The organism is Ascidiimonas meishanensis, from assembly GCF_037782385.1.
GTDB lineage: Bacteria > Bacteroidota > Bacteroidia > Flavobacteriales > Flavobacteriaceae > Ascidiimonas > Ascidiimonas meishanensis.
Map to the genome: position 1 here is coordinate 57,672 of NZ_JBBEXD010000006.1, position 57,671 is coordinate 115,342.

44 protein-coding genes and 1 tRNA gene (2 of these 45 cut by a window edge) are annotated in these 57,671 nt (G+C 36.3%); 8 read left to right on the plus strand and 37 right to left on the minus strand.

The annotated features are described in order from the left end of the window. Nucleotides 1–223: the 5' portion of an SDR family NAD(P)-dependent oxidoreductase gene (locus tag WBG07_RS12445; protein WP_340201761.1), read on the minus strand. The gene continues 524 nt to the left of window position 1, outside the view; 223 of the gene's 747 nt are visible here — the first part of the coding sequence; the start codon lies at nt 221–223; the stop codon falls past the left edge of the window. A 96-nt stretch (nt 224–319) separates the two neighbouring features. Between WBG07_RS12445 and WBG07_RS12450 the strand changes: the two genes are divergently transcribed. Next, the gene (locus tag WBG07_RS12450; RefSeq protein WP_340202054.1) at nt 320–655 is read left to right on the plus strand and encodes a winged helix-turn-helix transcriptional regulator; all 336 of its coding nucleotides are present in this window, start codon (nt 320–322) and stop codon (nt 653–655) included. A gap of 505 nt (nt 656–1,160) precedes the next feature. Here the strand turns inward: WBG07_RS12450 and WBG07_RS12455 are convergent. Beyond that, complete coding sequence (locus WBG07_RS12455) at nt 1,161–2,588, minus strand: ATP-binding protein (protein ID WP_340201763.1); 1,428 nt, start codon at nt 2,586–2,588, stop codon at nt 1,161–1,163. Nucleotides 2,589–3,079: 491 nt separating this feature from the next. Here WBG07_RS12455 and WBG07_RS12460 point away from each other — a divergent pair, with 491 nt between their 5' ends. After that, nucleotides 3,080–3,271: a hypothetical protein gene (locus WBG07_RS12460; protein WP_340201765.1), complete on the plus strand. Its 192-nt coding sequence runs from the start codon at nt 3,080–3,082 to the stop codon at nt 3,269–3,271. Here the strand turns inward: WBG07_RS12460 and WBG07_RS12465 are convergent. The 14 genes from WBG07_RS12465 to WBG07_RS12530 form a co-directional block, all read right to left on the minus strand. After that, nucleotides 3,268–3,525, minus strand: coding sequence for a hypothetical protein (locus WBG07_RS12465; RefSeq protein WP_340201767.1), 258 nt, complete (start codon nt 3,523–3,525; stop codon nt 3,268–3,270). The genes WBG07_RS12460 and WBG07_RS12465 overlap by 4 nt on opposite strands. A 222-nt stretch (nt 3,526–3,747) precedes the next feature. After that, the gene (locus tag WBG07_RS12470) at nt 3,748–5,004 is read right to left on the minus strand and encodes a hypothetical protein (RefSeq protein ID WP_340201769.1); all 1,257 of its coding nucleotides are present in this window, start codon (nt 5,002–5,004) and stop codon (nt 3,748–3,750) included. Nucleotides 5,005–5,431: 427 nt separating this feature from the next. Further along, the gene (locus WBG07_RS12475) at nt 5,432–6,331 is read right to left on the minus strand and encodes a hypothetical protein (protein WP_340201771.1); all 900 of its coding nucleotides are present in this window, start codon (nt 6,329–6,331) and stop codon (nt 5,432–5,434) included. Nucleotides 6,332–6,512: 181 nt separating this feature from the next. Continuing rightward, nucleotides 6,513–6,902 carry an NTF2 fold immunity protein gene (locus tag WBG07_RS12480; protein WP_340201773.1) on the minus strand — a complete coding sequence of 130 codons (390 nt, stop codon included), beginning with the start codon at nt 6,900–6,902 and terminating at the stop codon, nt 6,513–6,515. A gap of 88 nt (nt 6,903–6,990) precedes the next feature. Next, complete coding sequence (locus tag WBG07_RS12485; protein ID WP_340201774.1) at nt 6,991–7,650, minus strand: hypothetical protein; 660 nt, start codon at nt 7,648–7,650, stop codon at nt 6,991–6,993. A 285-nt stretch (nt 7,651–7,935) separates the two neighbouring features. Beyond that, the gene (locus tag WBG07_RS12490; protein WP_340201775.1) at nt 7,936–8,991 is read right to left on the minus strand and encodes a bestrophin family protein; all 1,056 of its coding nucleotides are present in this window, start codon (nt 8,989–8,991) and stop codon (nt 7,936–7,938) included. 354 nt (nt 8,992–9,345) lie between these two features. Continuing rightward, a complete protein-coding gene (locus WBG07_RS12495; RefSeq protein WP_340201776.1) occupies nt 9,346–10,239 on the minus strand; it encodes a hypothetical protein in 894 nt (297 codons plus the stop codon). A 278-nt stretch (nt 10,240–10,517) separates the two neighbouring features. Continuing rightward, the gene (locus WBG07_RS12500; protein ID WP_340201777.1) at nt 10,518–11,336 is read right to left on the minus strand and encodes a PhzF family phenazine biosynthesis protein; all 819 of its coding nucleotides are present in this window, start codon (nt 11,334–11,336) and stop codon (nt 10,518–10,520) included. An 83-nt stretch (nt 11,337–11,419) separates the two neighbouring features. Further along, entirely contained in the window at nt 11,420–15,613 is a 4,194-nt protein-coding gene (locus tag WBG07_RS12505; RefSeq protein WP_340201779.1) for a phosphodiester glycosidase family protein, read from the minus strand. An 11-nt stretch (nt 15,614–15,624) separates the two neighbouring features. Beyond that, entirely contained in the window at nt 15,625–16,869 is a 1,245-nt protein-coding gene (locus tag WBG07_RS12510) for a glycosyltransferase (protein WP_340201780.1), read from the minus strand. A gap of 456 nt (nt 16,870–17,325) precedes the next feature. Beyond that, the gene (locus WBG07_RS12515) at nt 17,326–18,063 is read right to left on the minus strand and encodes a YqjF family protein (RefSeq protein WP_340201782.1); all 738 of its coding nucleotides are present in this window, start codon (nt 18,061–18,063) and stop codon (nt 17,326–17,328) included. A gap of 123 nt (nt 18,064–18,186) precedes the next feature. After that, nucleotides 18,187–18,657 (minus strand): hypothetical protein, encoded by a 471-nt coding sequence (locus WBG07_RS12520; protein ID WP_340201784.1) that lies wholly within the window; start codon nt 18,655–18,657, stop codon nt 18,187–18,189. A 118-nt stretch (nt 18,658–18,775) separates the two neighbouring features. Beyond that, nucleotides 18,776–19,018: a VF530 family protein gene (locus tag WBG07_RS12525; protein WP_340201786.1), complete on the minus strand. Its 243-nt coding sequence runs from the start codon at nt 19,016–19,018 to the stop codon at nt 18,776–18,778. 181 nt (nt 19,019–19,199) lie between these two features. Beyond that, nucleotides 19,200–20,057 (minus strand): glycoside hydrolase family 16 protein, encoded by an 858-nt coding sequence (locus tag WBG07_RS12530; RefSeq protein WP_340201788.1) that lies wholly within the window; start codon nt 20,055–20,057, stop codon nt 19,200–19,202. Between the two features lie 355 nt (nt 20,058–20,412). On the opposite strand from WBG07_RS12530, the gene WBG07_RS12535 reads away from it, so the two are divergent. Both WBG07_RS12535 and WBG07_RS12540 read left to right on the plus strand, forming a co-directional pair. Continuing rightward, complete coding sequence (locus WBG07_RS12535; protein ID WP_340201790.1) at nt 20,413–21,069, plus strand: TrmH family RNA methyltransferase; 657 nt, start codon at nt 20,413–20,415, stop codon at nt 21,067–21,069. 55 nt (nt 21,070–21,124) lie between these two features. Beyond that, nucleotides 21,125–21,502, plus strand: coding sequence for a VOC family protein (locus WBG07_RS12540; RefSeq protein WP_340201791.1), 378 nt, complete (start codon nt 21,125–21,127; stop codon nt 21,500–21,502). A 1-nt stretch (nt 21,503) separates the two neighbouring features. On the opposite strand, the gene WBG07_RS12545 is transcribed toward WBG07_RS12540, so the two are convergent. From WBG07_RS12545 to WBG07_RS12580, 8 genes are all read right to left on the minus strand, one after another. After that, nucleotides 21,504–22,085, minus strand: a complete 582-nt coding sequence (locus WBG07_RS12545) for a DJ-1/PfpI family protein (protein ID WP_340201792.1) — start codon at nt 22,083–22,085, stop codon at nt 21,504–21,506. Beyond that, nucleotides 22,082–22,873, minus strand: a complete 792-nt coding sequence (speB, locus tag WBG07_RS12550) for an agmatinase (protein WP_340201793.1) — start codon at nt 22,871–22,873, stop codon at nt 22,082–22,084. The genes WBG07_RS12545 and speB overlap by 4 nt, the downstream gene beginning before the upstream one ends. A 307-nt stretch (nt 22,874–23,180) precedes the next feature. Then, complete coding sequence (locus WBG07_RS12555) at nt 23,181–23,636, minus strand: DUF1801 domain-containing protein (RefSeq protein ID WP_340201794.1); 456 nt, start codon at nt 23,634–23,636, stop codon at nt 23,181–23,183. A gap of 20 nt (nt 23,637–23,656) precedes the next feature. Further along, a complete protein-coding gene (locus WBG07_RS12560; protein WP_340201796.1) occupies nt 23,657–24,160 on the minus strand; it encodes a hypothetical protein in 504 nt (167 codons plus the stop codon). 453 nt (nt 24,161–24,613) lie between these two features. Next, on the minus strand, nt 24,614–25,069 hold the full coding sequence (locus WBG07_RS12565) for a toxin-antitoxin system YwqK family antitoxin (RefSeq protein ID WP_340201797.1): 456 nt from the start codon (nt 25,067–25,069) through the stop codon (nt 24,614–24,616). 6 nt (nt 25,070–25,075) lie between these two features. Continuing rightward, nucleotides 25,076–26,422, minus strand: a complete 1,347-nt coding sequence (locus WBG07_RS12570; protein WP_340201798.1) for a hypothetical protein — start codon at nt 26,420–26,422, stop codon at nt 25,076–25,078. 90 nt (nt 26,423–26,512) lie between these two features. Continuing rightward, nucleotides 26,513–27,235, minus strand: coding sequence for a LytR/AlgR family response regulator transcription factor (locus WBG07_RS12575; protein WP_340201800.1), 723 nt, complete (start codon nt 27,233–27,235; stop codon nt 26,513–26,515). Beyond that, the gene (locus WBG07_RS12580; RefSeq protein WP_340201802.1) at nt 27,232–28,299 is read right to left on the minus strand and encodes a sensor histidine kinase; all 1,068 of its coding nucleotides are present in this window, start codon (nt 28,297–28,299) and stop codon (nt 27,232–27,234) included. The genes WBG07_RS12575 and WBG07_RS12580 overlap by 4 nt, the downstream gene beginning before the upstream one ends. 290 nt (nt 28,300–28,589) lie before the next feature. On the opposite strand from WBG07_RS12580, the gene WBG07_RS12585 reads away from it, so the two are divergent. Beyond that, nucleotides 28,590–29,348, plus strand: coding sequence for a DUF481 domain-containing protein (locus WBG07_RS12585; RefSeq protein ID WP_340201803.1), 759 nt, complete (start codon nt 28,590–28,592; stop codon nt 29,346–29,348). A gap of 45 nt (nt 29,349–29,393) precedes the next feature. Here the strand turns inward: WBG07_RS12585 and WBG07_RS12590 are convergent, their stop codons facing one another. The 3 genes from WBG07_RS12590 to WBG07_RS12600 form a co-directional block, all read right to left on the minus strand. After that, nucleotides 29,394–29,759, minus strand: coding sequence for a nuclear transport factor 2 family protein (locus tag WBG07_RS12590; RefSeq protein ID WP_340201805.1), 366 nt, complete (start codon nt 29,757–29,759; stop codon nt 29,394–29,396). Between the two features lie 307 nt (nt 29,760–30,066). Beyond that, nucleotides 30,067–30,234, minus strand: coding sequence for a hypothetical protein (locus WBG07_RS12595; protein ID WP_340201807.1), 168 nt, complete (start codon nt 30,232–30,234; stop codon nt 30,067–30,069). Between the two features lie 141 nt (nt 30,235–30,375). Next, the gene (locus WBG07_RS12600; protein ID WP_340201808.1) at nt 30,376–31,764 is read right to left on the minus strand and encodes an MGH1-like glycoside hydrolase domain-containing protein; all 1,389 of its coding nucleotides are present in this window, start codon (nt 31,762–31,764) and stop codon (nt 30,376–30,378) included. A gap of 320 nt (nt 31,765–32,084) precedes the next feature. On the opposite strand from WBG07_RS12600, the gene WBG07_RS12605 reads away from it, so the two are divergent. The 3 genes from WBG07_RS12605 (at nt 32,085) to WBG07_RS12615 (ending at nt 34,325) form a co-directional block, all read left to right on the plus strand. Continuing rightward, nucleotides 32,085–32,600 (plus strand): cupin domain-containing protein, encoded by a 516-nt coding sequence (locus WBG07_RS12605; protein ID WP_340201809.1) that lies wholly within the window; start codon nt 32,085–32,087, stop codon nt 32,598–32,600. A gap of 169 nt (nt 32,601–32,769) precedes the next feature. Beyond that, nucleotides 32,770–33,132 (plus strand): hypothetical protein, encoded by a 363-nt coding sequence (locus WBG07_RS12610; RefSeq protein ID WP_340201811.1) that lies wholly within the window; start codon nt 32,770–32,772, stop codon nt 33,130–33,132. Between the two features lie 197 nt (nt 33,133–33,329). Next, nucleotides 33,330–34,325: a hypothetical protein gene (locus WBG07_RS12615; RefSeq protein ID WP_340201813.1), complete on the plus strand. Its 996-nt coding sequence runs from the start codon at nt 33,330–33,332 to the stop codon at nt 34,323–34,325. Between the two features lie 495 nt (nt 34,326–34,820). On the opposite strand, the gene WBG07_RS12620 is transcribed toward WBG07_RS12615, so the two are convergent. The 10 genes from WBG07_RS12620 to WBG07_RS12665 all read right to left on the minus strand — a co-directional run. Then, nucleotides 34,821–34,894 (minus strand) — tRNA-His (locus tag WBG07_RS12620). Nucleotides 34,895–34,963: 69 nt separating this feature from the next. Then, a complete protein-coding gene (bshB1, locus tag WBG07_RS12625) occupies nt 34,964–35,686 on the minus strand; it encodes a bacillithiol biosynthesis deacetylase BshB1 (RefSeq protein ID WP_340201815.1) in 723 nt (240 codons plus the stop codon). Nucleotides 35,687–35,770: 84 nt separating this feature from the next. Beyond that, nucleotides 35,771–36,952 carry a trans-sulfuration enzyme family protein gene (locus WBG07_RS12630; RefSeq protein WP_340201816.1) on the minus strand — a complete coding sequence of 394 codons (1,182 nt, stop codon included), beginning with the start codon at nt 36,950–36,952 and terminating at the stop codon, nt 35,771–35,773. A gap of 128 nt (nt 36,953–37,080) precedes the next feature. After that, the gene (locus WBG07_RS12635) at nt 37,081–38,490 is read right to left on the minus strand and encodes an MATE family efflux transporter (RefSeq protein WP_340201817.1); all 1,410 of its coding nucleotides are present in this window, start codon (nt 38,488–38,490) and stop codon (nt 37,081–37,083) included. 225 nt (nt 38,491–38,715) lie between these two features. Beyond that, nucleotides 38,716–40,287, minus strand: coding sequence for a M28 family metallopeptidase (locus WBG07_RS12640; RefSeq protein WP_340201818.1), 1,572 nt, complete (start codon nt 40,285–40,287; stop codon nt 38,716–38,718). A 153-nt stretch (nt 40,288–40,440) separates the two neighbouring features. Continuing rightward, nucleotides 40,441–46,065: a T9SS type A sorting domain-containing protein gene (locus WBG07_RS12645; RefSeq protein ID WP_340201819.1), complete on the minus strand. Its 5,625-nt coding sequence runs from the start codon at nt 46,063–46,065 to the stop codon at nt 40,441–40,443. Nucleotides 46,066–46,067: 2 nt separating this feature from the next. Then, nucleotides 46,068–48,161: a fibronectin type III domain-containing protein gene (locus tag WBG07_RS12650; protein WP_340201820.1), complete on the minus strand. Its 2,094-nt coding sequence runs from the start codon at nt 48,159–48,161 to the stop codon at nt 46,068–46,070. Continuing rightward, nucleotides 48,161–53,053 carry a hypothetical protein gene (locus WBG07_RS12655; protein ID WP_340201821.1) on the minus strand — a complete coding sequence of 1,631 codons (4,893 nt, stop codon included), beginning with the start codon at nt 53,051–53,053 and terminating at the stop codon, nt 48,161–48,163. The genes WBG07_RS12650 and WBG07_RS12655 overlap by 1 nt, the downstream gene beginning before the upstream one ends. Nucleotides 53,054–53,079: 26 nt before the next feature. Beyond that, on the minus strand, nt 53,080–53,397 hold the full coding sequence (locus tag WBG07_RS12660) for a hypothetical protein (protein ID WP_340201822.1): 318 nt from the start codon (nt 53,395–53,397) through the stop codon (nt 53,080–53,082). Then, on the minus strand, nt 53,391–57,671 hold the 3' portion of the coding sequence (locus tag WBG07_RS12665) for a fibronectin type III domain-containing protein (protein ID WP_340201823.1). Its footprint extends 801 nt past the window's final position; the window shows 4,281 of its 5,082 coding nt (coding positions 802–5,082); its start codon lies off the right edge, out of view; its stop codon occupies nt 53,391–53,393. Before WBG07_RS12665 ends, WBG07_RS12660 begins: the two co-directional genes overlap by 7 nt.

Genomic DNA, 57,671 nt, shown 5'->3' on the forward strand with positions numbered 1-57,671 from the left:
AGTTATCTAATGATTCAATTTCTGAAATCAATGATTTGACTTCATCTACATTAGAGATATTTACTGAGTGCTTAATTAGATTATTAGTGTCAGCTACTTTGCCTACATTTCTGCCAACAATATGCACTATTGCTCCATTTTCTAGTAAAGCATTTGTTGTTGCGTTACCAATGCCACTTGTCCCCCCAATTACCAAAGCTACTTTTTTTTCGAATTCTTTCATTTCTATTTACTATATTATTTATAGTAGCAAAACTAAGTATAGTTTTATATCTTTGCAATAACGGTCAAAAAGGATAGTTTAAATTTTATTTTAATGATGTATAAATTCAAAGGACGGGAATACCCTTGTTGTACAAGTTTGACAATGGGAATAATAGGCGGAAAATGGAAGACGGTAATCTTATTTTATTTGGTAAAAGGGAAATTAAGGTATCATGAATTAAGAAAGGAAATGCCAACAGTAACGGAGAGAACTTTAAGCCTACAGTTAAAAACATTGGAAGAGGATGGTATAATAAACAGGAAGGTTTATACTTCTAAACCACCTTTAAAGGTAGAATACTCATTGACCAATTTTGGAAAAACATTAATTCCACTAATCAAATCTATCGCGGATTGGGGTGACTATGTAGGTAAAAATTATTCGAAGTAGTTTTTCATCTTGTTGCTAACGGCAGCTTCTATGAAAACTACCTAAAGATTTAAACTAAAATTACGTATTTCTGTTTTTGATTGTAAGAAAAAGTTAATTTTTAGGTGTTGTATATATCTTGGACTAAAAAAGTATCTCATTCTTGTTTTGATAGTTTTAAGAAAGAAAAGCCCCCATTTATGCCTTTAAATAGCGTTCCAGCGCTATTATTTTGTCTTCCAATATTTAATAACCTTTATAGATTTTTCGCCCTGAACATTTTGACGAAAGGTAGGCAATAGCTATAAAACCAAAATCAACACTGGCAGCCTGTATTCCTTTTTTGGTAAGTATATGGTTAAAACCCCTCCTTAAAAACCTTTATTAAAAATAAGGTAATCCCCATGCAAAGGAAATCGACCAACAACCGGTGCAGTCAATCCCAGGGCATCGGGTATTTATGTAGGGTCTTACTGACCACAGCCTGTCCCGGGAATACGGGGAACGCTTAGTTATTGTAGCGTGTTTATTTATTTATTTTCTTGTCGAGTGTATTCTTGCCAACTGTGTATGCATAAGCTGATGAAGGTAAGAATTGAAAATGAACATCTGCATATTCTACTTCTCCCTCCTTACTTATTGACGTTACAATTGGTGTGATAATATTATTTTCTTGGCAAAATTTGATTAAGCTTTTTAATTCTTTTGGTTTTTCAAAATATCTATCAGTCCATTTGATTTCGAGAGCCCATATAGGCTTTAATGTATCGCTCAGTCCAACCATATCCACTTCGCCATTGCTCCATCTAGCGTAATAAGGGGTAAACCAATCCCTATGCATCCACTGGGCAAATATGGCTGTTTCAACCATATTACCTATCATTTCATCAGTAGAAGTTATAGGTGTAAATAATGCACTTCTTAATGAAGGATTTGTCAGGTAAATTTTGAAAAAATTATCTCGTTTGAATCTTTTTCCACTTTGGTCAATTCGTTTTACTTGCTTTATTAGGAATGCTGCTTCTAGATATTCAATATACTTTTTTAAAGTGTTTTTAGGTACTTGTGATTGTTTACTCAAGGTCTCAAGCGAAAATTCACTTCCACTATTGTATGCAATTGTTGTAAATAGAGAATATAATTCTCTTGTGTCACTTATTCCATAGAGACTAGGTAAATCTCTAAGAATAACTTTGTCTACAATATCTTGCCTAATATATCGCCCTGGGTTTGCTTGAATTTTCTCAGAAAGTATAACTTCTGGGTAGCCTCCAAAGTTGATGTAATCCAAAAAATGCCTATTAAGCTCATCTAAATGACTTGTTGAATAAAATTCTGTTTGTTTAGCATTCCAATTTAGCTGTATAGGCTTAATTAGCCTGTCTAAACCTTTTAAAGAAATATATTCATTAAAGGTAAGGGGAGGAAGTAAGAAATCTGTAAATCTACCTGCTCCACTTTCATTACTTGCAAACTTTAAGGCAGCCGCAGCAGAGCCAGATACTATAAACTTATCTTTTCTATAACTATCTACTAATGACTTTAAGTGTACTTCCCAATCTCTGCAGTATTGTATTTCATCAAATATTATGTGCCAATCAGATTTATCAGTTAGACCAGTAGCTTCTTTTGAATAATTGAATAGTTGTTCAAGAGATATATTGTTGTAAATAGGATTTTCTATAGTTATAAAAATTATTTTTTTTGGATTTGCTCCATTTTCTATTAATTCTTGAACCATATGATAGAGCATAACTGTTTTTCCAACTCTTCTTGGCCCCATCAAGACAACAGCTCTTCTAATTTCTCTTTCTTTGACTAAGGGTTTGAATAGTTCAAAGTATAATCTTCGTGGCATCTCATGGTAATCAGATTCAATTTTGCCTTCTATCCACCATGGATTTTCAAAGCGAATACGGTTTAACACCTGATCTTTGGAAATTTCTCGTATCATCTATTGCTTATTTGATGTTAAATATATAAAATAGAGTCAAACAAATGATCTTATTATTGCAAAAAATTCTTTTTAAAGAAAAAAGGCTTGGTTGAAGTTCTTATTTACCAATACGCTACAACGGCAGTTTGCCTTGAAATCACCTAAAGATTTAAACTAAAATTACGTATTTCTGTTTTTGCTTGAAATAAAAAGTGGTTCTTTTTGCTGTTTTGTGTATAAGGCTTGGTAGAATCACCTGCGATTAAAGTGGCTCTAATGAAGGTGTGATTTTTAGCAATAGCTACAGTTTGCCTTAAGAAACGCTTGATTGCTTTTGGTTATTTCTAAATTTGACTCTAAATTCCCTAGAAGCCACATAAGTTCCATTTGATCAATAACTTGCCTAAGGATACGGTGGTACTTTGGTAAACTCAGCAGAACTGTGAGAGGCGCACCGTGGGTATTAAAACTCATTGCCGTCTACTCGATTGTAATTAGTTATTTATGGTTTGTTAAAAAAACAAAATATTATTCAGTCAAACGCAGAGTTTATTAATGGAAAAAGATTTCAAGATTTAATTAAATTAATGGATAATCATATTACTTCACAAACTTTAGAATCTCAAATTCTTATAAAAGAAGTTTCCGCTTTTATAGGATTTAAAGATTTAGAAATGGATAGAATAGTAAACCTAAATTAAGGTCTTATACTTTCATATTCAGCTTTTAATTCAGGACTAACATTAATTAATTCAGCACTACCAGATGAAAAGTCAGAATTACAATTTATGTAAACAGTTCCGTTTTCTTTGTTGATTTTATCTATAATCGTTGGTAATCCTTGGAGAATAGTTATTGAGTTTACTAATTGATTCATTTCATTTGTAAATTCATATTTGTTAGAATCGTATTCTTTAATAGAATTATTTAATATAATGTTTTTAATTTTATTCATAATTTTGATTCTTAATTAATTACAACGGTTTTGTATATGGCTCGTAGCGTGCAAAATAGCTATCATTTTTCGATTTAGCACAAGCCGAAATTTTTAAATTTTACTATTTATTTTTTTTATTTGAAATCGTCAAATTTAAAAAATTGGCGACTTTCCAAAAATGCACAAGCCTTAATTTTAGCAATGTTTTGCGCTATTTTTTATATACAATGTTACCAGTTGTTATTTTCCTGAAACTGATTCGTATTCTGCTAAAGTTATCGAATTATCCGAATTAATAGATGCCATAATTATATCTGTAACATTATCGAAATCTTCAATTCTACTTCCAATCCAACCATTCTGTGCTAAATTAATAAATTGAGTATTGTTAAAATATCTACCTGTGTTTTTAAAGCTTAATTGCTTTCCACCTTTTGGTCCATTAGTACAATCATCTTCTAAAAGTATAGTCCATAATTCAAGCGGTAGGTACATTCCGCTTACCATTCGATTTGAATGTGAATTATCTATTCTCGCTGGACATAGTTTGAAATAGAAAAGGTCATTATTAAATCTATAATTTTCTAAATTCTTATTAGTAAGGTCTGAATTAATCGTTTCCATAAAAGCATTCATTCGTTCAATTTCAGCTTTATATGTGGAATCAGTAGGTCTGTAGATATACAAATCAGTTTCTTTGGTCATTCGTTTATACTGAATGAAAATATATGATTTATATGTATGATGATATACTAATAAATCGACACCCAAAGTTTTTTCTAAGGGTTGTCTATTTACGTTCATAAGTGTAATCTTTTGATTTTCCTTTTCGAACTCTATAACTCCTTGGGCGTGCTGACCAATTTTTGACCAATCTCCAAATACTTGGGAATCGTGATTTACCATTGGGTCTTCACGAATTGTTGTATTTTTGTATCCTTTTAAAAATGGTGCTGAATTATTATTTGAACTCCAAACAGGAATATCAGATTCATTGAAGTCAAACATTTTAAATACCAGGTTTATAGCGTCTTTTTCTTGTGCAATAATTTCTTCTGCCTTTTTTGTGTACTTAGGGGTAGGATTCTCTATTCGTTGATTTAAAACTTTGATTTGTTCGTAAATCTTTGGATGTTTTTTAGAAAAATATTCTAATACTCCATTACAAACTTTTTCTGAAAAAACAGTTACGTGACTTTCTGTTTGTCTTTTAAAATGTTTTTTAATTTTTGATGAAAGTTCAATCTCAATATCATCAATTGTAATTTCATTCTCAATAATTAAAGGATTTCTAAAAGTTATTCTGTCTTTTTGGGTAGCAACTCGACCAGTCTTTTTGTATGTCGTAATACAAGTTATATTGTGATTATCAAAAGATACAATTGCGATTCCTCTTTGTGGTACTTTATGATAACTTGATATGACATCAGAAAAATGAGAATCATCGTCTAAATAATCCTCAAAATCATTGTCTATGTTGCAAAAAATTATTTTCAAGTAATATTCGTTTTTGTAGCTGGATGTTTTTTATAATAACTGGTAACTAGTAAATAAACGCAATTGCGTTGAGTTTTCACATATTTAATTTTCTGTAATCAATTTAAAATCAATACTATATCCGTTTTTAGGCGTTTGTAAACGGCTTTTTATATGGCTAATTAGTAACCAAACATACCAAAAACCAATGGTTTTTCTTATCAAATAGCAACAAACACGTATTTTTTCGTAAGAAAATAGCACCAATAATTCTTATTCTTTGGCAAGATAAAAAAGTAGGGATTAAAAGCCTTACGGGAATCCGTAGGACTTGGAATTGGTTGTATCGTTTGGTTATGGGTATTGTGTAAATCGTCTAAAACCCCAATCCTTAGGGATCAGTCGCTACGCGCCTTCAAAATGACGGATTCTTTGCATGAAAGAATGCTTATGATTGTTCAATTCTTCCGTAGGCTTTTAACACTTTTAAGGTCCATAGGGTTTGGATGCCTGCCCACTCCAATTTTGTTCCTTCACTAATGCCGTACCAGGTATCCCATCGGCCATCTTCTTTTTGTTTGCTAATTAGCCTATCTAAATCTAATTGAATGGTTTCTTTAGAAAAGAGAGGGCTCAAAATGCTTTCAGGATCTGGGGCATACATCAAACGATGCGGTTTCCCATAAAGTCCCCAACCTTGATCTGATGGATCGTTGCAAAGAACGCCGTCTGCTATAATCCAATTTTTTAAATCGCTTATTGCTTTTTCTGCTTTTTTTCTGTTTTTGGTGTGTTGCAAAAACTGCAATTGTCTGGGTACACAGAGGTGACAAAAAACGTGTTTCTCTTTTATGCGCGCTATCTCTTCCCAAACAAAGGGTGCTGCATTCTGCATCCAAGGAATGTGAATCTTATATTTTTCCAAAATTCCAAGCAGTGGTGCAGTAGTGCTTAAGGCTGCCCATTCTTTAACGGTTTTAAAATGTTCTTCACACGGATAGTCACTTTTAGGCCTAAACATCCACGGAATTCCTCCTTTTTCTGTGGTGATACTTTCAAAATAAGGCATAAAGTCATTTAGAATGATTTCTTTGGTCAGATACTCAACTTCATCGAGTATTTCAAGAGCCATCACACTAAAAAGTGGTTGACTTTCAGGCGATGCGGTATCGGGTTCCATTCCATGGCCAAAACCTCCGTCACTATTTCGATATGCGTAAACAGCGTGAAAAACGCCATCTGCTGATCCTTGATTAAAGTGAAAGTCAAACAATCTTCTTTCTATCATTCTTGCATTTGCCAAAATAAAATCTCTGGCCTTGTTAAAATGCTGCTTCGAGAGTTTCATACGTATTCTTTTTTATCTGGATCGGTTGTTTTTTTAGTATCCCCCACCTTTAACCAAACCAGCTTAAGCGTTGTTCATCTGGTCTTTTGCCTCGCCCTAACCAATATAAATTATTTTACTGGTGGAGTTTGTTGAGTGCTAAGTTTTGTTTATGATAGTGATTAGTATTCAGATTGTTTTTTTAGAGTGATTTGTACTTTCCGTCATCGTCTACCAGATAGAGTTCTTCTAAAATCCATTTACCGTTTATGAGTATAAAATGATATTCGTAATTATGGGTAATGAAATCAAATTTCTCGTTTGTGAATTTTGTTTTTACAATTGCCTGAGAAGATTCAATTTTTTCGTTTACTATTTGTTCTTGTTCCGGACAATGATCGGAATGGCTGCCAAATGCAAGAGCTTGGTACTTTTTATCAGGTCTGCAATACGTTAGAATTAAATCGTTATACATTTTTTCAATAGCAGAATCAGATTTTTTGTCTTTAGATTTGTTTAGTTTGTAAGCAAAATCATTCCATTTCTTATAATCAATAATAAATTGGTTGGTTAGCTCACTCGGTTTTTTCATTTTTTTATCTTGGCAAAACATAGTTGCCGTTAAAAATAGGAATCCAATACATAGTAGGGGTTTTATCTGATTTTTCATCGTACTCATTCTAAGTCAAATTATACCCCACTATTTTATGATTCTCTTTTCCCCATTTGGCAAGGTTTTGATGTCCTGATTTTTTCCAAGCAATATAGTTCTCTACAATTTCTAAATCTTCCTTTAATTCTTTGACCCAGTAATCTTTTCGTTCGGGGTTGGTTAATTTAGCAATTTGTTCCTTAATCTTCTTGGCAAGTTTTGTGTCGTTTGCCGGGTTTCCTATGTATCCTTCAGGTAAATGGTGAATTGAATAATAAATGTTATATGCCCATCGGTTTAGAATTATCTCCCTTGCCAAATCATCTTCGGGATTTATTTTGATTGCTTTAAAAAGGTGCTCTTCACTTCTGTAATATTTGCCATACCATCTAAAGGGTTGATGGTCTGTTTTTTCATTTTTACACCACGCTTCCAAAGTTGGTTTTATCAATGCAATGCTAAGTGGTTGTGGAAAGGGGCAATAATCTATATCTTCGACATTTTCGAATAAACAAAACAGAAACTTTGTAAACTCAATTTTCTGATCAGTTGTCCAGTTCTGAGTTGATTTTATAAATACGCCAAGGATTTTAAATGCCTTTTTTCTCAGTCCCTTCTCTCTGGCTAAACAATAATCCGCATAGTCTTTCCAGTTGGGATTTTCCGATGCTGCTTTTGCAACAGTCAATAAGGCGATATTTTGGTCTTTATCAGTCACTTTTTTTGCATTCCCTACAACTGGAGTCTATGCAGCTATTCTATTGCTTATAAAAATAAGAACTTTTAAAGTAGTTTAAACCAGTAAAGCGCAATTTTGTTTTACGGTAATTGTAAAGTTGAAGATTTGGTGCTATTGGGTTTTTAAAACCAAACTTTTTAAAATATGTGATGCCTAATTTACCTAAAGCCTTAAAAGTGGTTATAAAAAAATATCTTAGATATTTATGGGTTTGATCATTCCATATAAACGGAATTAAAATTGAACCCCATGGTAAATAGGAAACTGAGCTGGAATTTCATTTTTGTCTTCTCCTAAGTTTTGTCGTAAGTCAATTTCTATGCCTCTAGAAATAGACGATATAGGGACATCATTTGATGTTCCTTCAAATGGGTTTTCTCCTGTTCTTCCAATTCTTTCCATGGTATGGAATACCCAGGCTACGGCAACATAAATAGGAACAGAAAACCATACAAAAAGGTCGCCTAAAACGGGTTGTGTTTGGATGATGCTATTTCCGATATCTATAAACTGTGGAACCAAGGCAATAGGTAATAAGAGCAGCAATAGCCACATGAAGTAGTGGTTTAACGAAGCGTATTGTCTTGGATACGGGAAGTTTTTGATGCGCTCTGATTTGCCTTGCAAGGTGAAGAGTTCTTTCACGATGCCTTCTAATTCCAGAAATGAAAATTCCCATACAATTCCTTGTTCTTTAAGTTTTTTAAGATGATGTGATTGCAGGTAAAGTACCGCTGTTTGATGATTGTCCATCTTCATCACATATTCCAAATCACTTTTAGATAGATAAGGGCTTAACTCCTCTGCTAAGCTGGTGTCACTTTCAGGAGGTTTAATTCCCCATTCTGTATTTGTTCTGTGTTTGCTGGTAGTTTCCCATTTTTTCTTACTTCGCATAGCAAATCTTAAGGCCGTCATCCAGCCTATATGACGGTAAGTGAGTGCCTTGATTTCCTTTGATATTTTCTCTTCAGATATCGTGTTCTGGGCATGCTCATTTGAGACCATGTCTTGAACGAAGACACCAAAGGTTCGTGAAGTATTCACGATTCCGCCCCATATTTTTCTGGCTTCCCAGATGCGTCCATAAACAGCATTATTTTGAAAACCTATGACAAAAGCCACCGCAGTTCCAATTAGCGCCATTGGAGTCCAAGGTATTCGCAGCCATTCCATACTAATAAAGTAGTAGGCTGAAACCCAACCAACGATAATAACAATAAACAAGATGGTTTCAAACCGCGTCCACATTACCATATCCTTGATTCTATAAACTTTACCGGTATACATAAATTGCTTTTTAAAATTTTATTAGATTAGTTAAAATGAAATCAACCCTAGATCTATTTAATACGGTGGCTTCTTTGCACGCTTAGCGCGTTTATACAGCTACTTCATTGTTTATAAAAATAAGAACTTCTATAATAGTTTACGTAAATTAAGAGCAGTTTTGTTGTAGTGTGATTACAACTATTGAATAGTTGGGGTTATAAGCTATTAAAAAAACTGTTTAAAAATATGGGATTGGTTACTTCATCTAAAAAACACAACCGCTAGTGAAAGCGGTTGTAAAAATTAATATCTAAATATAAATGGGTTTGTGTAACGGTTAGCATTGGGCTATGTTTTTTTTAATAACCTTTGTTATTTTTTTAAGTTCTTTTTAGTTGTTATACTGATATCTTTAATGGAGCCTTTGCATTCCGTATCCGATCCATTATCACACATTCCGTATAAAATTAATTCAACTCCATTTTTTATTGAAATACGATACTGTTCAGAGGTAATAGGTCCGGAAGTTGAAACTGTTCTAGTTGCTTTTGTATTATATCTTTTGATTCTATTCGTTTTTAAATTTTTCAATTCTGCCACTACTATAAAATCGGTACACTTACATTCATTAACTACATTATATTGAATAATTAAACTTTTTTTAGAGGTATTTTTTAGGGTTTTTAAAACGGTTTCAACTTTCGCTGTTTCACATTTATTGTCATTTGTAGTAGGTATACTGGTAGTTCCTAAATTTATTAATGAAACGCTTTTTTTATTCTCTTCCGGTTTCTTTGCATTGTTATTAGCTGTAGTTAATCTATAATAGAAACCACAGCCTTTTTCGCCTGTAGCTTCTTTACAATTAAAAGAGAAGTGTAATTTTTGTCCTTTTGCCACTTTAGAGATATCAAAAGCGAATACTTTAGCGGGATCGTCTTTTTTTATGACAAATTTGCCTAATTCTCCTTGAAAACGGGTGACTGTTCCTTTTTTAAGTTCTTGTTCTGCTTCCACTTCTACATCGCAAGATTTATTATTCTTCACTTCTAGGATGGCAAATTTTTCCCCTCCTTTCACCGTGTAAGTGAATTTAAATGGTTCTCCTCCACAATTATCTTGATTAAATTGTGTTTGGTTTTTTACATCATTATCTAGCGTAATATCTCTGTTAAAATCTATATACGCTAAATTGCTACCACAAGAACTTAGCAAAAGACCTAGTAGCAAACCTAATAAAACTGTTAATTTAATTGAATTTTTCATTTGGATTGGTTTTCTGGTTACTCAAAGCTAAGCATTAAAAATCAATCACTTACAAAATAAATGCTTATTTATTTTGAATAATTACTTTAAAATCTTGTAGGGAAAGTAGGGGCAAAATAAAAAAGCAACCTAAAGACTCATTATTGAGATGTAAGACTACTGCATATCTTGAAGGTTCAGATAACTGACTTTACTAATAAAAGGAGTAAAGACAAACCGATTGGTGGATGTTGGGTCTTACCTACAAAAAGAACGCCAACACTTGTTGTAGGTAGAATTTATATTCTTAATGCTCCTTTTAATACAATTTGAGCTTCACTTCTGATGGTTAATTTTTTATCACTTGTTAGTGCGACTTCCATAAATCCAGTTCTTTCAGAACATTGATAGGAATTCATTTTCTTTTTATTCAAGCGAGTACTCCAATATTTTGCCAGAAAGGTATGTGTTCCGCCAGTTACCGGGTCTTCGTTTGTTCCGCTCCAAGGCCAGAAATATCTTGATTCAAAGTCGTAGTTATTTCTTTGGGAGATTGCGGTGACTAGGACTCCGTTTATGGAGTTATGAGCGCGTTTTAGTCTCTCAAAATCCGGTGATAAACTTTCTAACAATTCACTACTTTCAATTTCCAGAAGTAGGATGTTTGTTTCTTTGTTAAACTCACTATTTACTATTTCTTTTATTCCAAGCGCTTTGAGCAGTTCTTCAGGAGCGTTTTGAGGAATTGTATCGTAAACAGGAAATTCCATTTCAATGGTGGCTCTGTCCTTTTTAATTATTAAATCTAAGTCTTGAATATTTTTAAAATGAATCTTTTCCATTTTGGGCATAATTTCAAAAAGTACTTTAGAAGCTGCCAACGTTGCGTGTCCACAAAGAGGAATTTCCATTACTGGAGAAAAATATCTTATAGCGTATTTATTCGGCTTTTGAATTTGCGTAATGAATGCCGTTTCTGAAAGCCCTAATTCTTTCGCGATTAATTGCATTTGAAGAGGCAACAATGCTTGATTCAAAACACAAACACCAGCCGGATTCCCTTTGAAAGGAGTATCTGTGAAAGAATCAACTATATAGGTTTCTATTTTGTTGGTCATTTTTTTGTTTTGAACTGAACTTGGGCAACAAATTAAATTTAAGCATTGTTTTTAGCTATCTGTAAACGCTGTGTCTACCAATTTTACGCTTCAATCCAGCCCATAATGGCATTGGCTACAAACCGCGGTTCTGGGGGTAATGCGTAAATGTCTTTCTCATAATTTTTATTATAGGGTGAAATATTCATAATATGACCATCTACCACCAAGGTGCTGCTTCCGCCAGGGTCAAAGCCCATAGCTTTATCCATCCCGTACTTTAAAAGAATATCTGCCATATCAAAATGGGTAGCGCCTACAGATTCTCTAATTCTGCCATTTACCATAAGTACCATAAGTTTCCCTTCTTTGGTAATGCCCACGGCTATTTTTGGACCGCGCATATCTGTAAAATCTAATCTTGCAGCTTGTGTTTTTATGGAGTTGGCAGTTTTCCAGCCTTCGTCTTCCATATCTAAAATTTCTTTTCCGTCATCAATCAGCATAGGGCCGGCTTCTATAGCATAAGAGACCTCTTCCCAGTGATATGGATTGGTTTCAGGTTCTAATAACTGAAGATCTATGGGGGCATCTTCTTTATACATTTGATGAGAGAATAGGGAGGAAGGGATAGACAAGGTGATACCTACTGGAATAACAGGTACTACCTCCTTAGCTTTGGTTTGAATAATTTGTTTTACGGTATTTCCTGCTACCCTAATAATTACATTGCCATTGCCTTCAATGGTTTCTTCCGGATAAGACAAATCATAATAGCAAGGTGCTGTACTGCTGTGTTTATTGTAGTATGCACTAGCAAACACCATTTCTTTTTGTTTGCCTTTTATCACAAAGCCTGCTTTGCTATTGACCTTTCTGATGTCAACCTGACCGTTTTTATAGATAATGAAGGCGGGTTTATTAAAAAGTGGCGGACAAAACACTTTGTTGTTCATAATCAACAACCCTAAGGGGGAACCTATGTAGGTTTCCGGTAAGCCCAATTTCCCCACCAATTCAGGATTTAAAATATAACCCCCATTCCAGGCTAACTCTATTTTATGCGGGTTATTACTTTTCTTTTGATACTCTTTTATAAGGGCAGGAACATTTTTGGGTTCTTTGTTTGCAATATGCGCGGCAAACTTCCAGTTATGTTTTTTAGTATCAACTTCTGCTAAGACTCCACCCCAAGGTAACCCATCGTCATAAACACCACCTGCAAATGATGATTTTACTTTTTCAAGGGTTTCTGTTGCTTCTAAACCTTGTTGAATTTGCACCAATAGCTTTGCAATAGGGGTTCCGTTTTCTATAGCATCTTTAGAAATTTTTTGCAACAGTTCTTTTTCTCCTAGAGTGTTTTTAAGAGCTGCATACAGATCACTTTTTAAAGCATCGTCAAAATCTTTTGCGGTTTGAATAGGGGTAGGGTATGCTAACGTAGTTCTTACCCCGGCAGGTACAAACTGTATAAAACCACTATCTTTTGGGATTCCCATTATTTTAGCGGTCATGGTATGCTGCACCTTTCCTATGTGGAAATGGTCAATCTCAATAATATCGGTCATCATTGCAGCATACTCACCATTGGTAATTATAAAGCCATTGGCTTCTTTAATATCTCGTAAAACCTTAAGAGCCTTTGCGCCCATTTGTGGGAAATGAACTCCTTCAGACCATTGTTTAGTTTCTATTATTTGAACCACGCCTGTCTTAAATAGCAAGCCTAGCTCTGGTTCTTTTTCACTCTCTAGATACTCCTTAATATTCGCGTTTGAAAACCATTTGGTAATTCTTGGCTCATGTATAAATATATATACCTTTTCTAATTCTTGTCCCTTAGTTTTAAGTACTTCTAAAGTAAGCTCTTCTTCAATTTTAAGTTTGAGTTGGGCTCTAATGGGTTGCAGTACAAAATATTCTAATTCATGTTTGATATAACGCCCGGGAAAGTACCCTTTAGGAACCTTATTTTTTAATTTTTCTGTTAAAATCTTTCTGTCATCAATCCCTAAAAACTTGCTATTGGTCAACTGAAATAATGCCAGTTCCCAATCGGCAAAAAACTGTGGAGCTAGGGTTAGATCGGGTAGATTTTTAGGTTTGAAAACATCGCTGTAAATCATATTTACCAAGCCTGTTACTTCATGGTAGGTAAATGCTTGATAGGCATACTTTTTTTTGTTTCTATGTCGGTACGCCAGAGCATGGTCATGTCTTATAGAAAGTTCTCCATCTACATATTTAAAAATATCATCAATGGCATTGTAGTATGTATGAATTAATTCTAGATTGGTGTTCACCAAATCCGGAATGTCATTTTCCATCATTCGGGCATAACTCATTACTTTTCCTTTTATGAGTTGCTCTTCTACTCTAAAAAAGCTTGGATCTATTAAAGATTTTAAATAAATCATAAAAGAGAGTCGGCCATAACCGGGCAAATAATGTCTGGTCTTTTTATTAAGAATGGCATGAAGGTCTTCATTCTCAAAATTTACCATGTCTTTGTATTTCTCCAATAAGCTAATCACTTGAGTGCTCACCTCATTAGAAATAGCTCCTAACTGCAAATGCAATCTTTCTAGAATATATTGGATGTTTTTTTGAAGTGCTTCCAGACTATAGCGTTTGTTAATAACACTTCTGTTATGGGTAACATCTACCATTCTGTTTTGCGGATAAAACACATGGTCGCATATTTTTTCTGCCAGTTGTTTTGGAATTTTAGAACCTTTAAATTCTAACACATTGAGACGTAAAGATTCATCTAAATGACGGCCAATAACTTCATCATAGACTTCTCTAGGTTCATATTGTCTACAAAATATGGGCGTACCACAAGCGGCAGCTTCTATAATGGGTAAACCTCTTCCTTCTGTTTGGCTAGGTAACAAAATCAAAGAAGCAACATCATATAGTTGCTCAATGTCTAATGGCTTTTTATATTTTTTCTTGAATTCATTCTTATCAAACTCACTAAATAAAAAACCAAGAAGAACTCTTGCTCTAAATTCTTTGGGAAGCTCTTTAAGAAAGTTTTTAAAGTCTTTTTTTAAATCGTGATAATAATCCTGCTGACCATGCGGGATAGGACCAGAAACAATTAATGAAAGTTTTAACTGTGGATTGGTTATAAATTTTTCTGCAAATGAATCATAAGAAAATAAACGTTTTACAAGCTTAAAATTAAGCTCAATAGATTTTCTACTGATAATTCTTGTAGGTTGTAAAAAAACAATATTATTATTTACAAAATCAAATTTACGAATGGTTTTATAGCCCAATAATATGGGTTTTAGTGAGCGCTCACTATCTGTATGATGCGCTGCGGTATGTACGGTAATCGTATCTTTTTTATTCGCAAAAATAGTAGATACCTGCATAAACGCTTTTATGATATCGCGCTTACTCATTTGGTGCATTTTGGTATCTACGGCTGTGCCTAATAACGCGACATTTGCGGGATTATGACCGTTGATATCAATAAGATGATTTTGCTGAATTTTATTAATATTGACATTCATCCAAGAGCGACTTTCCCAAGGATAGATCATTTCAATAACAGAGAAAAACTCACCTACATGAGCATTATGGAAGAAGAAATCTCTAGGTCCTTTTTTTAATCCTTTGCTTTTAATTTCTACTTTTCTATTGCCACCTTCCCAATAAAAATCATGATTGTTATTAATAACCGGAATTCCTAAATATTCTGAAATTAGTACGGTAGCCAATGCTAAAGAAACGTTGCCAGGATTAGAGCATACATTGATTAAATACAATAGCGAAATATCATTCTCTTCAATGTAGCTACCTAGCTTTTCTACGAGCACTAAAACTTCATTCCAAAACTTACCAATAAGCTGATTGTATTCTTTACTACCCCGTTCCATTCTAATTTTAAAGAAATCATCGTACAATGGCCATGCGTCAAAAGCTTCCATTTCTGGAATTACTTTTTTAAAGGCATCTTTTGGAATTAACTCATCTGCTTCTTGTTTAATTTCTCCTGCTATAAAATGAATGGGAAGATCTGGATAAATATTCTTAAAAGTTTTGGCATACTTTTCAGTTTCTACTGTAATGCCATCTATGGTGAAGTAAAATGTTAAAAATGCAATTCCTCCTTTTTGAAGGTACGCATCAAATGAAGGGGCGTCCCCTTTAAAGGCAGATTTTGAATCTTGTTCTTTAAACCTGTCTATAAATAACCCTAAATCAAACCAGGTATTTATTTTTTCATTTTTGAGTTCATTTAAAATATTAGTAATTTTTCCCTTCTTTGAGTCAGTCATTTTTTAGTTTCTTAAAATGTAAATAGGCTATTTAATTTTTCTTCAAGTACTTCGTATGAAAAATATTTTTTACCAAGGTTAAAGTTGTATTCTCCAATTTCTATACATCGTTTTGGATTGTAAATGATGTCTGCCATTTGTTGTACTTTCTCATTGGTTAGAAGGCCGTCTTCTGTCATAACAGTTTCAAACCCTTTATTACCTATATCTTGCATGTAAACTGGCTTGTAATTGTTTACAAATATGGGTTTTTTAGCAAGTACACATTCTACAAAAGCGTTTCCAAAACCTTCATAAGTGCTAAAATAAGTACAGGCTCTGCCATGTGCATAAACATCAGATAAGTCTTTGTGATCTAATACTTTGTGCGCTGCAAAGATCACTTGACTAGCTATGTTAAGTTGATGAATTTGATCAATTAACTCGTTGTAATACTCTTTATTTTCATCATCATTGTTATTTCCTGTAATCACCAATTTTAGTTTTTTATCATCTAGCTTATCAATTAACGAAATGGCAGTTTCTATACCTTTACGCCTTACAATACGGGTAACTTGTAATAAAGCTATTTCATCTTCTGTAATGCCTATATCTTTAAGGAAGAATTGGTTTTCTGGAGTTGGAACTCCATACACACGATTAAAATCCATTACATTGGGTACTAAGGTAGCATTAATATTAAACCTTTTCTTAAAGGTTTCTACTCCAAATGTATTGATAACGGCATGCCTTACATTAGGCAATAACAATGGAAAATTATCATCTACATATTGGTTGATTTCTGGGTGTTTAGAAACATAACGTTCCCCGCGTTCCCAGTGAAAATCATGATCATGGGTTACAATTGGGAGCCCTGTATTTTTAATAAGTTTTTTGATAGCTACTCCCATAGATAAATGGCAGGGGAGGGCTGAAGCATTTTCTGAAAGGATAACGTCAATTTTTTTATCTGCCACCCATTGAAGCATGGCTTCAAAAATCATATTAGAAGCATCTTCTACATGATCAAGTAATGACCCAGGGTCTTCATCGGGTTGGTAAAATGCTTTACGTTGTCCCCATTCTGCCTCTACTGAAAAAAAAGATAAGGCAGGAAAAAGATAATCATGCTCATAATCCATATTCCAGGATTCAAATTCTCCAGACATTATAAAGACTTCATGACCTAGCTTTTTTAAAATGTCAATCCATTTTTCTGTTTCCAGTGCTACCCCATCTACTCCTCCAATTCTACCAATAATAATACCTATTCGCATGTACTCTAAATTAAGGTTCGTATGCTCTAAAGATACATTTTTATAAAAAAGTTCAAAGTTTTTAGCAGGTTTTGAAAGCTAATTATCAATAAATTACCACTTCAAAAATTTTAAGGATATTTAAGAATGGGTTATTAAATATTTCACTATTTATTTTGCCAAAATGATAATTAGAAAAACTGCATATGGACAGTGCAAAGCTTCCTTCGGCATAATTACGTAATTATAGTTTTTAAATTTAAAGTAAATTTAGTGGGATATGCTTGCTTTTTGTTGGAAAGAAAGGTGCATTTTGATTGTAGTCAGTAATGAAAACCCAAAAGGTTTAAAATCGTAAAAATGAGTTTTTTTTAAAAAATATTACTTGTTTTGCTTCTTTTAGTCTTTGCCAGAACTTGCTATCATGATTTTAGTAATCAAACATTTTTTAAGGGTAAACTAAGCGCCGGTTTAGCATTAGTGATTGTAATTGGTTTTCTCTTTTTTATTCTTTCCCCAAGCAATCACTTGTACTCCTTTTGAGTATTGAATTTTGTCTGGCTTATTTTTAATTAGTTTGTTAAACCTTTGATAGTTAAAGACTACTTTTTTTAAGTCAATTTCATTAACTGTCCATTCTAAGTGGTGAATTTCAAATTCGTTAATTGATTTTTCTGTATCTTGAAAAAGAGCATATCTTTCTGTTAACCAAGTGCCTAATTTTGATTTCTCCTTCATTTCTTTTCCAATCGTATATTCAATATCTAGTTTGTCATTAAATGAAGCGTTGAAAGATTCGTAGCGGTTTTTAGTTCGTTTAATTTTTGAATAACGATACGGAAGCTCAGAAATTCCTCTGGCAATTTTGCAAGATAAATCTGTTCCTCCTTCAATGCTTAAAAAATAGACTCCTGTCTTACCATTTGATTTTACGTAGGTGCGAATATTAATTTCGTCAAAATTTGAAATAGGGGCGAAAGAGGGCAGATATTTAGGTCTAATTTTTTCCATGGTAAAAGCAACAACAGAAATCCAGGGCTTGCCTTCAAAAAGATCAATTTCTAATTCTTTTGGCACTAACTTTTCCAATTCGTTCAATTCTACTTGCCAATGAAGAAAGATGGGATTATTCCATTCTTGATAAAACTTCCAATTTTCGGCAGGTATTTGCCAAGGTCTGTGTTCTGTGGTATTTAATATTTCTCTGATTGTCATTGGTCAAATGGGTTACGCATTTAGCCTAATTAAAATTTACAGTGTTAGCAACATGGTTTTCTAGCAAGGTGTTTATAAGCTCTCAAGGATTATTTAATGACACTTCATACTATCGCTAAGGTTTTATTGATTCGCTTTTCTGATGGGTCTGATTTTCTTTTTCGATATTGACATTACCATACTTTTTGGGGGTGTTTTTTTATGGGTTAAGCTGTTGTTTCTTTTTTCAGCCAGTTTAACCCCTTCCAGAATCAGTTTTTTTATTTCGCTTTTTGGAAAAGATGCGATGTTTTTTACTGAAATATGTCTAATTAGTTTCCCTTTTCCGTTTAACTTTATGTTTGCTGTGTTTAATTCCGCTCCGCGATTAAATCCAAAATTCACATGCTTTGTATAAACCGCAATATGACAAAAAGCATCTTTTAGTTTTTCAGATTTAGAATAAGCGATGGCTACTGCATTATAATTATCCCAAATCAATTCGTTTGCTTCTGGTATTAGATCGGTCACAAAACTTCTGAGTTCTAAGGTTAGTTTTTGGATTGCTTCGTCATAGGGTTTTAAAAATTCTTTAAGTTCCGGATTTTCTTTCATCTCTTCTTTTTTCTATAAGACTTTTTTTTACTTTCTCACTTAGAGAGATTGAACATAAATAATAGGGTATAAAATTCTTTTTCTTCTAACAGCTACGCTATGGGTGTTTGATGGGATGTTATTTTTTACTCTGTAAATTAAGATAAAGTCGTTCCACTTTAGTTCTTGCCCATGGGGTTCTTCTTAAAAATTTAAGACTCGACTTCACTGAAGGGTCGTTTTTGAAACAATTGATATTAATTTTCATGGCTAAACTTTCCCAGCCATAATGTGCAACTAGTGACTCCACTATAGTTGCCAATTTCACTCCGTGCAGAGGGTTGTTGGGTTGTTCTTGTTGTTGATTGTTTTGATTATCCATTAAATAAGGTGATTCATTCTTTAAAGTAAACTATAACAGTAGTTCGCCTTGAAACTGCCAAATATTTAGTCTAAAATAGGGATTTCTTTATTTCACTGCGTAAAAAATATGTTTTGGTAGCAAATGTTAATGAAATTGGAAGGCTTTAACTTCCCATTTTCTCAAACGTTCTTCGTTAGATTTATTGATAAACTCTTATGTAGTCTATTTCCATAGAACTCTCTACAAAAGTTGGATCAATATCTGGTTCTATTGCGATATTTAATAAAATATATTGATCCGAATCAAAGGGCCAGGTTTTAGTGTTTTTTACAGATGGATGGTATGTATAATGTTCTTCACCATCCACACGAAACACCATTTTATCTTTAGACCATTCAACAGAATATACATGAAATTGATTTGAGGGGTTTACTATTGTTTTACCTCCAAGGTTTATAACTTTATCTCCATAACTTGACGCAGTATGCACTGCACTTTGCACATAATTAGGATTTTTTCCCCAATATTCAAGAATATCAATCTCCCCACACTCAGGCCAGTTAATAGTTCCATATCCTTGATTATCCCAATAAGCACCATCTTCATCTATGGTCTTACTCAACATCCAAATGGCTGGCCAAGTACCAACACCGGCTGGAAGTTTTGCCCTTACTTCTATTCGCCCATAGGTAAAAGCAAATTTAGAATTCAATCTAGCAGAAGTGTACTGCTTTATTTCACCTTGGTCATCAAATATTTCTTTTTTTGCAACTATGTTCAAAAAGCCATTTTTTACATATGAATTATCTTCTTTGTTGGTGTAATGTTGAATCAATCCACCATACCAGTTTCCCCCGGGAGGAAGCTGTGTTTGTTGATGCCATTTCTCTGGATCAATGGCTCCTTCACCATTAAACTCATCTGCCCATACCAAAGTATTAAATTCAGAATAATCTTCAACCGCTTTAGTGCTGCCAAAAATGAAATATAGAACCAGAAATAATCCAGTAACTATAACAATATAAATTGTGGTTTGCTTTACCATGTCTACATTCAAATTATTAGTTTTTGATTTTGGAATTACGCATACGTTTTAGTTTTTTTCAGTCTATTGGCATTTTTATAATTTTTCTTTAATTGAGTTTTATTCATTTTAATTTTCCACAAGACTTTTCCAGTGCTTTCTTTCCAAAAAAACAACGTCTTACAAGAGTAATGTTTTTTAGGATCTAAGGTGATAGAACGTTCGCAAAACCAAACAATACCAATAAAATTCATATAGGTATCACCGTCCAACTGTAAAGCCACCAAAAAGATACTACTTTTATTGTACCCTTTTAAGAAGTTTTAAAAGACACGAATGATTTTTTGTATTTTTAATGGTAATTAAAGAAATAGCTAAAATAAACCCTATGCAGCAGGAAGAAATGTTGGCATATCTTGAAACCTTCCTTACCAAAGCAAGAATAGAAAAATTTGAAGCCATACTTTCCAGAAGAACTAATCACTTTACCGTAGCCGTGGAAGATGTCTATCAGGCACATAATACCAGTGCAGTGATAAGGAGTTGTGAAGTTTTCGGAATACAGGAAGCCCATCTTATAGAAGCAAAATTTGGAGATACATTAGATACAAAAATAGCGATGGGTGCCCAGAAATGGGTTGATGTGTATAGATATGATCATACAAAAGCATGCATTGATAAACTGAGGAATACAGGATATCAGATTATTGCGACTACCCCTCATAATGATTCCTGCTATTTATATGATTTTGATATCACTCCTAAAAGTGCTTTCTTTTTTGGAACTGAAAAAGATGGAGTCTCAGAAACCGTTATGAATGCTGCAGATGGATTTTTAAAAATTCCTATGGAAGGCTTTACAGAGAGCTTAAATATTTCTGTATCGGCTGCCATTATTTTGCAAGCGGTTACTTCTAGATTGCGAAACTCCAACATTAACTGGAGGCTAGATGAATGTGAAATTTTTGAAAAGAAACTTGATTGGACAAAAAAGTCTATTAAAAATGTAGACAAGATTCTCTCCAGAAAGATGGATATAGAGTGAAAATAAAGTATAGATCAATTTACAAAATTGATCTATTCACTTAAAAACTTGAGATATGGAACACAATATGGTTGGTTGGTTTGAAATTCCGGTAGTGGAGATGCCAAGGGCAAAAAAATTTTATGAAACTGTTTTTGAAATTACTATTTCTGTTCAGGATTTTAATGGAACCCTTATGGGCTGGTTTCCTTTTGTTGAGTCTAAAGGTGGTGCATCCGGGTCATTAATTCAGAATAAGGCGTATACACCTAGTGAGCAAAAGGGAGTTCTTATTTATTTTTCTTCTGAGGATGTCAATCAAGAATTGAATCAAATTCCCCAGGCAGGAGGAAAAATTTTACAACCAAAAACACAAATATCAGAAGAGATAGGTTATATGGCTATTTTTTTAGATACGGAAGGAAACCGGATTGCTTTGCATTCCAGAAAATAAGCTAATTTAAACCATATTCCATATAGTTTGCGGTTTGCTGAACAACCTCTTTTCCGTAAATTTTCTCTACTAAGTGAAAAGAAAGGTCTATTCCAGCAGAAATTCCTCCTGAAGTATAGATTTTTCCAGAACCCGTATATCTCATTGACTTTTGTGGGCTACCGGAAGGAACCAACGTTGCCATATCATCATAGACTTGATGATGGGTACAGTAGGGCATACCTTCTAAAACACCAATTACCGCCAAGACTCGTGAACCAGAGCAAATACTAGCTGTGTATTTGGTGGAAGCATGAACCTTCTTTACTTTATCCATTAGGGCTTTATCTTTAATGAGCGCATTTGTCCCATTGCCCCCTGCAACAATCAAAATATGAATCTCGGGTGCTGTTTCAAAGGTATGATCTGGGTTTACAGATAATCCGTTAACCGCCCGTATGGGGTCTTTAGTTTTTGCAAGCGTAAAAACATTAAAAAGAGTGTGGTCATATAATTCTGAAGCTACGGCAAAGACTTCAAACGGACCGGCAAAATCTAATACTTCTGCCTCCTCAAATATAAAAATAGCAACGTTTAATTTCATAGTTTGTTTTGTATGATAAGAGCCATCATTTCTCGCATCATTTTGGCACAGAGCGCTGCCGTTATTCCATTAAGGTCTCTTTTTGGATTGTATTCTACAATATCTGCCCCAATAATAGGGAGTTTTATTTGACTTAGTAAGTCAATTACTTGTCTTGGACTTAATCCGCCGGGCTCATGATGCGATACCCCAGGTGCATACGCAGGATCAAAAGCATCTATATCTAAAGAGATGTACAGCGGCATGTCTTTTAATTTAATTTTAGTAGGATCAAAATCCTTCATTTCCTGAATCTCAACCCCATATTTTTTAGCTTGTTCTCTTTGATGCGGGTTTAAAGTGCGGACACCAATTTGCGTGAGATGTGAAGCAAGCTTGTCTTGCATAATTCTGGCAAACGGACACGCATGGGAATAGGGGTCGCCTTCAAAATTATCGTAGAGGTCTGCATGTGCATCTATATGAAGTATTTGGAATTTTTTATGTTTAGCATGTAAAGCCTTTAAAACAGGGTAGGTAATAGAGTGATCTCCACCAAGGGTGAATAATAGATTCCCTTTTTCAAGATTTTCAGTAGTAATCTTCTCAATCTCGTCATAGGCAGTGATTTCAAAATCTCCTATATCATCATACAATGTGGAGGTAATTTCAATACCATTTTCTGCATAATAATTAGAAGCTCCAGAATGTAAATATTCGCGAATGATAGGAGGGGCTTCACTAGGACCTTGTAAGTAAGAAGATTTTTCATCAAACAAAATGCCTTGTAATAGTATCTTTTTGTTCATTAATTAAGGTGATTCTAAAATGATTAAAATTTGGGTTCGTGTATAAAAATAGAAAATACTTACTAAAAACCAGCTTTTAATTTCATTCTCTTAACACTTTTATCATAAATAATGGGGGTTGGACATTACCTTATAATTACACAGTAGAAACTTTACAGGAAGCTTTCACAAAGAAGTTTACATGAAGGTTATTTCCAGTTCTATGGCTTTTTTAATTTTGCTTTTTTTTATTAAAGAATAGGTATCATTTTCAATCTCCTGATTGGTAGGTTTCTGTCCAATCCATGGGCTGACTGTTTTATATTTTCTATTTTTTGATATTCATTTCATACATCTTAATCCACTGTTCCACGGATAGTTTTGTGCACAATTCTCCAATTAATTTATAAGGTATGTCATCAAGTTTCTTAAATCTAATGCAGCTCTTACCCATATCTAATTTGCGGTTAGTGTATTTTGGATATTCACTTACAAACCAATCATATAATTCTTTATCGGCATAAATCCCACTGTGATAAACATTGATAGAATTTTTTTGCGATGCAATATTCATGAATGGGAGCGGCAATTCAGGTGTACAATGATACCCCATAGGATAAATGGAATGAGGTACGTAATATCCAATCATACCATAATTAATTCCTTCTTCAAATCCTTCAGAGAGGTTTTTTAATATTACTTCACGTAATTTTTCAATTGCTTCTTTTCTATCTTCAGGAAGTTGTGCTATGTATTCTTCGGGCGTAGTTGCTTTGTATTTCATAAGCTTTTTATTTAGTACCTTTATTTAAGCCAATTTTTATTTATAGAAAAATTAGAAAACCATATCAAAAAAACGCCAATGATAACAACTAAAATGGGCATGGTTACAGCTTGCGCTGTACCGTATACTTCTATTGATGTGGTAAAAAAAACATTATGGATCATCTGAGGAACAATGCCCATCAAGGAGATGATAAAAGCCATTTTGGACCATTTTTTCTTTAAAATCAATCCTAACGAACCAATAAAACCAAAAACAACTGCAACTGCAAATACAATGGTTGTCCAAAGAGGATATTCGCCATAAAGTGCTCTTTCATTATCTGGTAGTTTCGCAATTGCCTCTTCTGAAATAAAAGTATGCGCAAAGAAAGAAAGGACTCCCATGATATTCCACAAAAGAAAGATAATTGCAATTACCCAAAACCAAACAGGTATTTTAATGTTTGTATTTTCCATAGTACTTTGTTTCTTATACGTTTCTTTTAATGCAGCACAACGGCAATCTGTCTTAGGCACAGCCATTGGGGTATCTTAAAAATACATATTTATACTATTTATTGTAACAAAAAATAGATTTTTTGATGGTTGGGATATGTAAAAACGAAAAAATTCAGGATTAATTTTAGGGCTGTTTTTATAAAGATTGGAAGCGTTTTTCTATTTTCAATGCCTTCATATTATAGGCTTGTTTCAACGGTTGGAAGCCGCGAATTTGAACCTTTAAGAATAATCAAACAGAAAATAGATAGAGTTGTCTAAATCTAACGAAAGCAGTTTTTAGAATAGAAACAACAGGATTCACAAATATAGGCGCACAAAACTGTGCAGCATATACTTCTTTATTAGAAATAGATATATGAGCTAAGAATAATGCACTAAAAAATAGGTTGCTATCGGGATTACCACCTACTATAAATTCACATAAGCAGCGGTTTTTCTTGAAGGCTTCAAGACCAAGCTTACACTACAGAAAAATTACCGGGTATAAAATCTTCGGCTTACTACATTTCCTTTCCTGTCATAAAACGTCCACCAGCCTACAGCGTTTTTCCAATGAATGTAGTCTCCTTTTGCTTTGACACTTCCATCCTCATAAAACAGCATTGCTGGTCCTTCAGTTTTGTTATTTACATAGGTGCCTTGCGATTCCTTACGTCCATCCGGATCATAATTAATCCAAATCCCATTTCCTACGCCGTCTTTAAATTGTTGAACAGATTCTAGTTCGCCATTATCATATCTCGCACATAAGAAGCCAGTATACGGCTCTTTACTTCCATTGGCAAAATACTGCTGCCCGTATTGGGTGCCATACTTAACGGTTGCATCATCCATTGAAATGAGTTCTGATGAAGGTGGAATGGTAACAGCATCATTTTGGGCACATGCCATAAAATTTATAAAATATAAAATCGTTAAAAATCTTTTCATACTAGTTTATTTAATCATTAAAAATTGAGATTCCATATAATAGAGGTTCCATATATTTTCTCCATTCTCATCCTTTTCATTTCCGCGATTACTGCTGAAGTAAAAGTATTTTCCATCAGGAGAAAAACTAGGAAACCCCTCAGATTTAGATGAGTTAACTATAGGCCCTAAATTTTTGGGAGCAGACCACTTATTATTTCGTTTTACAGCATAGTAAATATCAGATTCACCATACCCATCGTATCTATCATCAGATCCAAAAAACATAATGTTCCCATCGGGTGAAAACTGTGGCGCAGTATCATAATTGGTATGGCTAGATGGGGGTACTAGTTCTATTGGCTTGTCGTATTTTCCGTTCTTTTTTAAAGTTGCGACAAAGAGATTTGTCACCTTGTTTTTAGAGCCTTTTGTCCAGAAATAAAGATTCCCTTGATTGTCTGTTGCAGGTCCGGCTTCATAATTGGCAGGCCATATATTAGCAGTTTGCATAGATTTATTAATAGTACTTGATAGTGGTTTTGGGTTAGACCACGTATCATTTATATTCTTCATTACCCATATATTCATATCCATTTTTTGTGAGGTATTGCCGTCTGGTAAAGGTCTATAGGAAGCAAAGTAGCACTTGCTACCGTCTTTATTTATAAAAGCCGCTTCGTCTTCATCTGTTGAGAAGGAAGCAATGGACGGTTCGTTCCATCCATTTTTACTTTTTGTAGTTACGTAGATTCGCTTTTTATTGGTATTTAGATCTCTTCTTGTAAAGTAAGCAGTATTGCCATCTGGCATAAAGTTAATTCCCCATTCGTTACCATAAGTAACAGAGATCACTCCTTTTTCAAAAATAAGTGGTTCGTCAATAATTTGTATCCCATTAGTATACTTCTTTCGCGAGCGTAAAATTCCGTTTGCATCGTACAAAAGTTCAATACCCTCTTTTTTACCATTAAGATAGGTGACATCTGTTTTTAACTGGCTGTTTTTAAAATAGTCTTTATAAATTCCTTGAGCGATATCGTTTATATAAAAACTCTCAGAACGCAAGATTCCATTGGGATAAAAATACTCCCATTTTCCATTTCCTAAACCATTTTTCCAATAGGCTCTGTAGCGTAAATTTCCATCGGGATACCACTCAAGCCAAAGTCCTTCAGATTTTCCATTGATGAGTGTTTTCCAAAGCGAAGGACTTCCATTTGCATACTGTTCCGATATAATACCAGTATAATTGCTTATGTCAATGTCTGATTCTTTTGAAATCTTTTGCGGTTCCTGAATTTGAGCTACAGCAATTGGATAAAAGCCAAATGTAGCAATCATAAAATATAAGATTTTCTGTAAGTTTTTCATAGTATTTATTTAAATCATCTCAAACATAGGTAGCAGCAACTATATATCCATACTATTGTAGATGGGTTTGAAAATAGATAGATGAAGTTGTTAAAGAACTATTTTTTTTATTTCTGGAAGGTAGGTATCACTTACTCTAAATTTTTTACCATTGGTTAAAAGAATATAGTAATACCTATCTATTTTCTTAAGTTCTTTAATTGTATTTGTATTAACGAAATGGGAACGATGCAGTCTTACAAAAGATATTGGATTGAAATTGTCTTTAAGTTGTGAGATCCCTTTAGTAGAAAGAAATTCTTCATTTTCAGTAAACACTTTGGTGTAGTCTCCAAAGGCTTCTGCATAGGTAATGTCTGCTACATTAATCATAATTTTTCTCATCCCCTTGTGTAAAATTACTTTTAATGGAAATTCTGTTTCTTTTTGAAGCAACTCCTCCGCTAAAGGAATCAGGCTATCTTGATTCTTCAAGATTCTTTTGAGTGAGCTTTCAAAGCGTTTTCTTCCATAGGGCTTAAGCAGGTAATCAATAGCGTGAACCTCAAAAGCTTTTATGGCATATTGATCATAGGCAGTAGAAAAGATAATTTCAGGAATTTCTTCTAATTGCGTAAGCACCTCAAAACCATTAAGACCTGGCATTTGGATATCCAGAAATATGGTGTCTGGCCTTAATTTATTTATTAATTTTACAGCCTCATATCCATTGGTAGCTTCTCCTATAATGGAGAGTTCTTTATGGATAGCGATGTAATGCCTTAGCAAATCTCTCGCGTCTTCTTCATCATCTATGAGTATAATAGTTTTCAAATTACAAATGAAATTTTAGTTCCTGAAGGTGTATTATCTTCAATTTTTAAGTCTGAGTTATAAATTTTGTTCAGTCGCATTTTGGTATTTAGTAACCCCAAACCTTTTGTTAGCACTGCTTCTTTGTCTTCAATACCAATTCCAGTATCTTCAATAGCGTAATGTAATTGACCTTCTTTTTTTTCTATTTTAATGAGTAAGGTGGAAGGTTCTATTTTAGAAGCAATCCCGTGATTAACTGCGTTTTCAACCAACGGTTGTAATAACATAGGTGCAATTTTATACGTATGTAGTTCTCTAGGTACATCAAAAGAAAAATGTAGACGTTCTTTTAATCTAATTTGCATTAATTCTAGATAGCTTTCAATAAAATCAATTTCTTCTTTTATGGTTACATAGTCATTTTGAGAAGCGTAATTTTGGTATCTAAATAGGTCAGATAATTGCACGATAAGTTCCCTAGTCCTCTCATTTTCTGGTGGTATGGTGGCATTTATAGAATTGAATAAATTATGCAGGAAATGCGGATTTAATTGAGATTTTAAAGCTGTTATCTGACTCTTTAAAGCTGTTTCTCGTAATATTGCCTTCTCTTTTTCTTCATTTTTGAACCTTTTGAAGTATGCGTATGCGTGCATAAAGCCAAATTGCACTAAATAAAAAAGCATAAAAATGTAAAGCGTCCAAATGGTATTGTATCCACTTCTATACATTGCCCAGCCAAAAAAATGGGTTACCCAAAGAAGTGAAAAATAGCATATCGCAATATAGAGTGGTAAGAACAGTAAATGCGATAAAAGTCTTATTTTAAGCGTATAATTAGTGAGTAAAACAGAGGTGATAAACCAAATAGGGATAGTGATCAAAAAACTAATAGCAAATTGAGCTCCGGCTGATGCAAAAAACTCCTCTACATTAAAGTAGGGCGGATGTCCTGGTTTAAATGCTCCCCACGAAATCCAGCTTGCTGTATAATAGATGAGGGTTGAAAAAAAATAGAAACCCACAAAAAGTGTTACATCCTTTTTAGTAGTGATCTGGCCTAATTTTCTCAAAAATTGCATATGTGATACAATATAAAAAATAATAGGGACTCTAAACTCTTGATATCCTTTGAGATTGTAAATGGTTAGATGAATCTGTGGAGCGTAGGTTTTTTACAGAGGAAAAGGGTAATTATTGCCTATTAATGAGAAGTACGGCTGAAGCTGATAAATAAAAATAAACTGCCTATTGATATACTTGTGTCCAGAACCTACCCAATAGAAAATCTTTAATAAACGTGTTGTTAGTTATTTATAAATAATTATATTTCCGGGATTTTTATGAAAGCGTAATTTTAGCGTAAAATAGAATGAAAAAGGTATTGTACTATTTCTTGCTTCTCCCCGTGCTTCTTTCAGCCCAAATTAATGAAAGTGACACGCTTAATTTAAAAGCCAGACTCTCTTTAACCGGGTTTTGGCAGGGAGGAAATGTAGAAACTTTGATTTTTAGAGCTAAGTCTGAGCTCAGTTTTAAACCTTGGAAAAAATGGGTTTTCAAAACTCAAAATTCGTATGTTTATCAGGAGTTTGGTAGGGAAAAAGCAGATGAAGATATTTTGAGTCTCAACTTTTTATATTTTAATCCCAAACGAAAAATATATCCCCAGATATTAGGTTTTGTAAGTACCAATTTTAGAAGAGAAATAGATTTGCGATATCTGTTTGGCGCCGGAGTTACCTTTCAAATTTTAAGCAAGAATGATGATTGGCTCAAATTCTCAATTTCAAGTGAGTACGAGCGAACAGATTTTGGTAAAGCTAGCTTTAACCGTGCAGAGTATGATGGAAGCCAATCTATCAAGACACTTCGTGGTACCATTTGGGTAAATGGGAAATATCATTTATTTAAAAAGAAAGTAATTTTAAATCATGTATTTTATTTTCAGCCCTCTCTTGAGGAAAGCAATAATTATCGGTGGCAAGCAGATGTTGGTTTAGAACTCCCCATTTGGAAGTTTTTAAATTTCAAAATAAATTACCTTAATACCTTTGAAAGCATTGTGATAGAAGACCAAAAACAAGAAGATAGATTTTTAACTTTTGGTTTTACTTTAAAGAGTTATTGACATATTCAGCACAGCTAATTTTAAAGCACCTGTGTAAAATTGAATTTAATTAACAGTAGGAGCCTCATCACCTCTTCCTAAATAAGCTCTAATAGATTTAATTTTATGATCGGTGCCTATGGTAATTACATCAACTACATATAGTTCCTCAGAATCGTCAATAGTAATTTTGAGTTCAGCAGCTACAGTATCATCACTTTCATAGGTAGAGAGTATTTCTATAGCTATTGTATTGACAGATTCAAAATTTTTACGGGTTTCATCAACCGCTTTTTCCTTCCCGCTAACCCTAATTTTCCAATCCCTTAAAACAATGTGATCTGAAAACATTTCTTCAATACCATTTAAGTCCTTTTCAGCATATTTATTTAGATAAGAATGGCAGATTTCTTTATTTGACTTGTTAGACATCTAGATAATGATTTATTAATTTAAAAGTAATTATATACGATTTTATAACTATTTTTCTTATTGTATGGATGGTTTATTATGGCCAAAGCTATTGAAATTTGAGTTCAAACTTACAAAAATGAATGTTTACAATGAAAACCAGTGATTTAATATACTTACAGAAAAAGTAGCGGTAATTATCTCTTAGTGTGAAATAAGGAAGATGGAATAAAAAGTAGGGGAGAACTAAATAAAAAAGCATAACCCATTTCGGATTACGCTTGCTATACACTATAGTTTCTTAACGACTATTTTAAAAAGGAAGTGATTAAAGTTTGCTTAATGCTTTTTTTGCCAAATCTACTTTTTCAGAGAACAATTCTTTTCCTTTTAGATCTTTGGCAATAGTATAAATTCTCTCCTTCGTTACTCTAGACATGGAGAGTACTTTCTTTGCTTTTAAAAAGGTATTGTATTTTTTTCGTATCCGATTCAATTAATTCGGTCTTGTAGGCGGGAATATTATTCAATAGTAACTATTTAAATTTCAAATCTACTATTTTTCATAATGGAAGAAATTACTAATCCTTAAAATTATTAGATAGATACTTTATAAACTAGTTATAAATTTTGGTTATCAAAGACTGTTTTCAATGTATTCCTTATAAATGGCAATGGGTACCAAACCTGTCCATCCACAAAAATCTTTTTTGGCGGGCATTCCATAAGAAATAAGATCTGGAGCATAGTTCTCCCAGAAGGTATCAGTCGCTTCAAAAACTTCAGCTACAGCGGTATAGGTTTTTTGTGCCAGATCTTGCGCTAATTCATGCTTTTCATTAGCCGTTAATCCTTTTAAAACCATATAGGAGGTTGGCGCCCAAACACCACCAAGCCAGTAGTCTCCCCAGCCTTTATAATCAGGATCATCTGCAGACAATGCCGGTAGAGGCGTTTTGCGATAAAAAGTAGCTGGATTGGTGAGATGTGCTAAAAAGGCATCTAACTTGTCTTCTGGAACTAGTTCGCCTAGTAGTGTCCAGTACATACCTATATGTTTGCGTTTAATTTGTTTATCATAGCCTAGATCATAATAAAAAGAATCTTCTTGATTCCAGCATAATTTGTTCAAGGCTTTTTTTAGGTCTGCATGAAATGTTTCATATTGCAGAATATCCTTAGTTTCTCCAATTTCTTGCGCTATAAACTTAAGTTGTAAGGCGTACATTGCCATTTGTGCTGTAAAATCTACGAGTCTGCCTTCTTCATTCCAGACACCTTGTAAGGTTTCCACATAATCTTTAATAAATATATCTAATCGCTCTTCTCCTGTTGCACCGCTCATTTTACCTAATTTTTCTCCTAATTCATGATGTGTCATGCCATTACCTTCTTCTGTAGTCCAGCCACGTGGAAAACGAGGAATATTATCCATACCCATTCCTAATGTATCACCCCAGAACAACTTATCTTCTCCTTGATAACGAGCCACATGAAACTCAAAATTCTTCTTGAGAATGGGATATACTTTTCGCAAGCGTTGTTTGTCTCTATTTACGGTATAGATTTCTGTTTCTGCCAATGCCAATAAAGGCGGATTAATAGAAACAGGGTGTTCTTTTGACCATAAAGGATGCCCATCAATCCTATATTCCCGGCAGATATACCCGTCTGCTTCCATTCTATCATAAAAATTATCTAAGGCTTGGTAAACAGGGAGTTCATCTAAATGATACTTTGCAAAGCAAACTATAAAGCAGGTATCCCAAAGAAAAATATTGTCTGAAAAAGCAGCATCTACAAAAGGTTTTTTAAAAAACGGCTCGCTTTCTCCTCCTCTCACTTTTGATTTGGTAATTTCCAGTGCTTTATGATACATACGTTTGCTTAATTCAGGTGTTACCTTAAAACCTTTAACAATAGTAGGTTCTGGTTTGGAAACATTTGGCGTTTGAGAACAGGAGGTTAGGGCAGTAGTGCCAATAACACCTAAAGCAATATTTTTACTGAAGTCTCTTCTTTTCATATTTTCTTTATAAATGGTTTATTGCTCAAACGGTATGAATGTTTTCTGATTATCTATGGATAAAAGTAGATTCAGTTAAATTTATTGCTATTTATTTTATGGAATACTTTTTTTGGTTAAAATATTTTAAACTTGTTTAACCTTTATAAAGTTAGCTGAAATATTAAAAATAATAATAAAACAGTATAGCGCAAGGATGCCATATTAGTGAAGATAGGAGTCACCCGAAAAATATTGCAAGAAATTAATAGTACAGATGATTTTTTTATAACTTTTGAATTTGGAAATGATCTTAATAAAACCCGCTAAAAATTGATAGAATGAAGAAAAAAGAACAGATTGATGCATTGGTAAAAAAGTTTAACATGCAGCCACATCCCGAAGGAGGGTTTTACAAGGAAACCTATAGAAGTTTAGGAATCATAAATAAATCTGCATTACCAGAAACATTTGGCGGCGATAGAAATTACAGTACGGCTATTTATTTTTTACTAACTGAGGGAAATTTTTCTGCCTTTCACAGAATTCAACAAGACGAACTATGGCATTTTTATAAAGGAGACTCTTTAGAAGTACACGTAATTGATCTTCAAGGAAATTATACTTGTTTCGAAGTAAACAATCATTTAGATGGAGCAGGGGTTCCACAATTAATGGTGCCAGCAGGAAGCTGGTTTGCTTCTTCCGTTAAAAAAGGAGGAAGTTATGCCTTTGTTGGATGCACGGTGGCGCCTGGTTTTGATTTTGCAGATTTTGAATTAGCAGATAGGAACAAACTTTCTACAAAATTTCCGGAGCACACGAAACTTATTCAAGAATTAACTCGGAACTTATAAAAAGACAAGAATGATTTTTAAAAATGAAAAAGGATGATTTTAAGTAAAAACTTAAAACACAACAAATTATTTCACTTATTACATGAGATAATTTAGATATTACATCATCTTTTACATGTTGACTATTTTAGTGTATTTTACAATGATAAATGGAATAATTAAATTAAAGATGAAATTTCAAAAACTTTTTTTAGTATTGATGTTAACAAGTGTAATGGGAGCTTGTTATAGTGATGATGATAATGGAACTGAAGAAATTTCGGAAGCGCTAGCCGTTTTAAATACGGAAATATTAGAATACAGTCTGGGAACTTTTGGAATAGAAGAAGGAGCCAGCATAAGGGTTCAAGCTCTTAACTATGAAATTAGTGAACTTGTAAGGCAAGAAGATGGAGAAATACTATATAGATATAAAGCAAAAGAAAACTTCGCAGGGTTGGAGTATGTTGAATTAAAGTCTGCTCGTGGGTCTAATGGGAGTAGTGAAAACAACGATATTACTATTACTAAACTCACCATTTTGGTTCAATAATCAAACGCTATACTGAAGAGAATTTCTAATACTTATAAAAGTAAGGATACAAATAGGTGTTGCTCAAAAGATAAATTCTAAAGTCAATAGGTATTTTAAAAAATGGGGATGGTGGTTTAGAGAGGGTTTATAAAACTACGGGGAAATTAAACTGATTTTTTTTTAAAAATCAGGACTACATATAAGTGAAATTTAGTATGGAAGAGAATATTACCGGTAGTAACGAATCTGAAGAACAAAATTCAATCACCAGTGCTAATAATAACGATTTAGATGCTCAAACCATTCCTGATTCACTAGATGAGAATTCAATCAATAGTGTAAATGACTCGGGTGATGAAATTATGGATGCAGAAGTAGCGCTTGCGGAAGAACTACCTCCAATGACAGAATTACGTCGTGAAAACGAACCAGCTACTATTCCAAGCGCTATGGATGAAATAGGAAGTCGGGTGACTTATTTGGATTATCAAGATGGTGAATTACCTGAGGCAGTAGCGATAACAGATGATGGAGATTTAATCATACCCATAGCAGATGCAAGCATTGATGAAGATATACCTAGGGCAGAACCAGTGCGGGCAGATGCTGTGAACTTTAGTGATGAAGTAGATATGTCTGCTTCTCAGGACCAGAATTCAATTAATACCACAAATGACTCCGATACTGAAATCAGTAATGCAGAAATAATTTTTACGGAAGAAGTGACTCCAGTGACAGATTTAAGTATTGAAAGTAAATCAGTTACGACCCAAAGCACCATGGGTGAGATAGAAAATAGGGTGGATTCTCAAGATGCCGATGACTTACCCGTAGCAAATGCAATAATAGATGATTTCAATATCAGACGAGAAGTAGCAATAACTAGACATTTCAATTCAGAAGAAGCAGGTCTTAGTATGAATTCACTAAATAATTTACAAGATCATCTTATTGCTGAAAAACTAAATTTAGCTAATAATGGTAATAGTAATGAGACTGACTTCATGCGTTTGACTGATACTACTAACAATATGCTTGATGGTCTGGAAGCACAAGAAAGCATAGGAGATAATAATAGTGTTGATTTCTCCAGATTTAGCATACCTTCTAAGCCAGATGGTTATGTAGAGGGTAAGAGTTCAAAAAATAAAAAACCAAGTGACGATAAAAACAAAAACAATAAAAACAATAAAAAAGGACCAAAAAGATGAGTTGGTTAAAATAATTATTGGAGCCTATAGAATAGCATTAACCAATTTTCAGTCAAGTTTTCTACAGGCTTATTAAAACAAGAAAAGCCCCTCGTTTCTGAAAGGCTTTTAATCAAGGGTAGAAGACCGGGTTCCCTTCGACTTCACTACGTTTCGCTCAGGGCAGGCTTCTCACCCAGCAAGTTTTCTACAGGCTTATTAAAACAAGAAAAGCCTCTCGTTTCCGAAAGGCTTTTAATCAAGGGTAGAAGACCGGGTTCCCTTCGACTTCACTACGTTTCGCTCAGGGCAGGCTTCTCACCCAGCAAGTTTTCTACAGGCTTATTAAAACAAGAAAAGCCTCTCGTTTCCGAAAGGCTTTTAATCAAGGGTAGAAGACCGGGTTCCCTTCGACTTCACTACGTTTCGCTCAGGGCAGGCTTCTCACCCAGCAAGTTTTCTACAGGCTTATTAAAACAAGAAAAGCCTCTCGTTTCCGAAAGGCTTTTAATCAAGGGTAGAAGACCGGGTTCGAACCGGCGACCTCTGGAACCACAATCCAGCGCTCTAACCAGCTGAGCTACAACTACCATGTAATTAGCGGATGCAAATGTACTTTATTTGCGTGTTTCTTCAAAGAAAAATAAAAAATATTTTGTCTAAATTAAGTTGTCTAACCCTTGTACTGCTATAGGTCTTTCTGTGGTGAAGCCTTCTGCGTATTCAGTTCCTATTAATCGGCCTAAATCCCTCGCACGATAATGAATGCTATCTATAAAGTTTTTGCTGGTGATGGGAGTTTCTGGTTCTTCACTGTTGGGATCGTAAAATTGTGATGTATATGCTTGAATAGCTTCTGATTTTTTATCAATAAAGCCGGTAACATCTACCGCAAAATCTGGTACTATATTTTTCCATTGTATGTAGTGATAAACCAGTTTGGGTCTCCATGGTGCTTGCCAAACATCGCCACCGTCTTCTTTGGTATCAATTTTAAGGAGTCCGCTTAAAAAACAAGCATTACTTACCAGTTTGCTGCCCTTAGCGTGATCTATATGTCTGTCGTCTATCGCATTGCATAACACAATCTCTGGGCGGTATTTGCGAATCATTCTGATAATTTCTAGTTGATGCTCTTTATCATTTGTAAAGAAGCCATCTGCAAATTCCAGATTCTCCCTAATCACAACACCAAGGGCTTTGGCTGCATTAGCAGCCTCCTGATCTCTGATTTCGGCAGAACCTCTGGTTCCTAGTTCACCGCGGGTAAGGTCTATAATCCCTACTTTTTTTCCGGCAGCAATTTCTTTGGCAATAGTTGCGCCGCATCCTAATTCTACATCATCTGGGTGACTACCAAAAGCGAGTATGTCTAGTTTCATAGAAAGTAATCTAATTTAATTAAGTTATTGGTGAAATAACGATAGGTGTTTGGAGCGGTTAGCACTTTAACAAACCTAAGATATTTATGCCTTTATAGCTGCTACAGCTTGCTTTTCTTTTACTTTTTTAATGGCTTGTTCCAGATCTGCGATAAGATCTTCTTTTTCTTCAATACCTATTGAAAATCGTAATAAACCATCTCGGATGCCTTGATGAGCTCTCTCTTCTGGGGATAACAATGCATGAGAGGTTTTGGTAGGTGATAGGATGGTACTTTCAACACCCGCAAGACTCATAGAGGGCTTAATAAGTTGAAGCTTTTGTATAAATATATTGGCGTCAAGATGAGCTGCGAGTTCAAAAGATAGCATCCCACCAAAGCCCTTCATTTGTGCTTTTGCTAACTTATGATCAGGATGTGATTTTAAACCAGGGTAATAAACCTGCTCAATATCGGGATGCTTATTTAAAAACTTAGCGAGTTTCATCGCATTCTTATTCTGTGCTTTAACTCGTAATCCTAAGGTCTTAATACTGCGTTCTAACAACCAAACAGTATAATCAGATAAGCTTCCTCCTAAATTTTTTGCAAGTTGAAAAATTCTATCTATATGCTGAGCCGATGCAGCCACAGCGCCTGCAAGAATATCACTATGTCCGCCTAAATATTTAGTAGCACTGTGAATAACAATATCAACTCCAAAATCTATGGGATTTTGATTTACCGGACTGGCAAATGTATTATCTATCATAGAAATCAACTGATGCTCTTTGGCAATTTTTACAACCATATCCATATCAGTAATAGTAAGAAGCGGATTAGAAGGGGTTTCTATATAAAGAACCTTTGTGTTGGGTTTAATTTGCTTTCTAAAATCTTCTTCTTCCAAACCTTCGGTAAATGAATATTCAATTCCGAATTTATGAAATTCTTCTACTACTAAATTAAAAGTACCCCCATACAATGTTTTTTGTAAAACAATATGGTCTCCTTGTTTTAAGAAGGCCATTAAAGTTGTACTTACAGCTGCCATTCCACTTCCAAAAATCAGTGCTGCCTCTGCATGTTCCAATGCTGCTATCTTTTGGCAAAGCGCTCTTTGATTGGGCGTATTGAAATATCTGGGATACATTTTAACATCTACGTTTTCATAGGCATAAGATGTGCTCATGTATAAAGGTGATATAGCACCTTTAAATTGCTCGTCTTTCAGTTCACCTGTATGAGTGCATACAGTATTGAAACCGTGAGTTGATTTTTCCATGGGAATGATTTTAAAGTCTAAAATTACAAAATAAACAACACAAAAAAGAGGCGAAAAAAGAATGTAACTTTTAGAAGTTTTTGGTTTATAAAAATCACCTTCTCTTTTCTAAAGATATTTTAATTTATTTACACTGTCGTAGTTTTCCAACGACCTTTTTTGAAATAAAAAATTCCAGTTCCTGCAATTAGAACCTGAGCAAGGGTAATGGCTACAAAAACGCCCATTGGCCCCCAATTTAGAACAAAGGCAGCCAAATACGCTATTGGTAATTGAAAGAGCCAAAAACAGAAAAAGTTTATGAATGCAGGCGTTCTTGTATCACCTGCTCCATTGAAGGCTTGTATAACTACCATGCCATAGGCATAAAACAAATAACCAGCAGTAATTACTTGTAAACTTAAGGATCCGTATTTGACTACATCAGAAACATTACTAAATAAGCCTATGATTTCAGGTGCTAGCAAAAGGTATACTAAAGAAACCGAAAGCATAAATATAGCATTGTATTTTCCAGTTTTCCAGACAGATTCTTCCGCCCGCTCGGGTTGATTTGCTCCCAGATTCTGACCTACCAAAGTTGCTGCCGCATTACTCATACCCCATGAGGGCATCAGTGTAAACATGATTACTCTAATAGAAATGGTATATCCGGCAAGCACTTCACTTCCAAATTCTGCCATAAATCGCATTAATATAACCCAGCTGGAGGTACCAATTAAAAATTGTCCAATTCCGCCAATAGAGATGCGAATCATATTAAGCATCACTTTACTTTTGAGCACCAAATCTTTTACTCCCAGTTTAATACGACCCCAGCCATAGAATAAAAGAAACAATTGAAAAACTACTGCAGTACCTCTGCCTATAGTGGTAGCAATAGCAGCACCCTTTACACCAAATTCGGGTATGGGCCCTAATCCAAAAATAAAAATAGGATCTAGTATAATATTAAGTCCGTTAGAAAGCACCAACGTCCACATTGCCATGGATGCATTTCCTGCTCCACGAAAGATAGCATTGATAAGAAACAGTAACATAATGGTGATGTTTCCACCAATCAATATTTGAGTATATTGGTAACCTTCTTCAATAAGATCCAGTTCACCTCCCATAAAGGCAAGTATTTCTTTTGGATATAGTATACCAGGGATACTAATGAGAATAGCCACTGCCACTCCTAAAAAAATAGCTTGCATAGCTGCCTCATTAGCTCCTTTTTTATCATTTTCTCCACTACGCCTTGCCACAATGGCTGTAGCTGCCATGCTTAATCCAATAGCCAATGCATAAACCAGTGTAATTACCGATTCGGTAAGGCCAATGGTGGCTACAGCATTTACACTTACCCGTGATACGTATAAAATATCTACCAAGGCAAATACGGATTCCATGAGCATCTCTAGTATCATGGGAACAGCTAGTAAAAAGATAGCTTTTTGAATACTACCTGTGGTAAAATTTTGTTCTTTACCACTAAGGGCAAGTTTAAAATAAAATAAAATCTTATTGAATATATTAGAATGTCTAGCAGTCATTAGTTGTAATCTATTGAATTAATACTAAATTAAAATCAATACAACCTTTGAAGAAAATAGGTTTTAGGAGGCTCCCTGCCTCATATATTGATTATCCTAATGTGTTGCCTGCTATATTCATAAGAATACAAAGATGCGCATTTTTTTAAAACTTCAAAAGTTTGAAGATGAGAAAACAAAAAAGCATCCGTTTTAAAGGATGCTTTTAAAGTTCTTTTCAATTGATTATTTTGCTTCTATAACTTTATCAGCAACAATACGATTTTCAATAGTAGCTAATTCCCATGCCGTATGAAAAACAAGTTTTGTTCTGTTGGCTAAAAGATCATATTCAATTTTGTCTGGAGTATCAGAAGGTCTATGATAATCATTATGCGTTCCATTAAAGTAAAATATAACAGGAACATTATTTTTCGCAAAATTATAATGGTCACTTCGATAGTAAAAACGATTCGGATCATTTTCATCGTTATACCTATAATCTAAAGTGATCTTGGTATACTTGTCATTAATTTGTTCCGAAAGATTATGAAGTTCTGTACTGAGTTTGTCTGAACCAATTAAATACACATAATTTCTATCTCCTTCTCTCTTTGGATCAATACGTCCTATCATATCTATATTTAAATCAGCCACGGTATTTTCTAGCGGAAAAATAGGATTGTCTGTATAATATGCAGAGCCTAAAAGTCCTTTTTCTTCAGCGGTTACGTGAAGAAAAACGATAGATCTTTTAGGGCCATTCCCTTCTTTTACTGCTTTTTGAAATGCTTGAGCAATTTCTAAAATAGCAACTGTTCCGGAACCATCGTCATCTGCGCCATTATAAATTTCTTCATTCTTTACTCCTTCATGATCTAAATGTGCCGAAATCACAATGTATTCATTTGGTTTCTCACTTCCTTTAATCCATGCAACTACGTTTTCTGAATCAATAGGATTCACAGAGCCTTCAAAAACGGCACTTACTTTTGTATTAATCACTTTGCTTTCACTCTTAGAAGAAATAGAGCCGTTGATTGAGGTAGCAATTTTTCCATTGATAAAGAAGTAGAAAAAGGAATCTCCTTTAGAATTATTTAAACCCATTCTTCCACTATTTCTATTTTTCATATAATCATACTGGGTGAGGAGCATTTTGTAATTATCTTTATCATAGAAAAGTATACCAGAAGCACCCTTGTCTTTTGCTAATTCAATTTTAGATTCAAAAGCTTTTCTGATATTAGACCATTTAGGAGTATTCTCAGTTGAACCAGAAATAACATAGGTTCCATCTGCATTTTTGGGCTCACCAGCTTTAATAAGCAATATCTTATTTTTTACGTCCAGATTTTTGTAATCTGAGTACTTTTCATCTTCTATTCCGTAACCAGCATAGATAATTTTTGAATCATTTATGGTAACATCATTGGGACCACTATAGGCTACGAAATCTTCCCCTATAGTATACTCTTTATCATTTATAATTAAAGATGCTTGGGGAATGCTGCTGCCTTGTAAAGGTACTTTTTGAAAGTAATTCCCATCGTCTTGGGCGGCGGGAATTCCAAGTGCTTCATAACGGCTTTTAATATAATTTACCGCTTTTTTTTGGCCAGGAGTTCCTGTTTCTCTGCCTTGAAAACTGTCTGAAGCATACACATATAACATTTCTTTTAAGTCTTCCTGAGAAATAGTAGATGCATAAGGTGAAGGATTATAGTCTGCTTTCTTTAAGGATTCATTGTTCGCAGTCTGTTGCGTAGTATTGCAGCTAAGAAGTATACCTGCTGTAATGAGCAAAATTCTTTTCATGGAGACTTTATTTTTTTAAAACTCAAATATATTGAAAAACTAGTAGTTAGTTAAAGCTCAATAAAATAAAGTTTCTATTCTTTAATTTTAAAAGTTCAAGAAACATTAAGCTTCTATTGCAATAAATAGTGTTATTCTTTTAGATAGTATGAGTTATTGAATTATCAATTTTCTAATAGCATTTCCATAGGGAGTTTCAAGTACTACAGCATACATACCAGAGGGTACGTTCGTAAGATCAAAAGGAATTTCGTACGCATTTTTTCCTTTTTCAATTTTTTGTTCTAGTAATATATTATTGGAAAGACCAAACACTTTTATACTAATATCTTTTATATCTTTTAAGACCACTTTTACCGCAAAACGTCCGTCTGAAGGATTCGGAAACAAGAGAAATTCCTGAATATTGCGTACCGATCCTTCGTTCTTATCATCTTCCTCAAATTCCTCTGCTTCCAATACGATGATCGATTTTGTTTGGATGGCTCGGCAATCTCCCAAACGTGTTAATAAAGACAAATCATAGGTGCCGGGATTCTCAAAATAGAGCTCCACGAAATCCTGATTTTGAGACACCACGCTAGCCCCGTCAGGGATAAGCCACTCCACTGAATCAGGCACCGGAGAACTTACGTCTATAGCCACTAGATTTTCATTAGTAAATACCTGAGTAGCCGCTAGAAAAACAGCACTGATTTCCTGATCGCTCACAAAAATTTCAATGGAATCGGTTCCGATACATCCTTGATTGTTGGTAACCGTTACAGTATACGTTCCTGCTTCATCAATAACCGGTTGTGCATTTGTACTGCTAAACCCGTTATCAGAACTCCATAAATAGGTAGTATCCGAATCATCGATAGCTGCAGACAACATCACCGACTGTCCAAGACAAAGGGTCATATCTTCCCCCAGATCAACCGCCAAAGGTACTGGATCCTCCAATACATATGTTCTGGTGAGGGGGCCGTTACCAAATCCGTCAATCGTAACGCTATAGCTACCCGCACAAAGTCCGCTGAGGTTAGGCGTCGTTTCCCCGGTATCCCAGAGATAGGTAAAGGTTCCGTTGCCCTTATTTACGAGTACGTCAATACTTCCGTTACAATCTCCCACACAAACAGGATTAGTAAGGGTTGCTTCTACAATATCTGGCTGAGTGATGGTATAAACTTCAGTGATGTTGCAACCCGCAGCATCCGTAATAGTTAATTGATATTCATCGGCTGTAAGATTGTTAATAGAATTGGTAGTTCCTATGATACTAGTATCAGAAAGGCGAATCCATTCAATTGCATAAGGTTCAGAACCACCTTCAATGGTTACAGTAATGGCGCCATCGGTTCCTTCGTAAGCAGATACATTGGTAATCTGCACATCACTTAATAATAATTCAGCAAAAAGATTTCGTACTTCAAAAGTTTGAGAGAGTACGCATCCAAAGTCGTCTACCACCGTAAGGGTATAGGTTCCCGCAGTTAGATTTGAAAGATCAGCGTTGGAAGCACCTGTGTTCCATTCCAGAATGTAAGGTGGCGTACCTCCAGAAACTGTAGTTTCTATGCTTCCAGTATCTTCGCCAAAACACAATACTTCGGTAAGATTATCGAGCGTAATTTCCAGAGCAGGAGGGGCGGTTACTTCAAAAACCAATGAAGTTGTTTGTACACCGTTTGTATCTGTTATCTGTACTTGATAACTTCCTGCTCCCAGATTGGTAGCGAAGTCTGTACTTTGGCCTATGCTTACCGGATTGCCACTTTCGATTTGAAACCACTCGTACGAATAAGGAGCTACTCCGCCTGTCACATCGGCAAATAATTCTGCATTGGTATCTCCGTTACATAAAAGGTCAAAAACTTCGATGATGTCGACCTGAAGTTGTCCAGGTTCGGTAAGGATTATTTCAATTGTCTGCGAACAACCGGACAAATCTCCCGAAGGCGTATAATTAGTATCGGTGACTAGTAATGTATAACGTCCCGGACTTAAACTGGAAATAGAAGCATTTGTACTGCTAAACCCGTTATCGGCAAACCACTCGTACGCATAGGGTGCTGTTCCTCCGGTCGCGTTCACGTTGATGGCACCATCATTGGTGCCAAAACCAGTAATACCAGTAACTGCGGTATTAATTATGATTTCTTCCTGTTGCGTAATCGTTGTGCTCAATGATACTTCGCAGCCATTCGCATCGGTAACTAATACGGAGTAGTTTCCGGCGGATATTGCATTTAAATCTTCTGTAATAGCTCCGTTACTCCATGAATAGGAATAAGGTGGCGTACCTCCAGTAATAGTTACATCTATGGCTCCCGTAGGTTCATTAAAACACAAGAGGTCTGTTTGCGAGGCGATACTAGCCAACAATGGAGCAGGTTCCGTCAGGTCATATATTGGAGACAAGTTCTGGATCCCATTGGTATCTGTTACTTCTACTTGATACTGACCTATAGAAAGTCCGGAAATCACTTGTGAAGTCACCGGAAGCAATACCGGGTTTCCGGAAATAATTTGAAACCATTGATAGTTATAAGGAGCTATTCCACCTATGGCATCGGCGCGCAGACTTCCATTGGTATCTCCAAAACAGCGCAGGGCATTTGTCTCTGTAATATTCGCGACCAGTTCACCCGGTTCTGCCAGGTCAAAAACAGCAGTAGCAGCACATCCTGCTTCATTTCCTGAAGCTGTAAAATTAGCATCGGTTACTGTTAAAGTATATCTTCCCGGCGCAAGCCCTGAAATAGTTGCCTGGGTAGCTGTAAATCCATTATCGGCCGTCCATTGGTAAGCATAGCCGGCAGTACCTCCGGTTACCGAAATAGCAATAGCCCCATCATCGGTACCAAAACCAGTAATGTTAGTGACCGTAGGAGTGATGATCAGTTCTTCTGGTTGTGTGATACTTGTACTATATACGGCACTGCATCCATTTGCGTCTGTCACAGTCACAGAATAGCTCCCGGCGGGTAATGAGTTGATGTCTTGCGTGGTGGCTCCTATATTCCAAACATAACTATAAGGTGGGGTACCTCCGTTCACACTCAAATCTATACTTCCTGAATTTTCTCCGAAGCAAAGGTTATTAATTTGTGTGGCATTAATTGAGATTAGGGCAGGTTCTGTAATGCTTAAGGTGGTTTGTATGTTGGCACCAGAAGCATCAGTAACATTGAGATCGTAAACTCCTGTTGCGAGTCCGTTGATAGAAGCACTGTTGGGTGCTGTAAACCCAGGATCTCCCTGCAGGCTCCAGATGTATGTATATGGCTCGGTTCCCCCGGAGACTGTTGCAGTAATGCTACCATCCGTCAATCCGTTACAGGAAATATCAATATCTACTACCGAATCAAAGGCTAAAGGGCCTGGTTCTGTTATAATGATAGGAGATGCTATGGAAGCGGTACAACCGTTTGCATCACGGAGGCTCACGGTATAACTTCCCGCAGGCAGATTGATGAGTCTGGTATTTGTAGATCCTGCTGGCGGTGCAAACGGATTCCCGTTTCTGAACCAATTGTAGGTGGTGGGATTCTGAGTATTCGCCACATTTATTTCCAATACCCCATCAGTACCTCCAAAAATTGTATTATCTACATGGGCACCTAGTATTTCGTTAATACTTATGATACCAGGTTCATCAATAAGGATATTGGTAGGAAGATCTACACGGCAATTATTTGCATCCCGTACAGAAAGGCTGTAGCTTCCTGGAGAAGCGATCGGTATATTCCAACTAGTAACGCCAGCACCTAAGGCAATAAAGGTGTTGCTAGAGCCAAACCTATAACTATAAGGAAGGGTTCCTCCACTAGCCGTAACGCTTATAAAGCCGTCTGCTGCACCATTACAGGAAATATCGTTTCCTACCGCGCTGCTAATCACTACTTGTGTAGGATTGGTAAGTGTTGCAGAGCGACTTGCAGAAGTATTGGGATCTGTAAAATTATTATTTAAATCAGTAATGGTCACCGTGTAGACGCCTGCCTGCAGGTTGGTGATAGTTCTGGTGGTTCTCAGGAAACTAGCATCTCCCTGACGTGTCCACCGATACCGATAATCTCCAATGCCAGACACATTTCCTCCGGAAGGATTTGCGGTAAGCGATCCGTCACTTACGTTAAAGCAGCTGATGGGAGTTGCATTGATAGAGGTTAGCTGAACCGGCGTTGGTTCTATTAGTGTGATGGTGGAAGCAAAAACTGCTTCACAACCATTGGTGTCTATGACTTTGATCGTGTAAACTCCAGCTCCTAAACCGGCTAAAGTAGCAAAACGATTGCTGGTATTAGCAGAAGCTCTTACGGTACCATTAGCTCCACCTGTCAGGGCTTCGTATCTAAAGGCAGGTGATCCGCCCACATTGTTCAGTGCAACCAGAATGCTTCCGTTGGTCGCTCCTGCGAAAGTGGGTTGTTGTGTTGCGGACGCTGCATTGATGACTAAGGGATTTGCAACAGAATTGATAGCGACCACCTGACTTCCCGGACTCACACAAAAGCGGTTTCCTGAGAGTGCCAGCCTTGAGCGAAAGGTATATGTTTGCCCTTGATTAAGACCATTGAAGGTAGGAGAGGTCTGCCAGCTTCCCCCGTTATTTGAAGAATACTGATAGGTACCTGATTCAAAGGATTGTTCGCCTCCCGCCGTCAGCGTTACACTTCCTGTATCTCCGCTACACAAAGGTTGTGCAACATTACTGGTACCCACCGTAACTTCAGTGGGTCTGGAAATAGTAAAGTTGGTAGTACTAGCAGCTGCCGAAGGGACATCATCATTGGGGTTGGAATTATTTTGCAAGAAGAAGGTCTGATAACTAACTGTATAAGTTCCTGCTGCGAGTCCGTTAGGCCATGTAAACGAAGTACCTCCTGCGGTGGTTCTAAAGTCTTGTTCCGGAATGGTGAAACCTTCTGGGGTCACACCACTCAATGTAAATCTAAATTCTTCATCCGGTTCTAATGAACGATCAAAATTAAGGGTCACGCCTCCATCTGTAGCATTAAAACAAGTGGTGTTTGTGGCTACAGGGCTTCCTTGTAAGTTAGGTGGACAGGGATTATAGGTATAGGTTAAAACATCAGAGTATTCTGGAGTTGCACCTTCACTGTATTGTACACGCAGACGAAGTGATTCATAGTTGTCCAATCCAGGAAAATCAGTCCGATTAAAAGAAAATGAACTACTTCTACGCTGATAGGGTAAAAAGTTTTGCCAAACAGTGCTGCTGCCTACTTGATATTGAACCGCATATGCAGTACGTGTACATGAAACATCAGCTATTCGCAATGTCTTGGTCTCACATTCTCTGAGGTTGTTTGTTGAAGGGGTATATCCATTTACTACAGCAAGCGATTGTATTTCATACACATTGAAATATTGAATGAAAGAATTGGAAGGAATCCAGTCATTATTATTACCGCTAATGAAGTTACATCCAAAATCGTAGTATCGGTCTATTCTGCCACCAGAGCGGTCATATCTAATTTGTCTATTTATTCTGGTAACCTGAACTGGCATTTCCTTGATCTCATCCACGGTGCCATTAAAAGTAGTTTCAACAGGCCCGGAATTAACTCTTGCCGCAAAAAACTGTCCGCCACCACCAGTTCGATCGGGTGGATTTACCAAATACATACGAACGTTAAAGGCGTTACCGGGGGTTGTTAATATTTCTACCGAGTACTCAATTTTGTACTTAAACTGAGCGTTCATATTCGCTGTGAAAAATATAGCGAATACAAACCCTAATATGATCCCTAACTTTTTTATCATGGCTAATAGGTTAGTTCAACTTTTTTTATGGCAGATTGGGTGCCGTCTTTTTCAATTAATTGTATTCCGTAACTGTATTTGGTGTTGATAATCAGATCAACATCATTATATACTTGTGTGTCTTTTGCTAAGGTTTTGTAGAGGGTAAGCGGGGCTTCTCCTTCCGAACGATACAGCAAGAATTCAGTTTCATTGGCATCTTTGGTTTTCCAACTCAAACGAATAACCCGGTTATCGCGGTCTGCCGTAGCGTTAAATCGCATGATCTTATCCCCAAAAAGTTCTTTGGGAGCTGTAAGCACCAGCTGCGTTGAAGGATTACTTTCCCATCCGGTTTCATCAATAGCAACAACCGTGTACGCATATCGCATACCCGCAGAGATAGCTGAATCATCAAACTGATTATTTTCATCAATGCTACGTGTGGCTATTTTTTCCCATAAAGCTTCTTTTTGCCCCAGAGATCTGCGATAGATAACATGACTTGTTACGTCTTCACTGGAACTCGGAATCCATTTCAAGACAATTGCTTTTTCCGTAAGATCGTAAGAATCAATTACAGGCGGTGATGGCGGTGTCATATCCGGTTTTTTAATAGCCAGTATTTCTGATGGTTGCGATTGGTTGTAACGTTGATCTACCGCTATAATTTGATAATAAACATTCCTGTTCAGGTTTCTAACCAGAATCGTATCGGTAAACGAATTATTTCGTTGCGGACGCTTCGTTATCTGAGAGAATTCTTCTTCTGCGTTGTTCCCTCGATAAATACGATATCCGGAAAGATCAGATTCTTTGTTCGCTTCCCAGTTAATGCGAACCACTCCAGTGGTATCAATGGTTCCGGTTAATCCTATGGGTGGAGAAGGAGGGATGGAATCTACTGGCTGCACCAACGCTGGAAAGGAAGGTTTTTCCGTGCCGTTTTTTCCCATCGCCACAATGCTAAAGTAATTTGTTCTGCCAACTCCTTTGTATTGCACTTTTCGCGCAGTAACGGGAATATCTTTTAGAACCGTTTGATAAGGTCCTTCCGCTTTGCTTGCTTTTTTCAAGGAAAATCCTGAAATAAACGCATTTCCTTCTTCGGCAAACTCCCAGTACAATTCTACACTTTCTACATCCGGAAGTAGTTTTCTGGTGATGTGTGGCGTGTAATCCAGAATATCTTTGCCTTTGCCTTTTTCTATTGGTGAGGGCGGACCCGTCTCTCCAAAAGAAGTAACGCCTTTAATTCGGTAGTAATACGTTTTATTATTGGTTATCGAATCGTTAAAAAACATAGAAATCTGCGCATCTTCTTTCTCTTCTTCAGCATTAAATACAGGCTGACCATTTACCTGTGTAAAGTTCACACCATCTTCTGATTTTTCTATTAAATAAGATGAATATACATACTGAAGGATGGAATAGTTCCAATTAAGCATTACGTTATTATCTGCAAAAAGGCTTACAAAACCTACTGGTTTTGGGAGTTCTTCAAAGAAATCGGTGCTGGCATAAACACTTCCGTTTTTAATGGTATATTTAGTCTCTGCAAGAAGGTTTACCTTAATTCTGTAGAGATATTTTTCACCTTTATAAACGTTTGTGTCTTCAAATCCCCAGGCAGCAAGTTTTGCAGCATCAAAACTTTGTTCTGCTGCTAACATGGAAAATGTAAAGCGTTGTTCAAGTTCTGCATTCATGGCCAGCACATTACTCATTCCTGTTGCTGCAGATATTTCAAAGTCTTCCCCGTATAATGCCTGAGCAATTACTGCAGCATTATCATCACGCAGAGAAATATCCTGCCATTCTTCCAAAGGAGCAGGGCGTAAGGGGTAGGAGGTAAGCATTTCAGTTTCTAACGGAATTACCGCCTTCCCATTTCTGGAAACTGTAATACGTTCAATAATAAACCCATGCTCGTTGGCCTTCTTCCATCCCAGAGGGTTGTCTACTGCCCACCTCAACATCACTTTATTGGTAGTTGCTCTTGCGAGTACTTTTACTGCACCAATGTTCTCTTGTGAATTTACAGGAACGTTTAACAAGAGTACAGTAATCAGGATACTAAGCTTAAAAAAACGATATGTAGCTATGATTAATTTCATTAGTCATTTACAAATTTAATTTCAAAACGATCTGTATGTATGCCTCCCGGGGTTTCATATTTCAAATAGGTACGATAATTGCCCAGTGGCATCGCCGGAAAAACACCTTCAATGAGATACTGATACCGATTGTAAGCCTCCTGATTAATATTATTGCTATTTACATATCGGTTTACAATGGTATATTGAAGATGTAAAAAGTCTGATTTATAATAGAAAGGCAGGTTATACATTAAAGGAGATCTAGTGGTTACGTATTCAGATTGTGGCTGATTTTGAAGGTAGAAAGCATACCAGTTAGGCACTTGCAAGGCTTTTGCAGGTGGAACGCCCAATGTATTTTCATCTCTGTTTACCCTAATATTTCCGTCTAGTGGATAATTCTGGTAATTTAAAGGATACACCTTATTGCGATAGTAAGTATCACGCAATTGCGATTCTCCACTAACCAAGGGTTGATTTTTGGTGTACTTCGTGCCGATTACTTCCGGGATCTCAAAGTTCTCATAAGGCTGTAGCCGCAAATGTATGGTATGAATGTCTGTGGCTACAATATCGGTAATGTTATCTGTAATAGTTAGAGATCGTACTTTTTGTTTGAAGGTGGCATGCTTGCTGGTTTTAAAACTGTAATGGAGTAATGACTTGGGTTGCGCATTGCTTACCGTCACCTTCGCAGCTTTTTTGTTCGCAACTGTGACGCTTGCATTTTCGTTGCTGGTTTGCTGACTTCCAGATCCGGGATCAAACCAACTGGTATCCCCAGGCTCTTCGTCAAAGGTAGTAGTTGTTTCTTCCACGACCACTTCTGAGACCACATTTGCGCCCGGAGGGAAGGCCATGATATCCATATCATAGACATTACTCGTATTTAGATCTGCCATATCAAACCAAACCATTTTAGCGCCTTTATCGTAACTGAGGTTGGTGCGTACTGCATTTATATTTTGAAGGGTGGTTTGTGCTTTTATGGTATATCCTGAATCAAACAGATAACTTTGACCACGGTTGAGTTTAATATATCCCTTATTATATTCTTCCGGATAGAGGTTCTGCTGATCTGGAAGTGGATAAACAAATTCTATATTCTGCATTGGAATATGATCCGGAGCCGTATCCGTAGTAAATGTAGATTCTCTTTTCTCGATAATGGGTTGACCACTTTTCATAACTGTTCGGAAACTACCCCCTACCTTTTCATCAAAAGACACTTCTACAATAGCATATACTGGTTTTTTAGGCGGAAGGATCTCATCCGGTACAAAAGTAAGTGCATCGTTGGCATCGTTCCATTCAAGGTTACCGGAGATCGCCTGTCCTTCTGATTGCAGTTCAAAACGTTTCAGATTGATCCGGAAGGTTTGCAAGCCTTCTTCTGTGTCTATTGAAAAAGGTTTACCTACGGCATAGTTAAAAACGGCCTGCGGAGCGGTAAATACGTCTACATCGTTAGAACCGTTAATAGGGGTAAGGTCTGAAATAATGGGTACCTCGGTAAACGGATTGATATCTATAAATTCACATTCATCTCCAAAAGTGATCTTAAGGCGTAAACGTCCTTTCACCAATCCGCCCAAAACACTAAAATTCATGCCTACAAATCCTTTAAAGAAGGTAGGATTCGGGAATTGTCCCTGTAACAATGCTGCAATTCCAGCATTGGCGATCTTGACTTTTTTCTTGATAAAAAATAGTTTAATACGTACACCAAACTCCCCATACAACCAGGCATACACCTGTCCCATAGAATACCATCCATCATTACCCACGGGTCCTGATCTTCCTCTACATCTAACATCGGGATAGTATCTGTGCATCACGTCAAAACCAGCTCCAATTTCCAGCGTAGCATAGAAGATGAGGTATTGAAAACTTCTGCGATACGCAAAGCTGAGTCCGAAGGCAAAACCGCGTCCGGCACTTAATTCATTGGGTCTTCTATTTTTGTCGAGAATATCATCTCCTAAAATCTCAAGAATTCGCGGGTGTGGAGCTAACTGCGTAGGTAAGAGGTCTCCAGTCATAAAATAACCGCCTACTTCAAATTCTTCAGAGCCTATAGTGAATACCAGTCCGAGCCTATCGGTAGGCGAACCTACATGCAAATACCATTGATCGGGACTGGAATGTAACACCACCCATCCGGCTTTGTTATAGTCACCCACACCTCTCAAGCCTTTCATATCTAGATACAATTCAAACTGACCGTGGAAGGTATCGGTTGTAAAATCTTTTTCGATCCCTACAAAAACGCCCATTTTTCCGCTGGAAGCCACTTCTCTTATGGGTACCGATTCTTTGGCGATCTCGGTATAGTTGCCGTACATGAGAAGCTTCCGGAAGAGCTCAGGATTTTCTTTTTCGAATTTGGCAACCCGGTCTAGGATCTTCTTTAATCCTTCAAAACCTTCAATATTATCTCCTACTACTTCTTGACTTTCTCCGGTCATCAGGGCACCTTCTCCCATAAAACCAATGCGATTTAAACCGCCGGAAGTGTTGTATTCCAGTTCCAGCACTGCTTTCCCCCGAAAAGAGGATTTACCTTTGGTACCTATAGTAACACCCCCACGTATACCTAAACCGTAATCTTTGTTAGGCACATATACTGCTTGTGTAGGTGTCCAGTAGCTATTACCATCGGTTCGTTTCATTCGGTGCGATACGCCTCCCATAAAAGAACTAATAAGGAAATTACCATCTCCGCCGCTTGTTTTGTCTTTCCAGATATCCACAAACCAATAGCGAAAATCTTTGGCACCAAACATTCCTTTACCCCCAGCTTTTAGGTTGAGCTTTTCAATTGTGGCCTCCAGAGAACCCGAGAATCCGTCCCCGTACTGCGGATCTTTGTTCATGATTGCGAGTTCTCCCTTAATCTTCACACCACCACGCTCAAAATCAACCCCTATTTTTCCAAAATCTACCTTATCAAATTTCCAATCGTGGAGTCTGGCATCTTCACCCAGTTTCCCCATAATAGCCATATTGGTTTCGGCATTGGCTCCAAATCCATCCAGATTTACCTTGAGATCAAATTTGAGTCCGGCAGTAGTATTGGTGGGAGTTACCAGCTGCATGTTGGAGATAGTTACTGGGAAAAAGAGCAGCTTAAACTGACCGTCAAAACCGAAGGTTTTAGCTTTGATATAGGGTTTACCTGGCTCTGTTTGCAACTCCAGTTCTTCAAATACAATCCCTTTAAAATAAAAAGCACTTTCTTCCTGATATTGCTCGGGCAAAAGGTTGGTGGGTGCTCCCTCTTCTGACTCCTGATCTAAGGCTCCTGCTACCGTAAGTTTTCCAGTAAGGTTTGCTGAAGGATAGACATTCCCGTCAATAGATTTAATAGATACACTAGAGTTAGGTTGCAGTTGCATTTTTCCCAGAAAAACTGGAACATCATATTCTTCCTGTAGCTTTACCGAGAGTCCGAATTCGTTTTCTGCGATCCAGCCTTCGTAGCCCAAAGGCTGTTTCATGATGGGAACTTTAATACCTCCGGCTAATGTACCTCCAACAACTGTATTTACAGCCAGCGTGATGCCTAATGAATCAATTGAAAAGCCCCATTTTCCGGCAGCACCTTCTCCTCTTTGGAGTAGATTGACGGCTGAAAAACTTCCGGATACTCCAAAACTATCTAAAATAAGATTGGAGGCCGTGAATTTTACTCTTTTTTCTCCTCCAGTGATACGTTCTATGGATTGCGGTAGCATAATACTTACCTCTTTAGCATAGATTCCCCGCCATAGATTCTGGTCACCATTGGTAAGCAATTGCTGGTATACCTGTGGAAAAATCAACCCATCTGCACTACGGGTATCGCTGAGGTCGAGCACGGCTTTTTCTATGTGGAAAGCCCAACCTTTAAAGCCAGCTATTTCAAAATCAGGAATGGTAACATCTAATAAAATATCATTCCAACCTGCCGCTTTCACGCTAAATGAAGTCTCAACATAGCAGGCTGCGGTAGGGGCGGGTTTACCTTCTTCATCTACCGCAAAGGGTTCTTTGCTTTCGCCGCATTTGTAGGTTCCGTCTTCATTAAGAGGAATTAGAACACTTCGAGAAACTTTCAGGTTGCCTTCCAGACTTATTTCTTTAAGGCCTGCGCAATCTATAGAAAGGTAGCTTTTATCTTCAAATTGTCCGTTTTGCATATTCACCCCTCCCTTGAGCGTAAGGAGCCAATTATCCCCGTTGAAAGCAATAGGCAGATTTCCAAGCAGCACCAGTTTGGCATCTCCTACGAGAGCGCCGTCATGAGAAAATTTGATGCCCTCAGCTCCAAAGAATAATTTAGTGTCTTTTTGAGGAATGCTAAGGCTGGCAAATATTTTTAGTTCAGAATAGGTTGGGTGAAATTTGACTTCGCTTACTGCAATCACAATTTCGTTACCGGAAGAGGGATCTCTTTTACGAAGCCCCACGGGAAGCTGTAAAAGATCGTTCCCGGTTAGTATATCTACAAAGTTTCCTAACTCTTTGAGTTTTTCGATCACCTGAGAGGCTTTCTTGCGAAGTTCACCCGCTTGCGGATTTACCGGAAAATTATTTTTGAGATAGGTTTCATTAAATTCAGGTTCCATATTCCCGAGCGGGATGTGAAAAGCCTCTTCTTGCAGGGCTTTGTCTAGCGAAGGGAAGGAGCGGTATTCTTTGGTAACAACAGGTTGGTACTTTTCAAGGCCCAACACACCTGATTTTAAAAGTGCTTGTTTATGAGCTAGTACTTTTAACGTATTAGAAACCTGTAAGCTATCTTTAGATCCTAAAGAAGAAATACTGTCTTTCTCTCTTGGGCCATGCAACATTTCATTAGCGTATAAGCCATTGAATGCTAGAAATATAAATATCAAGGCAAATAGGTATGTCTTTATGTTTTTCATATAAAATTATTCGTAGGCTAACAATTTTACCAGTTAAGTTCTTTTTCAATTTTTTCCTGCATTGTGTAAATATGAATACCCAATGCATTATGTTGTTCGTTCGTCTCAAAATTTTCAAAAAATTCGATACCCCGAGATAGATTAGACAGTTGGTTGTAAATTACTTTAAGATGTTTTTTCTGCTGTTTCTTCTCATACTTCAAAATTTCCTTCTGAATTGACTGTACTCCATTGATGCCCTTAAGTGCCGATTTCTTATCGATGGTACTTTCAGAGGTCTCGTAAACTTCCGTATAGAAATCTATCAAGGGCTTCAAGTAGGTATGAAAGGATTTGATTACCATGAAGTTTGGCTGGTTTTTGGGTTAAAGTTTGGGTCCTGACGATTAATATACCCTATGAAAAGTTGTGCATCTCCTCCCGGCAAATGATAATTACTAGGTACATCACTCACCGCCTGTTTGGCAGCCTTACCTTTCCATGCTCTGATGGTGACACCTTGAGGAACGTTATATTCGCTCAGGTATTCAAAATTATTCCATTCAGGTCTTACGGCGGTGCCTCCGATTACCTCTTCAAGTGTACGTGGTTTTTGCAGAGTCCAGTAAGGACCTCCAGCACCATTTGGAGGATGTACTCTATAGATCTTTTGACCTGCTGTAAGCTCAATCGCATCAATAGTTCCTGAAAAGGTCTTCACTTTATCTGTTGGTAAATCATAAGCGCTATCCCAACCATTGGGTAATATACTTTTGTCTGATATAGATGATGAATTACTGCTGTATCTTCCTCTGGCGACTCCTGGTATATTATCATAATCTTTGATGATCACCAGAATGTGATAATAGCTTTCGGCATCCGCAATTTCATCCATCAGTTTTTGTTTGCTTCTGGATTTGCCAATTGCTTCGGCTAATTTATCTCTATCAACTCCTTTTAGCATTGCTTCACGGAGTGTACGTAAATTTTGAGGTCTTTTTCGTAAGATAGGATTGCCTTCAAGTATACTCCAGGCATTTACTAATTGCAGTTTGGTTAATTCATCGAGATTCTTAAAAAGATCTGCAAGTTCAGCAGAGCTTTGAATGTCTTGTTTTAAGGCATCCGGGACATCGGTATAATCAAGTACGTTTTTGATGAAGTGATCATCCAGTTCCCGAATCCTAGGATCATCTGTACCGTAACGAGCGATCAACTTTGATCTATTCTTTTCATATTGGCGAGCTGCTCTCAATCGGCTAAGCCCCATCGCCGTTTGAACCACTCCGGTTGCAAACAATGCATTTTGCAGGTAACTGTTATAACTTTCAAAAGCATCACAGAATTCTTTATCTGAAACCACTTCGCACAACTCAGTATATTTGAGAATGATATTGGCTACATCGCTGGTAAATGTAATTCCGGCAATGGTAGTCTTTCTCAATTTAACGAGTTTGGAGACATGTCTGAGATGCCTTAGTTTAAAAAGATTGCCAATACCGCTCACCGTGGTGATTACATCAAAAGCTAATTCTGCTTTTTGCAGATTCTTTTTTAAATTATCCCGTTGTACATCTCCTGCAAAGTAAAGGGCAGGGTACATTCCGGTGAACACGTCATTAGTTTGACCCTCCAGGTAAATTAAAATTGGCTGGAAAAGTTCATATTGCAGTCGGGTTCGTTCTGTTTGGTATTGATTTCCATAGGGAGTATAGATAGGACGAGAAACCGATTTTGTGATGGTAATCGTGTTTCCACTAAATGCAGCCCCCGAGTACGACGCAACGGGGAACCATTTTCCCTCAGAATACATTAGGGTTAGCGGAGTGGATAAATCTCCGTCTCCTTCTTCGGTGTAGTCAAATAGATCAGGATTAGCATATTTGCTATTGGACCATAACTTGTAAAAGATATCAAGGAATCGATCAAAATTCTGCTCATTACCAAGCCATAATGTCATGATTCCGCTGTTATCAGATTTCTTGAACAACTTCTCCAAGAAACGGCTGCCATCGGGATCATTCACAAACTCATCTAAGAAATCATTTGCAAAGACTGTCTCATCTTTGCCGTGATTCTCAATAAGGTCAAAAATAAGATCTTCATAGCGCTCTTTAAGTCCGCTATATTTGAAGGCGATCTTCTTTATGATAATGTATCGATTGCGCGTTGAAAATTTGCTAGCGGCACAATTGGCGATATCTTTTAAAGCTTTGATATCTTCATCATTAAAAGATTCCTTTCCTTCAATTTGTCGAAGTACCTGCTCGTAATCCGCTTGAATTTCTTCCTGAGTATATGAAAAGAGATAGTCTTGTAGTTTATTAAGTTGATCTCTAATTGATTGATCATTTGGATCACTTACTATGGAGGATTTACTTTTACGAATTACCAATCCCCCATAATCCAGTATATAGAACGTTCTACCGCCAACACCGTAATAAGAATCTGAAGGCTTAAAGGAAGTGGTAATTTGTACCCGTCCAAGATTGGTTATTTCTTCTGAGATGATAATATCAAGATTTCCAAAATCTTCAGTTTTGGTATTCACTCTGCGAGAGGCCCACTCAAATTTAACGGGAACAATAGCTGAATTTCCCCCGGCGTAGCTGCATCTTACCGTTTGAAATACTTTAGAAGCATATTCGTCACCATCATATTCCCCTTCCTCATCTTTGTCAAAGAAATACAATTGGATACCTTCATCGCCCATGGCTTCCCATTGTACCTTAGAAATTTCAGTACCGTTACCGTTGTTGTAATCCATTAACCAGTTTGTACTTCCTGATTGTGCGGTAGTTTCAAAAGGATGTTGTAATTTAAAAACACCATGGCCAATTTCATGAGCAATTACTGTCGCTTGTTTAGCCTTGCTTTCAAGGCCAGATCCATTGCCAGAGAAAACAAATCCGAATTGGTTGCCTCTGGGCATAAATCCGGCAATTGATTTGGTAGGTCTTATATTATTGTCAAAAACGAATATATAGTAGGTGCGATTAGAGTAGGCACTGTAATTATTTTTAAAGTTGTTCTTAATAGCCGCAAATTCTTCCGGAAGCTGGGAAAGTAATCCGCTGCCATCGTAATCAAGTTCATTATTTCCATTTTTATCCCAGTCGGTAATTGCCAGATCATATTGTTGTGCCTTACTTATTTGCAGTGCTGCTCCTGAACTTGCAAAGGTATTCGCAGCAAGTGACACTGCATCCTCTTCAATGAAAGCATTATTGATTGGAACCAATACCATCCTTACGTCTTCAAACGATTTTAAATGATGAATAAAAAAACTGGAAATGACTACTTGTTTTCCAGTACCATTTTTATAGGTGATAAGAGCTTCCTCATTCTTATATCCCGTATGCCCTTCAACGATGATTTTGAATCGGTTTTCACCATCAACTCTTTCCGTTTTTAAAGCCATTCCGGCAACCGTCTTGAAAACAAGGCTGTCTATTGAGATCTCCGGATTTTTTATATCGATATCTGCATAGAAGCTATCGCTTTTGCCTGTAGGTACGGCTTTATGAAAAGGATAGATCTCTCCACCACTTTCTAGCTTTACTTTAGGATAGTTTTGCTCTTCGTAAGGATTGTTTACTTCATCCCAGCCGTACTTGGTATCCTCACTTTTCACATAAGTTACAGCAATATCGTTATTAGCAAAAGTTCCAGCAGACGGATTATCAACCGTACCATTACCACCGGGATTTACACCATCTGTATTGTCTCCTGTGACTGAACCCCCGTCTGCGACTTCCCCGATTTTCTTAAGATTCCCCTCTTCATCAACTACAAAGACGCCATTGCTTCCGGTGACCTGATAAGTATCTGTGTCGTCATAAGGAAATTCAATCTGAGTATCATTTCCGTTTTCGTCTTTACCAATCACTACAAGCGTGTTTCCATCATCGGTAATTTCTATCCGTTCAATATCAAAATCTACATCATCTAATACAATATTGTCTCCGCCATTGATAATATCACCAATATCGTCTAGCTCATCCCATGGGTCGATAATACCGCTTAAGTCGGGATCGTAAGTGGTTATTACGGTTCCTTCTGCAAGTTGACGGTCTGTATTAAGTAATATGTTGGTAAACTCTACAGCTACCTTAATACTTCCCAGATAGGGGATGCTTACGTAGCCTTTACCGCTAAACCTGCCAGAGCTTCCGCTCACTTCTATTACTTTTATTGGGAAATCTCCTGCCTTGAAGGTCTCTCCCGTATTGAGGTTTTCCAGCGGATTCCGATTACTGATGCTTATATCGGGAGCAATACCGCAATTATAGAGTCCGGCTTCATCATCCTGAATAAAAGTAGTAAAGGTTTGGATAGCTGAATATTCACTGTTGGTAAGGCTGCATTTTTTGGCTACCTGATATTCGTATACAGTGCCCGGTCTCAAATCCCATAGGGTGATAAAATTGGCTGTTGTTTTGGAATAAAACCATTGATTCTGTACGTCATTGCTCTTTTCCCGATACCTGATATTAAATTCGGGTACTTCATTTGTAAAGTCTACCCATAGAATATTTGCCTGATGGGTACCTTTCACTTCATGATCTACATTTTCTGGCGGAAGACAGGGAGCGGAATAGTCAAACCAGAAAATTTCACTAAAACCGTTATTCTTAAA

Excerpts from the sequence above, each read along its gene's own strand:
- WBG07_RS12555 (WP_340201794.1), bottom strand. The coding sequence starts at position 23,636 with ATGAAATACAAAGCAACTACGCCCGAAGAATACATAGCACAACTTCCT.
- WBG07_RS12510 (WP_340201780.1), bottom strand. The coding sequence starts at position 16,869 with ATGCGAATAGGTATTATTATTGGTAGAATTGGAGGAGTAGATGGGGTA.
- WBG07_RS12465 (WP_340201767.1), bottom strand. The coding sequence starts at position 3,525 with ATGAATAAAATTAAAAACATTATATTAAATAATTCTATTAAAGAATAC.
- WBG07_RS12520 (WP_340201784.1), bottom strand. The coding sequence starts at position 18,657 with ATGAAAGAAAATCCGGAACTTAAAGAATTTTTAAAACCCTATGACGAA.
- WBG07_RS12505 (WP_340201779.1), bottom strand. The coding sequence starts at position 15,613 with ATGACTGACTCAAAGAAGGGAAAAATTACTAATATTTTAAATGAACTC.
- WBG07_RS12570 (WP_340201798.1), bottom strand. The coding sequence starts at position 26,422 with ATGAAAAACTTACAGAAAATCTTATATTTTATGATTGCTACATTTGGC.
- WBG07_RS12635 (WP_340201817.1), bottom strand. The coding sequence starts at position 38,490 with ATGACTGCTAGACATTCTAATATATTCAATAAGATTTTATTTTATTTT.
- WBG07_RS12490 (WP_340201775.1), bottom strand. The coding sequence starts at position 8,991 with ATGTATACCGGTAAAGTTTATAGAATCAAGGATATGGTAATGTGGACG.
- WBG07_RS12515 (WP_340201782.1), bottom strand. The coding sequence starts at position 18,063 with ATGACAATCAGAGAAATATTAAATACCACAGAACACAGACCTTGGCAA.
- WBG07_RS12545 (WP_340201792.1), bottom strand. The coding sequence starts at position 22,085 with ATGAAATTAAACGTTGCTATTTTTATATTTGAGGAGGCAGAAGTATTA.
- WBG07_RS12600 (WP_340201808.1), bottom strand. The coding sequence starts at position 31,764 with ATGAAAAGAAGAGACTTCAGTAAAAATATTGCTTTAGGTGTTATTGGC.
- WBG07_RS12525 (WP_340201786.1), bottom strand. The coding sequence starts at position 19,018 with ATGGATAATCAAAACAATCAACAACAAGAACAACCCAACAACCCTCTG.
- bshB1 (WP_340201815.1), bottom strand. The coding sequence starts at position 35,686 with ATGAAACTAGACATACTCGCTTTTGGTAGTCACCCAGATGATGTAGAA.
- WBG07_RS12585 (WP_340201803.1), top strand. The coding sequence starts at position 28,590 with ATGAAAAAGGTATTGTACTATTTCTTGCTTCTCCCCGTGCTTCTTTCA.
- WBG07_RS12655 (WP_340201821.1), bottom strand. The coding sequence starts at position 53,053 with ATGAAAAACATAAAGACATACCTATTTGCCTTGATATTTATATTTCTA.
- WBG07_RS12640 (WP_340201818.1), bottom strand. The coding sequence starts at position 40,287 with ATGAAAAGAATTTTGCTCATTACAGCAGGTATACTTCTTAGCTGCAAT.
- WBG07_RS12455 (WP_340201763.1), bottom strand. The coding sequence starts at position 2,588 with ATGATACGAGAAATTTCCAAAGATCAGGTGTTAAACCGTATTCGCTTT.
- WBG07_RS12615 (WP_340201813.1), top strand. The coding sequence starts at position 33,330 with ATGGAAGAGAATATTACCGGTAGTAACGAATCTGAAGAACAAAATTCA.
- WBG07_RS12565 (WP_340201797.1), bottom strand. The coding sequence starts at position 25,069 with ATGAAAAGATTTTTAACGATTTTATATTTTATAAATTTTATGGCATGT.
- WBG07_RS12535 (WP_340201790.1), top strand. The coding sequence starts at position 20,413 with ATGCAGCAGGAAGAAATGTTGGCATATCTTGAAACCTTCCTTACCAAA.
- WBG07_RS12495 (WP_340201776.1), bottom strand. The coding sequence starts at position 10,239 with ATGAAAAATTCAATTAAATTAACAGTTTTATTAGGTTTGCTACTAGGT.
- WBG07_RS12475 (WP_340201771.1), bottom strand. The coding sequence starts at position 6,331 with ATGAAACTCTCGAAGCAGCATTTTAACAAGGCCAGAGATTTTATTTTG.
- WBG07_RS12450 (WP_340202054.1), top strand. The coding sequence starts at position 320 with ATGTATAAATTCAAAGGACGGGAATACCCTTGTTGTACAAGTTTGACA.
- WBG07_RS12500 (WP_340201777.1), bottom strand. The coding sequence starts at position 11,336 with ATGACCAACAAAATAGAAACCTATATAGTTGATTCTTTCACAGATACT.
- WBG07_RS12590 (WP_340201805.1), bottom strand. The coding sequence starts at position 29,759 with ATGTCTAACAAGTCAAATAAAGAAATCTGCCATTCTTATCTAAATAAA.
- speB (WP_340201793.1), bottom strand. The coding sequence starts at position 22,873 with ATGAACAAAAAGATACTATTACAAGGCATTTTGTTTGATGAAAAATCT.
- WBG07_RS12580 (WP_340201802.1), bottom strand. The coding sequence starts at position 28,299 with ATGCAATTTTTGAGAAAATTAGGCCAGATCACTACTAAAAAGGATGTA.
- WBG07_RS12630 (WP_340201816.1), bottom strand. The coding sequence starts at position 36,952 with ATGGAAAAATCAACTCACGGTTTCAATACTGTATGCACTCATACAGGT.
- WBG07_RS12650 (WP_340201820.1), bottom strand. The coding sequence starts at position 48,161 with ATGAAATTAATCATAGCTACATATCGTTTTTTTAAGCTTAGTATCCTG.
- WBG07_RS12480 (WP_340201773.1), bottom strand. The coding sequence starts at position 6,902 with ATGAAAAAACCGAGTGAGCTAACCAACCAATTTATTATTGATTATAAG.
- WBG07_RS12660 (WP_340201822.1), bottom strand. The coding sequence starts at position 53,397 with ATGGTAATCAAATCCTTTCATACCTACTTGAAGCCCTTGATAGATTTC.
- WBG07_RS12610 (WP_340201811.1), top strand. The coding sequence starts at position 32,770 with ATGAAATTTCAAAAACTTTTTTTAGTATTGATGTTAACAAGTGTAATG.
- WBG07_RS12645 (WP_340201819.1), bottom strand. The coding sequence starts at position 46,065 with ATGATAAAAAAGTTAGGGATCATATTAGGGTTTGTATTCGCTATATTT.
- WBG07_RS12605 (WP_340201809.1), top strand. The coding sequence starts at position 32,085 with ATGAAGAAAAAAGAACAGATTGATGCATTGGTAAAAAAGTTTAACATG.
- WBG07_RS12560 (WP_340201796.1), bottom strand. The coding sequence starts at position 24,160 with ATGGCTGTGCCTAAGACAGATTGCCGTTGTGCTGCATTAAAAGAAACG.
- WBG07_RS12540 (WP_340201791.1), top strand. The coding sequence starts at position 21,125 with ATGGAACACAATATGGTTGGTTGGTTTGAAATTCCGGTAGTGGAGATG.